We start from the raw sequence: 54,295 nt of genomic DNA on the forward strand, positions 1-54,295 counted from the left end.
AGCGAAGACGTTCTTGGCCATGGGTGAAAAATGCTCCTAGCTTCCATGCCGCCTACCGGGTTAGCTGACGGGTTCGGGCGTGGAAGTGCCCTACGGGGCGCTCGTGTCGAGCGCGCCGATTCACCCCGGATGAAGTGGGTCCCCGGTTCCGCAGATCGCGAATTCGGCGGCCGCGTCATAGTCGCGGACTCGAAGGTCCGTGCTGATGAGACGCGGTCTCGGCAATACGGAGAGCGTTACGCGGCATGAAATGCTGCCAGGCGTACGCCCTGAGTCCTCTAACGTAAGCGAACGGCATAGAAAGATGCAAACCCCGATGGGGAGCAGGCAACAGAATGCCCTACGAGATAGGCGATCGGGGCGAAATTCTTTACCTACTCCCACCCATCGCCGGGGTTTGTCAGAGCGCTTTCACTCGGGCGCGTCGAAGGAGGCCGCGCTCCGCTCGACCAGCATGGCGCGGCCCTTGATCTCGGCGGTGACCTCGGATCCCACGATGCCGTCGTGGCCGGGCAGCTGGCCCGCGCCGCCCTCCGGCCCGAGCGGGACAAGGATCATGGCCGGTTGCGGCTCGTACGGGACAGGCTCACCGTCCCCGGTGATGTGCGCACGGATGTGCCCTCATGCCGGTACTGGACGAGATCGCCCGATGGGCACAGGAGCACCTGCCTGAAGAGTGAGTCCCCTCTGATGCGATCTTGGCCCACGTGACCGGCCGTTTCGCCGTCGCTGCAGAGCGCCGTGCAGGACCAGGGCGCGCCCGGCCTCCGCTCACCGCACCGGGCGGGCGTCAGCGGTTCGTGTTCCGGGCGATGACCGGCGTGCTCGCCGGCGGGCCACCATGCCCGGGCCGCCGGCCCAGCGGGGCCAGGCCCGCGAGGTTGAGCAGGGCGCTGAGCGGGAGGAGATCCTTGCCGGCGACCACGACGCCGACGCCGAGCACGACGAGCGCCGGGCCCGTAGGCGCCGTCGAGTCCGTCGAGTCCGTCGAGTCCGTCGAGTCCGTCGAGTCCGTCGAGGATGCGGACCAGGCCGTAGACCAGGGCGAGGACGGGAGCGAGGACGAATGACGTCGCACGCAGCTCGCCCCGTTCACCTCGGCCGAGCGGGAGTGGCCGATCGCGCTCCTGCTGCCCGTGTTCGCGGCCACGCTGCCGATCCTGCTGCGGCGCCGGTTTCCGCTGACGGTGGTGTTCGCCGTCATGATCGCGATCCCCTTCTACGACCTCGTGGGGAACGGGCCGAACCAGCCGATCTGGTATGGATGGCTGATCGCCGTCTACACCGTCGCCTACGCCTCGCCGCCCTCCTATCGGATGGTCGTCATCGTGGTCACGGCGGTGGGCACGCTGGTGTCATCGGGTCGGTGGACACGTACGTGCGGGGGCTGGCGACCTGGGTGGCGGCCTACGCCCTGGGCCGGGTGGCGGCCTTGACCCGGCAGCAGTCGTTCGCGCTGCGGGAGCGGGCGATGCGGCCGCCGTACGCACCCGGCCGGAGCGTGCGGAGGCGGCTTTCGAGGCGATCGCCGCCAGCGGCAGAGACGCCATGGGACTGCGCAGGATGCTGGGGCTGCTCAAGGACTCGGAGGGGTCGAGCTGTCGCACGACGTCGAGGTCGCCGCGTACCGGATCATCCAGGAGTCGCTCACCAACGTCGTCAAGCACGCCGGCGCCGGCTCGGCGGAGGTCCATCTCGCGTGGGAGCGCGACGCGCTGCGGGTCACCGTCACCGATGACGGCCACGGCCCCGGGGCCCGCCGACGCGGGCGGCCAAGGGCTGATCGGCATCAGGGAGCGGGCGGCGGCGTGCGGCGGGGACGCCACGTTCGGGCTGCGCCTTCGGGCCGGGGTTTCCAGGTCTCGGTACGGCTCCCGCGCGGACGGGCGACGGCCTCGCGGCGATCAACGCGGTACGCGCGCACCGGCCCCAGGTGCTCCTCCTGGACGTCCGGATGCCGCATATGGACGGCATCGACGCCGCCCGGGTCGTGTGCGCGGAGACGGACACGCGCGTCCTGATGCTGACCACTTTCGACGAGGACGACTACATCTACGACGCGCTCCACGCCGGGGCGAGCGGCTTTCTGCTGAAGGACGTGCGCAGGGACGACCTGGTGCATGCCGTCCGGGTGGTGGCCGCCGGGGAGTCGCTGCTCGCACCGGCCGTGACCCGGCGGCTGATCGACGACATGGTGTCCAAGAGGCCCAGGAGACGACCCGTCGGGCTCGACCTCTTCACCACCCGGGAGCGGGAGACGCTGATGTTGCTCGGTCGCGGCCTGTCCAACGCGGAGATCGCCGCGGCGTTCGTCGTCAGCGAGCACACGGTGAAGACCCACGTCAGCAACGTGTTCGCCAAGCTCGCGGTCAGGGATCGGGTGCAGGCGGTCATAGCGGCGTACGAGTCGGGCCTGATCCAGCCGGGCGGCTGAGCCCCGGACACGCCTCGGCTCCCGGCTGGTACGAATCGACCGGCCGGGAGCCGAGGCGGCAGCGGAGAATCTCAGGAGATTCTCACGTAGAACGCGGTGTCGGCCGCGTATCCGTAGCCGCCGTGGCTGCGGACGGCGATGGTGTCGTGCCAGTCACCGCCGCACGCACGGGACCCGCGCTGCACGGACAGCGAGCGGGGGGACCAGTGTCGGCCCACGGCCCGGGCATAGAGCTCCTCCGCACCGTCCAGGTCGACGTTGGGCTCCACGACGACACAGTAGGTTCCCGGGTACGCTCGCCAGACATCGGCGATGTTCCTGCTCCTTATGATCGACCCGTCCGCCGCCACCATGGCCGAGGCCTGGGGGAAGCCGTGGGGGTGGCCGTGGCCGTCCGGGGTGTGCGCGAAGGCGGGGGCCGGCGCCAGGATGGCGGTCGCGGCGAGCGTGAGTGCGCAGACGCGCTTGATGCTTTTCATCTCGGTGTTCCTTTCTAGTCAGGCGATGACGAGGTCGAAGCCGCCGTCGGCGAGATGGCCGGTGCTGGGGTTGTAGACGTTGACGGTGACGGTGTTGTGCTGGCCGCAGGTCGCCCACGGGCTGCTGTAGACCGGCGACGGGTGACGGTGGCCCGGCCATCCGTGCTTGTGCCACCCGTTGCGATGGCCCGGGTTCCTGTAGACCGGCGACCCGTTCCGGTGGCCCGGCGACGGGTTCCGGTAGACCGGCGAATCGTTCCTGTAGTCGGCCGAATTGCTCCTCTGGTCTGCCGAAGTGTTCCGGTAGACCGGCGAATCGTTCCGGTAGATCGGCGACGGGCTCCCGTAGACGACGTGGGCGAGCCGCAGCGCCTGGCGGGAGGAGACCTGCAACTGCGCGTCGTTCACGTCCACCCGGTGGGAGACCTGGACGCAGTACCGCCCGAGGCCGGCCCGCCATGACCTGATGACGTTCCTGCCGCTGATGAGCGTGCCGCCGGCGTCGACGGTCGCCAGGGCTCGCGCGTACGGGGCCCTGTGGTCGGCCTGAGCGGCTGGGCCGACGGCCATGACGAGACTGGTAGCGGCCAGCGTGAGACCGGCCGCGAGCATGCCACGAAGCATGGAAGTTCCTCTCGATCACATAGGGATAAGAGCCACGACAGAAAGTAAGGTCGTGGAGGCCTCCGAGACGCGAGCCACCCCGCATCGGACGATCCAAAGATTCTTGGCCGATCGCTTCCGAACCAGTGGCCCGTATCGGGCGTCGCGACCGGCTCTTTCCCCTCCGCTTGGCCCGCCGTTCCGGGGCCTTGGCTGTTGGGGCGCGCTTTACCCCGGGCGACAGAGCGGGCACATTCGAGCACGGTTCCTCGGCATTCTCAACGGCCGGGACTCGCGGGATATACGCCAATAAATGTTGACCTGTGCACTTTCCTGATGGTTAATCAGGAAGAGTGTGCCGCTTTCAACGGGGGAAGCGGCGGTTCATGGCCATGGGGGAAACATGACCAAGCGTCTTGTCGGCGTGCTCTTAGCGGCTACCGTCGCGACCGGGGTCCTCGCGACGCCGGCGGCGGCCTCGGCGTCCGAGACGGGGACGACGGCTCGTCCGCATCTGCTCGACTACAAGATCTACTTCGGTAAATGCGAGGACACCTGCCGCATCAAGGTGCGGATCAAGAACGTCTCCCGCACAAGGCTCTATGACGTCAGCCTGAACGCCCGGCTCTGGGTCAACGGCACCAAGGTCGGAGCCTGCTACGACTACGTCGGCAGCATCCGTCCCAAGGCAGTCCGGTGGGCCGGGTGCACCGTACGGTCGGCGAAACTTGCCCGGCTGTGGACCCGCTACCTCGACGGCGGGATCGACTTCAACACCAAGACCAGGACCAACGTCCACTACGAGTACTACTCGTGACCAGCGAGCCAGGGGCCGATCTCCCCGGCCCCTGGCCGCCAGGAACGAAGACACATCCGACGTATCGCGGACCTCGCCACGTTTCATGCAAAGGTCGTTCCCGGCCTTAGGCGGTTGACAGTCCCGACATTCTGTGGGATCACCATCAAAAGATCCCACCTTTGAGTGGAGTGCTCGACCCCCGAGGAGCACCATGCGTCAGGACCTTGCCAAGCTGAGCCGCCGGACGCTCGTCGGCGGCGCGGCGGCGGCCATCGCCGCGCCCGCGCTCGCGCTCGCGAGCGGAGCCGTGGCGGCCGCCGGACCCGCCCGAGCGTCGGGCCGGCCCGCGGATGCGGCGTCGGCCGCCCTGCTGGACCAGTGGGCGCAGGCGCCCGGATCCCACCCGCTGATTCCCGACATCTCCCGCGCCGGTTACCGCCTCGGAGCCCGTCCGCCGCGGCCGGACGTGGTGACCAGGGTGACCGACCACGGCGCTCGCGCGGACGGGACGACGGATTGCGCCCCGGCCTTCAACGCGGCGCTGCGCGCGGCCGGGGAACGGGGCGGCGGTGTGGTGCTGGTGCCCCGCGGCACCTACCTGCTGTCATCGCCGGTTTTCGTGCATTGGTCCAACGTCGTCCTGCGCGGCGCCGGGCGTGCGGCCACCGTGCTGCACTTCACGCGGACGCTGGACGACGGCTACCGGCCGGCCCGGCAGTCCAATGGCAACAGCCGCTGGTCGTGGACCGGCGGGCAGGTGTGGTTCATGGCGGCCGAGCGGCGGGCCCGTTCGGAGGCCGAGGACTTCGCCGGCACCGAGGGCTGGCTGCTCGGCGACACCCCCCTCGCGGAGGTCGGCGCCGCCTCTCGCGGCCAGCGCACGCTCCTGGTCTCCGGCACCGGAGGGCTGCGTGCGGGCGACATGGTGATGCTCGAGTGCGCCAACCCGCCGGACGCGAGCCTGCTGACGCATCTGGCCGGGGAGGTGCCCGGCGCCCGATCGTACGACTGGCCGCGCAGAGCGCCGCAGCTCGTCACCGGCTCCGGCGGGCAATACATCCAGTACGCCTCCCTCCAGTGGCCCGTCCGCATCGAGGCGATCCTCGGCGACCGCCTCGTCCTCCTGGCCCAGCCGCTCAAGTACGACCTGCGCCCCGGCTGGCCGGCCCGGCTGCGCGCGCTCGGCCCGACCGTGCACGACAGCGGCGTCGAGCAGCTCACCATCCGCAACGAACCGGTCGCGATGACCGCGCACAACAAACACCCCGGCTCGAACGGGGTGTGCTTCCAGGCCGTGCACGACTGCTGGGCGAGCGATGTCCGCGTGGAGAACTGCGACCTCGGCTTCGGCTTCACCTACGCCAAGTCGACCACGCTCTCCCGAGTCGCCGTAGGCGGCCGGGCCGCCCACCACAGCTTCGCCTGCCGAATGCAGTCGCACGACAACCTCGTCGACGACTTCGAGATCGAGGCGTTCACCGTCCCGGTGCCGTCCGGCGCCGTCCATCACGGACTCAACGTGGAGGGCCTGTCGTCGGGCAACGTGTGGCGGCGGGGCCGGATGGCCGAGGGCACCTTCGACACCCACCGGGCGCTCCCGTTCGAGAACGCCCGGACCGACATCACCCTGGTGAACAACGGCCGCGTCGGCGGCTCGGCGGCGTCCGGGCCGCTGTTCGGGGCGCGGATCGCGCATTGGAACGTCCGGGTCACGAGCGGCAGCGCGTACGCCGTGACGATCGCCGACGTCGCGCCCCGCAGCGTGACGGTGGGTGTCCAGGGCACCAACGGCACCGCAAGCGAGCTGCCTCCGGACTTCGCCGGCGACCTGGAGAACCTCCTGGTCGAGCATGGCTCACGTCCCGGCGTCACCGACCTGTACGCCGCCCAGCGTGACCGCACGCCGGAAAACGACTAGACGGACGACAGCACGGTCCGGTCAGGTCCCGGACGGAAGAGTCCAGTTCCGCAGGAAGGTCCGGACCGTGTACGCGCGTGCCTCGTCGTCGGTGAGCTGCGGCCGGTCCGCCGTGACGGCCGCGCCGGGGCCGGTGTTGCGGTATTCGGCGAAACGGCCCTCGCCCTCCCAGGGGTCGTCCTTGACGTGCGCGCCCAGCCAGGAGTCGCGGACGACAACCTGAGCGCCGTCACCGGACCGTCCCAGGGAGACGGCCTTCGCCACGTCGCCTTCCAGCCGGCTGCCGGCGATGAGGACGGCGCCGCCCGCGGCCACGGTCCCGGCGCCCAGCGACGTGATCACGCAGCGGTCCAGGACGGCCGTGCCGGGGCCGCGGACGATGTCCACGTCGCCCTCCACGTAGCAGTCCCGCAGGTAGGCCCGGCCGTCCGCCTGGAAGGTGCCCTCGTTGCCGAGGAACCGGGTGCCCTTGAAGGTGATCCGGTCACCGGCGCTCTGCACGGCGGGCGCCGGGCCGGCGGCGAGGGACTCGTCGTAGGCGTTGCGCAGCGTGACGCCCTCGACCGTGATGTCGTTGCCGAGCACGCCGAAGGTGGCGCTGCCGGCCGGTCCCCACGTGCCGCCGTAGAACTTCTGCCCGTTCGCGGGCAGCTCGTAGGTGATGACCACGTCGTCGGGGTCGCCGGTGGCACCCTTGATCGTGAGGTCCCTGCGGCCCGCCCACACCCGGACCATCTCGCGGTAGACGCCCGGCTTGACCGTGATCACCGCGCCGCGCGGGGCCGCGCCGACGGCCGCCTGCACGCTGCCGAAGTCGCCGGTGCCGTCGAGCGCGACGGTGATCCGCTGCGGAGCGGGCCGCTCCCCGCCGAGCGGACCGGCGCCGCGGCCGACGATGGCGGGCACCCGATCGGCGGGGTCGAGCGTGTAGGCGTAGTAGGCGGATGGATCGAAGGCCGCGCCCACGTTGTCGGTGCGGCCCTCGCTGCCGTCGAACACGTTGCCGCGCTGGACCACCTGGGAGGCGGGGTCCTTGGCCACGATCGGGTCGGGCACCGACCGGTAGTAGCTGTTCTCGACGACCAGCTTGCCGCTGCCGCGGATCATGGTCCCGTAGATCGCGGTGTCCTGGACGTAGTTGTTGTACCAGTGCGCGGCCAGGGTGTTGTCGATGCTGGCGTTGCGCTGGTGGGTGCCGCGGATCCAGTTGTGGTGCATGGTCACCTTGGTCACCACGTTCGGGGTCCAGCCGACGCCGACGGCCTTGTTGTGGTCGCTGAACACGTTCCAGGAGACGGTGACGTAGTCGCTGTCCTTGCGGATGTCGAGCAGGCCGTCGCCGGTCCTGGTGAAGTGGTTGTGGTCGATCCACACGTGGTGGGCGCCGTCCATCTGGACGCCGTCGTAGTCCTTGCTCTTGCCGTCCCAGTCGCCGGCGACGTAGGAGTCGCGGATGGTCAGGTTGCGGATGATGACGTTGTGCACCTGGTTGAGGAAGAATCCGCCCTGGACGATCTCGGCGCCGGCGCCCTCGCCGACGATGCTCTTGTCGGAGGCGACCGCGATCTCCTTGCCGTAGGGCTCTATCCTGATCGGGCCCCTCACCTTGATCACGTACGGCTCCGCCGCCGTGGCGTACCGCTCCAGATCGGCCTGGTTGTCCACGGTCACGGTGGGGCCGGCGGCGCCACCTGTGGTGCCGTCCACGCCGAGGGCGCTCAGCCCGGCGAACCCGTCGGCGCGTCCGGACCACGGCGTGTCCGCCGTCGCCGGGGACGGGACGGCCGCCATCAGCGCCACCGCGAGCACGACGAGCAGGGTGGGGCGTTTCATCAGGTGCCTCCGGCTGAGGGGTGCGGTCGGAGGAAACGTTGCGGTAGCCCGAACGCAACGTCAACGGCATGAAACGCCTCCGAGCCCCGCTAGCAGGCAGAATTCCCGCAATTTCGAAATTTTCGCGGCTGAGCAGCGAAAAGGCCGACAGCGCCCGCCGGACGCCCACCACGGGCGTTCGCATGAAAGTTTCATCCGCGACCATGGTTTTTCGGCCCGATCGCGGTGGTTCAGTTGACAGATCTCTTACGTGTGCTTCTTCCTCAGTGGCTACGAGGAAGGAGCACATGAGATGTTCGTGCGCAAGCACGCGGCAGGCGTCGCCCTGCTGACGGTGATCGCCTGGGGACTGGCCCCACCTGCGGCTCAGGCGGATGTGCCCGTGCCAGGCGGGGTCTACCAGCTCAAGGTGACCAAGAGCGGCATGTGCCTGGACGTGGTGAGCGGCTCGCTGGACAACGGCGCGTTGTTGCAGCAGTGGGGGTGCTCGGGCGCCGCCTGGCAGCAGTTCACGGTCGTCTCCGCGGGGTCGGGGGTCTACACGATCCGCAATGTGAACAGCGGCCGGTGCGTCGATGTGCCGAACGGGTCGGCCACCTCCGGGCTGCGGCTGCAGCAGTGGGGGTGCGGTGACGGCACCAAGAGCAACCAGTTGTGGCGCTTCGTCGCCTCAGGCACCGGTACCTATCAGGTCGTCAGCGCCGCCACCGGGCTGTGCATGAGCGACCAGGGCGCCTCCACCACCTCAGGAGCCGCGATCATCCAGGAGACCTGCACGGCCAACACCAACAAACAATGGTTGTTCACCCCCGTGTCCAAGCCCACGGTCGCGGCCGACGGCTCCGGCACATATCGGACGATCCAGGCCGCGGTCGACGCCGTGCCGTCGGGGAACGCGAGCCGGGTCACGATCACCATCGCACCCGGGACGTACCGGGAGATCGTCCGGGTTCCGTCGACCAAGCCGTACGTCACGCTGCAGGGCCTCGGCTCTTCGGCGGCCCAGACTGTTATCGTTAACAACCACTATGCGGGCGAATACGGGACATCCGGCAGCGCGACCGCGTTCGTCGACGGCCACGACTTCGTCGCCACCAACCTGACGATCTCCAACGACTTCAACGAGGACCCGGCCGTCTCCGGGCATCAGGCGGTGGCGCTCAACCTGAACGCCGACCGCGCCCGCCTGTCCAACGTGCGCCTGCTCGGCGACCAGGACACGTTCCTGGTCAACAACTCCGCCCGGGCCTACGTCTCGAACTCGTACGTGGAGGGCACCGTCGACTTCATCTTCGGCGGCGGCACCATCGTCTTCGACTCCTGCGACATCCACGAAAAGCGCAGCACCGGCGCTCCGCTGACCGCGGCGAGCACGGACGCCGCGAAGACCTACGGCTTCCTGTTCTACAAGTCCAGGATCAGCGGGGCGGCCTCGGCCGGCACCACCAGCCTGGGCCGCCCGTGGCGCCCCGACGCCCAGGTGCTCTACCGGGAGTCCACGCTCGGATCCCTCATCAACACCGCTCAACCGTGGACCGACATGTCCGCCAACTCCTGGAGGAACGCCCGCTTCTTCGAATACCGGAACACCGGGGCGGGAGCCGGGACGAACGCCAACCGGCCCCAGCTCAGCGACACCCAGGCCGCGAACTACACCCCGCAGAAGTACCTCGCCGGGTCCGACGGCTGGAACCCCATCGGCTGACCATCTCCGGAGGAGATCATGAACATCCGCGCTCGCGCGGCATTCACCGTCCTGGCCGTCCTGACCTCGCTCGGGGTCGTGCCCGCACCCGCCCAGGCGGACACACCCGTGGCAGGCGGCGTCTATCAACTCAAGGTGACCAAGAGCGGCATGTGCCTGGACGTGGTGAGCGGCTCGCTGGACAACGGCGCGTTGTTGCAGCAGTGGGGGTGCTCGGGCGCCGCCTGGCAGCAGTTCACTCTCCGCTCGGCGGGATCGGGCGTCTACAACCTGGTCAACGTCCACAGCGGACGCTGCGTGGACGTCCCCAGCGGTTCCACCACCTCAGGGGTACGCCTGCAGCAGTGGGGATGCGGCGACGGCACCAAGCCCAACCAGCAGTGGCGCCTGACCCCGTCCGGCACCGGCACGTACCAGATCATCAGCGTCGCCAGCGGCCTGTGCCTGAGCGATCAGGGCGCCTCCACCGCCTCAGGAGCCGCGATCATCCAGGAGACCTGCACCGCCAACACCAACAAACAATGGTTGTTCAGCTCGGCCGGCGGACGCACCTGGTCCAACAACGCCGACGGCTTCGCCGCCACCAGCGGCAACGGCCTGACGACCACCACGGGCGGCGCGGGCGGCGCCACGGTCACCGTCACCACCTACGCCGACCTGGTCAGGTACGCCACCGCCAGCGCCCCCTACGTCATCAGGGTCGGTGGCCCGATCACCGTCACGCCGTACGGCACCGAGATCAGGGTCGCCTCGAACAAGACCATCGTCGGCGTCGGCACCAGCGGCCACATCGTCAACGGCGGCTTCTTCCTCGGCGCGGGCGTCAGCAACGTCATCATCAGGAACCTGGCCATCCGCGACACCCGGATGGCCGACGACGACCCCGGCGACGACACCTACGACTACGACGGCATCCAGATGGACACCGCCCACCACATCTGGATCGACCACAACCACATCACCCGCATGAACGACGGCCTGATCGACAGCCGCAGGGACAACAGCTACCTGACCGTGTCCTGGAACGTCCTGGCCGACAACAACAAGACCTTCGGCATCGGCTGGACGGAGAACGTGACGGCGCGGATGACGATCCACCACAACTGGTTCCGGGGCACCAACTCCCGCAACCCCAGCACCGACAACGTCGCCTACGCGCACCTCTACAACAACTACCTGCAGAACGTGACCGGCTACGGCAACTACGCGCGTGGCGCCACCAAGATGGTGATCGAGAACAGCTACTACGACACGGTCAAGGACCCGTACTACAAGGACGACGCCGCCCAGTTGCGTCAGTCCGGCAGCATCGTGGTCAACTCCTCCGGGCAGCAGGAGACCGGCGGCTCGGCCTTCACCCCGAGCTCGTTCTACTCCTACACCCTCGACCCCGCCGCCAACGTGCCGTCACTGCTCAGGACGTACGCGGGGCCGCAGGCCACCATCGGCGCCTGACCCTCATCGGCGGGGCAGGCGGGTGATCAGCCCGGTGACGACGAGCCCGGCGGCGCACATGCCGGACAGGGCCCACAGGCCGGCGTCGAAGGAGCCGGTCGCGTCCTTGAAGGCGCCCAGCCCGTAGGCGAAGGCCACTCCCCCGAGGTTGGCGCAGAAGTTGCTGAACCCGGTGACCAGGCCCGCGTTCGCCGTGCCGACATGCTGCAACGGCACGGCGAACAGCGGCCCGAAGTAGAGCTGGAGGAACACCGAGTTCACCGCGATCACCGCGATCAGCGCCGGCAGGGCGTCCACGAACGGAATGAGGAAGATCGTGACGGCCAGCATGGCCAGGGACACGCCGACCACGGCCAGCGGCCGTCCGAGCCGGTCGGACAGCCAGCCGCCGAGGAAGTTCGCCGGAGCCGTGACCGCCGCGCCGATGGCCACGACCGCACCGGCCACGCCGAGCGAGAAACCCTTGTCCTCCACGATGAGGCTCGGCAGCCAGAACCCGATCCCGGTGACCACCGCGAGCCGGACGAACTGGATGAAGCCGGCCAGCCACACGGCCCGGTGCGACAGGATCTCGCGGGCCTCCGCCCAGGTCGGTGGCTTCGCATCAACCTTGTGCGGGGCGGAGTCGCCGAGCCTGGCGAAGGCCAGCAGCACCAGCAGGCCGCTGGCGGCGAACAGGATCATCAGCCAGCGCCAGCCCAGCGGGCCGACCAGCACCGGGCCGAGCGCGTTGAGCAGGATGTTGGAGGAGAAGCCGCCGGCGACGTAGAGCCCCATGGCCGTCGCCCTGCGGTCCGCCGGGAACTGCCGGCTGATCAGCAGCAGCCCCGGCGCGAACACCAGCGCCCGGAAGACGCCCGAGACCGCCTGATTGACCACCAGCCAGGCGAAGGAGTCCAATGACGCGAACGTGATCGACAGCAGGTTGGTGCCGATCAGCCCCACCACGAACAGCCGCTTGGTGTCGAACCGGTCAGACAGGTATCCGGACGGGATCTGCATGAGCGCGTACGTGAACGTGCCCGCCGCGGCCAGCAGCCCCGCCTGTGACGGGCTGATCCCTACGTCCTGCCTGATGAGCGGGAGGAACAATGCGACGCCGCCGAAGCAGAGGGCCTGCATGCTCTGACACACGACGATCAACGTGCGATTGAGCACCGGGCCCCAGCTGCGTAACGGAGATTTCACGGCCTCCGTCGCCGCGCCCCCCATCAGAGGGCGCCGTCATCCATGCATGCGTATGTCATCGGCCTCACTCTAGGATCCGCCGGCAGGCCCGCCCACGCCCGGGGTCAGCTGTCCGGCACCTGGCCGAGGTCCATGTCGGTCCTGGTCACCCACGCGGGCTCGGCCACCAGGAGGCTGAGCTGAGCGTCGGCCAGGTCCACGTCGACGACGTACCGGAAGCCGGCGGACTCCGCGGCGGCGATCCGGGCCAGATCGCCTTCCGGGACGGCGTACACCACGCGGCGGCAGCGCGGGTCGGCCACGCTCACGGAGTCGACCAGCGCCCGGAGCAGCTCGGTCCCTGCCTCGTCCACCTGGAGTTCGATGTCGTGGGCGGCCACGGGGTAGGCCTCGCGGAGCCGCCCGGCGGCACAGCGCTCCAGCCGGACGCGAGCACCCTGGAAAGCCGGGGCGAGGTCGGGCAGGAGAGGCACCGTGATCATGTCAGCCGTCCTCCTCGACCATGCGTCGGATGGCGATCTTCTCCAGTTTGCCGGAGGCGTTGCGCGGCACGTTCCGCACGACCTTGAGCAGCCTGGGCAGCTTGTATCTGGCCAGGTGCGCGGAGGCGTACTCCCGGACGTCGTCCAGCGTGAGGGTCACGCCCTCGGCCGGGGACACCACTGCGACGACGGTCTCGCCCCACTGCTCGTCGGGCGCGCCGACGACGGCCACGTCCACGACCCCCGGCATCGTGGCCAGCACCCGCTCCACCTCGGCCGGGTAGACGTTCTCACCACCACTGATGATCATGTCCTTGAGCCGGTCGACGATGTACATGCAGCCGTCCTCGTCGAAGTAGCCGATGTCGCCGGAGTGGAACCAGCCCTCCTCGTCGAACGCGGCGGCGGTGGCCTCGGGGTTCTCCCAGTAGCCGGGAGTGACGTTGGGGCCGCGGACCACGAGCTCGCCCACCTCGCCCGGCTTCAGCGGCTGGTTGGTGTGCGCGTCGACGACGCGTACCTCGGTGTACGGCATGGGGATGCCGGCGGAGCCGGCCTTCGTCAGGGTGTGCTCGGCGGGCAGGTGGGTGGCGAACGGCGCGGTCTCGGTCAGCCCCCACGCCTGCTGCAGCAGCACGCCGTGCGCGGCGTACAGCTCGATGAGCGCGGGCGGCACCGGCGCGCCGGCGACCACGATGGAGCGCAGCGGGGTGAAGTCCATGTCGAAGACGCCCGGGACCCGGCTGAGCGCGGCGAACATCGCGGCCACGCCGAACATCGAGTTGATCCGGTACGTGGCCAGGTCGTCGAGGAACCCGACCGGGTCGAAGGCGCGGCGGACGAGCACAGTGCCGCCGCGTGCGAGGGCGCGCAGCGCGAAGCTGTTGAGCGCCCCGATGTGGAACAGCGGCGCGCCCGCGTACGTGACGTCGCCGCGCCGGGTGTCGAGCACGGAGTCCACGTTGACGGCGTTCCACCAGGCGTTGCCGTAGGTGAGGATGACTCCCTTGGGCAGCCCGGTGGTGCCGGAGGTGAAGATCAGGATCGCCGGCTCGTCGAAGGTCCTGCGGACCACCGCCGGCGTCGGCGCGGCCGCGGCCATCGGTCCTGACCAGGGCTCCCACCCGGGGACGCCGCAGGTGGCGGGCACCGCCGGGTCGTCGTCCACCAGGAGGAACCGGGTCAGCGCGGTGCCGCCACGGACATGGTCCACGTGTGGGCGGTGTCCCTCCTCGCAGACGATGGTCCGGGCGCCGCTCTTGTCGAGCACCCGCTCCAGCTCCGGTTCGGCGAGCCGGAAGTTGACCGGGACGAAGATGGCGCCGATCCGGAAGACGGCCAGCATGGTGAGGAGGAACGAGGCGCTGTTGAGTCCGAGGTAGGCGACGCGGTCTCCGGCCGCGACACCGCCGTCGGACAGGACGGTCGCCAGCCGCGCCGCCTTGTCGTCGAGCTGGGCGTAGGTGAGGTCGCCGCCCGGGTAACGGACGGCGACGACGTCCGCGCGGTAGCGGGCGTTCCGTGCGACCGCCGAGGCGGGGTTGACGTCGACTGCGCGAGGGATTGGGGGGTGGGTCACGATCGGCTCCTCAGAGGTGGTCGCCGCCGGCGGCGCGGGCAAAACCCCGGACGCCGATGCCGCCGTCGGCCGAGATCGCGTGTCCGGTGATGGGACCGCTCTGCTCCCGGGCCGCGAGCAGGACGTACGGGGCGGTGAAGTCGCGCGGGTCGGTGCTGGAGTCGTGCAGCGGGATGGGCGGGCTGTCCCCTCTCTTGGCGAACGACGCCGCAATCGAGCGGTCCCCGAGCGCCAGCGTCTCGGGACCGCGCAGGTCGGTGTTCATGCCGCCGCAGGCGACGCCGTTCACCCGGACCTTGGGGGCGAGCTCGTAGGCGAGCTCACGCATGAGGCCGAGGCAGGCGTGCTTGCTGGCGGTGTAGAGAGGACCGCCGCCGTTGACGTGGAACGACGCGTTGGACAGCGTCATGACGATGCTGCCGCGGGTCTTGACCAGCTCCGGCCAGGCGGCCTCGGCGGCCAGCAGGTAGCCCTTGACGTTGATGGAGAAGACCTCGTCGAAGGCGGCGTCGATCTCTTTGCCGGACAGGCGGGTGAGCTGGCGCTGGTAGTCCCACACGCCGGCGTTCGCGACGAGGGTGTCGAGCCTGCCGAAACGCTCGACCGTCTCGGCGACGGCGGCGTGCAGGGCCTCGGAGTCGCGGACGTCGGCGGTGACGGCGTGCATTCTCGCCGGGTCGGGCGCGGCGCCGATGACCTCGTCGAGCTGTGCCTGGTCGCGGCCGAGGATGGTCACGCACGCGCCCTCGGCGAGGAAACGCTCGGCGACGGCGCGGCCGATGCCGGAGCCGCCGCCGGTGATCAGGGTGGCGTACCCGTCGAGCCAGCCGCTCATGTCAGGAACCCGGTGACGAGGTCCTCGAACTCTTGCTGCCGCTCCAGCTGCACCCAGTGGCCGCACCGCCCGAACACGTGCAACTGCACGTCGCGGATCTGCTTGAGCATGAGCTGGGCGCCGTCGAGGGTGATCGTGCGGTCGTCGCGGCCCCACAGCAGCAGCGTCGGTGCCTTGATCTTGTGCAGGTCCTTCCACAGCGGGTCCATGCCGCCGCGTTTGGCGAAGGCGGCGTTGTAGCGGTGGTAGAAGGCGACGTGGCTCTCGTCGAGTGAGGCCTCGTAGCGGCTCTTGACGACGTCCTCGCCGAACTGGCGGTGGTCGAAGACCATGGCGCGGATGAACGCGGCCATCTTCTTCTCGCTCGGCCCGCCGCCGTTGTAGTAGCGGAACATCTCCTTCTGCCCCTCGGTGGGCGTGGGCCCGGACGGCAGCCACCCGCCGCCGGGTGCCATGAGCACCAGCCGGGTGACCCGGTCGGGGCGCTCCTGCGCCATCGCGATCGCGGCGGCGCCGCCCAAGCTGTTGCCCAGCAGGTGGAAGGTGCCGATGCCGAGGGCGTCGAGCGCCTGGAACAGCGCATCCACGGTGATCTCCGTGATGGACCGCTTGTCCAGGTCCTCCTCGGTGGGGCGGTAGCTGCCGCCGAAACCGGGCTGGTCGGGCAGCACGACGCGGAAGTGGCGGGCCAGCGCCGGGAGGTTCTGGTGATAGTTGCTGACGCCGGAGGCGCCCGGGCCGCCGCCGTGCAGCATCACCAGCACGGGGCCCTCGCCGGTCTCGGCGACGGCGATCTCGCCGAGCGTGGTGGTCACGCTGTGGTGCTTCACAGGGGCTCCCATCAGAAGAAGGTCGAGATGTTCTTCGCGAGAAGGATGTTCTGGTCGAGCAGGATGGCCCGGCGGGCGACTTGGAAGCCGGCTCCGACGCGGCGCAGCACGTCGGTGCGGCTGCCGGCGAAGACGCTCTCCTCGCGCTCCAAACGGTTGCGGTAGACCAGGAATGCCGAGCGTACGTGCAGGTCATCGGTGGTGAAACCGGGGTGCTCGGCGGGGTCGGCGTGCCGGACCATCACGTTCGTCACCAGGTGGCGGGTGCGCGAGGGCGGGTCCTCCGCCCAGGCCATGCCGGAGTCGAAGCGGCGGATGCGCCAGGCCAGGCTCTCCTTGCTCTCGTCGTAGTAGGCGGCCTCACCGCGCGCGGCCACCGACAGCGCCTGCTGGCGGCGCAGCCGGTTGGTGCGGGTGGGCATCCAGTAGTCGAGGTCGTCGGCGAGCAGGTCCAGCCAATCGGCGTAGCGGCCGGCGTCGAGGAGGTCGGCCTCCTCGTAGTAGAACTGCTCGACCTCGAAGTGGGTGTCGCGGTCGGCACGCAGCCCGGCCCGCGCGTCGGTGGCGGTGCTCACGGTGTCATTCGATCCCTTCTGGAGGGTGGTGGGGAACGGGGTGTGCCGCAGGGTGGCACGTCAGCCGCGCAGCAGCGTGCGCAGGCTCGTGGACGGGTCGGACAGCCGCACCGGGTCGGCCGGGACCCGGCGGTCGATCATGCGGCGGGCGGCCCGCACGGCGGTGGAGTCGTCGACCGCGGCGGCCGCGACGACCAGCCCGTCCCGCAGGCCGAAGACGGAGAAGCACGGGTCGTCGAACGAGCCGCGGACGATGACCTCGTCGGCCGTCTCCATGTGGCCGGCGACCTCGACGTGGCGGCCATGCCGGTCCGTCCAGAACCACGGCGCGGTGGGCGCGGGGACGCGGGCGCCGAGGATGGTGGCCGCCGCGCGGGCGCCGTCGTGCCGGGCCGCCTCCCAGTGCTCGACCCGCGGCCCTTGACGGGTCCGCGCGCCGTCGCCCACCGCGAGCACGGCCGGGTTCGAGGTGATCTGTCCGGCGTCCACGAGGACACCGCGATCGACGTCGAGTCCGGCAGACTCGGCGAGAGCGGTCCGCGGTGTCATGCCGACGCCGAGCACGACCGCGTCGAACACCCGCGACGGCTCCGCAGCCACCCCGGGCCCGGCCACGTCGAACGTCCGCGGCTCGACGCCGCCCGCGAAGCTCGCCTCGATGCCGTCCGTGGTCTCGGCGAAGGACGCGACGCCGGCCCGCACGGTGGTGATGCCGCGCCGCGCGTGCAGTCCGTGCAGCCAGGCGGCGAGGTCCTCGCCGAGAGCGGCGGCGAGCGGCGTGGCCACGGGGTCGGCCAGGACGACGTCGCAGCCGAGGCCGACAGCGGTGGAGGCGACTTCGGCGCCGATCAGGCCGGCGCCGACCACAAGGACGCGGGCGCCGGGCGTGAGCGCCGCCCGCAGCCGGTCGGCGTCCTCCGCCGTGCGCAGCACGTGCACGCGGTCGCTGCCCACGCCGGGGATCGGGGGGCGGGCCGCGCCGCCGCCGGTGGCCAGCACCACCCGGTCGGCGCGCAGCAGCAGGCCGCCCGCCAGTTCCACCGTGCCGTCGGCCGGGTGCAGGGCGGTGACCGTGCACTCGTTGATCAGCCGTACCCCCTGCTCCTCGTACCAGTGCGGGGACTGCAGGGCGATCTGCTTGAGCTCCCTCGATCCGGCCAGGTACTCCTTCGACAGCGGCGGGCGGTCATACGGGAACTCGCCCGCGTCGACCAGCGTGAGATCGCCGTCGAAGCCGCCCGCGCGCAGGGCCGCGACCGTGCTGACGCCGGCGACGCCGCCGCCGGCCACCACGATCCTCATGGCGCTTGGTTCGGGAAGAGGTAGACCTCGCCGTCGCGGACCTCGACCCGGTGCGGGCAGGTGCTCCGGGTGGCGGGCAGGCCCTGAACCTCGCCGTTCTTCAGGCAGAACTTGCTGGAGTGCAGCGGGCACTCGACGTAGCCGTCCTCGACCCAGCCGTCGGCCAGCGAGGCGTCCTCGTGCGTGCAGGTGTCGTCGAGCGCCCACACGCTGCCGTCGGTGTCGCGCAGCAGCGCGATGTCGTCGGCGGTGCCGGTGATCGCCTTGTCGATGGCGACGCCCTCGCCCTCGGGGATGTCGTCCAGCGCCGCGACCCGGATTCCTTGAGTCATTTGTCCTCCTCGTGCCAGGCCGGGGTGTTCATGAGCTCGCGCCAGCGCGCGTAGAAGGCCCGGCCGGCGGCGTCGCTGTAGAGCTCGCTGGTCGTGCCGGGGTGACGGCCGTCCTCGCGTTCGGAGCCGAGGCCCATCTGGTAGTTGAGCGGCACGTTGTTGGTGATGAACCCGTGCGAGACGGCCTGCACCTCGCTCCAGTTCTCGCCGTCGTCCTGCTCGAAGATGCCGCTCGGGCCGAACGTGCGCAGGTTGTACAGGCGTTGCGCCTCGCGGACCTCGTGCGGCATGGACTTGTCGACGATCGTCCACGCCCACACCTCCATCCGGTCCGGGCCCTTGGGGTGCCAGATCCGGATGGAGCCGTTGACCGGCAGGTAGGAGAAGTTGGGGAAGACGGTGGCGTGCCCGTTGGTCAGCGGGCCCTCGACGCGGGCGTCGCCGAGCCGCTCGCGCAGCGCTTGATAGTCGGTCCACTGGTGGACGGTTCTCGCGTCGAAGCGGTTCTTCGGGTGCACCGGGAAGCCGGCGCCGTGACCGTTCCGGCCGGCGTACTGGCGCCCGGTGCGGTGCACGATCTCGTCCTTGGGGCCCTTGCCGGTGGGCGAGAGCAGCATGAGCGCCGAGGCGTGGCTCATGTTGACGTGGTACCAGTCGGTGGCGAACTGCTCGGCCGCCAGCTTCCAGTTGCCCTCCAGCACCCACTTGTGCACGCCGCCCACGACCACCGTGCCCTCGTCGTCGTGGTCGAGCATCGCGTCCATGTACCAGGCCATGTCGCCGAGCGACTCGCGCAGCGGCACCGGGTCCGGGTTCCAGGTGCCGAAGATCAGGCCGCGGTAGTTCTCGACGTGGGGCACCTCGACCAGGCCCCACTCGCCCGTCTCGAACGACTCCGGGTAGCCCGCCTTGTTCGGCACGCTGACCAGCTTGCCTTCGAGGTCGTACGACCAGCCGTGGTAGGTGCAGGTGAAGTTGCGCGTGGCGCCGTAGTCGGCGCGGCAGACGCGGGCGCCGCGGTGGCGGCAGGAGTTGAGGTAGGCGCGGACGCGCCGGTTGCGGTCGAGGGTGACGATGACCGGGTCCTCGCCCATGTAGGTGGTGAAGAAGTCGCCGGGCTTGTGGAACTGGTCGGCGTGCGCGAGGAACAGCCAGCTCGGCGCGAACACGCGACGCAGCTCCTGCTGGTAGATCTGCTGGTCGGTGAAGATGGCACGATCCACCAGCCCGCCCTCGGCATCGACGAGCCCGGAGACGTCGATGGTCCGCGCCAGCTCGGCCGGGCGTCGCAGGGCACCGCGCGGGGGTTCGATGGTCATGGGGCCAGATAACAGCCACGGACCCGCCGCTTTCCAACCCTTGTTCCGTACGGCGGCACACGCGCTGTTCCCCGGCGATGACCGTCGGACAGCGTGGGGGCATGCTTGCCGCCACCGCCGTCTCCCAGAGCGCGACCGACCCGCTGGCCGGGCTCGTCCTGGGCGACGTACCCAGGCCCGAACCCCGGCCCGGCTGGTCGATCGTCCGGGTCGTCTCGTCCTCGCTCAACATGCATGACCTGTGGACGCTGCGCGGCGTCGGCCACCCGCCCGACCGGCTGCCGATCGTCCTCGGCTGCGACGCCGCCGGGTACGACGAGGACGGCAACGAGGTCATCGTGCACCCGGTCATCGCCGACCCGGACGCCGGCCGGGGCGACGAGACCCTCGATCCGAACCGGGCCCTGCTGTCCGAGCGGCACGACGGCGCCTTCGCCGAGTACCTGACGGTGCCCGCCCGCAACCTGATCCCCAAGCCGTCGTGGTTGTCGTTCGACGAGGCCGCGTGCCTGCCGGTCGCCTGGACGACCGCGTACCGGATGTTGTTCACCCAGGCGCGGATCACCGCCGGCGACCGGGTGCTGGTGCAGGGCGCGGGCGGCGGGGTCGCCTCGGCCGCGATCAAACTGGCCGTCGCCGCCGGCGCCGTGGTGTACGCGACCAGCCGCAGCGAGGACAAGCGGATCCAGGCTCTCGCCTGGGGAGCCCGCGCCGCGGTGCCGACCGGCGAGCGGCTGCCCGAGCACGTGGACGTCGTCATCGAGACGGTCGGCGAGGCGACCTGGTCGCACTCGCTGAAGTCGCTGCGTCCCGGCGGCACGATCGTCATCGCGGGCGCGACCAGCGGCACGAACCCGCCCGCCGACCTCGGCCGGATCTTCTACCTGCAGCAGCGCATCCTCGGCTCCACCGGCTGCACCCGCGGCGAGCTCGTCGCCCTGCTCAGGATGATGGACGCCACGGGCCTGCGCCCGGTGATCGACCGCACGCTGCCGCTCGACGAGATCCACAAGGGCTTCCAGCTCATGATCGACGGGCGGCTCACCGGCAAGCTCGTCATTAAGGAGATCGCCTCATGAAAGCCGCAGCCGTCGGCTTGTCCCACTCCCCGCTCATCGGCAAGAACGACCCGGCGCCCGAGGTCATCGCGGCGGTGGACGCCGCCGTGGACGAGGCCCGGGCCTTCGTCCGCGCGTTCGACCCCGAGCTGGTCGTGCTGTACGCCCCCGACCATTACAACGGCTTCTTCTACAAGGAGATGCCGCCCTTCTGCCTGGCCACCGAGGCCGGCGCGGTCGGCGACTTCGGCTCGGCCGCGGGAGCGCTGTCGGTGGACGCCGGCGCCGCCCGCGCCATCGCGAGCGGTGTGCTCGATCGCGGCGTCGACCTCACGATCTCGGCGCGGATGACCGTGGACCACGGGTTCGTGCAGCCGCTGGAGGTGCTGTTCGGCGGCATCGCGAACGTGCCTGTCGTGCCCGTCTTCGTCAACGGGGTGGCCACCCCGCTCGGCCCGGTCAGCCGCATCCGCGCCCTCGGCACCGCCATCGGCGAGGCCGCCGCCGAGCTGGACCGGCGGGTGCTGTTCCTCGGCTCCGGCGGGCTCTCCCACGATCCGCCCGTCCCGGTGCTCGACGGCGCCCCGCCGCGGGTGGCCGACGCGCTCATCGAGGGCCACCCGCCCACGCCCGAGCAGCGTGCACGCGGTGAGCAGCGCGTGATCCAGGCCGGCCGCGACTACGCCGCCGGCTCCACAGCGATGATCCCCATCAACCCGACCTGGGACAACCTGGTCCTGGACACGCTCGCGAGCGGCCGCCTTTCCGACGTGGACGGCTGGAGCGTGGAGTGGATGGGAGAGCAGGGCGGCGGATCGGCGCACGAGGTGCGGACGTGGATCGCCGCGTTCGCCTCGCTCGCCGCCACCGGCAAGTACCGGATGACCTCCCGCTTCTACCGCGCGATCCCCGAATGGATCGCCGGCTTCGCGGTCGCGACGGCGGAGGCCGCGCGATGAGCGCCATAGACGAGGCCGTGGACCGGCTGGCGGACGCGGCTCTCACCGGCAAGCCGTGCCGGCCGGTCCGCGACCTCATCACCGACGTCGCCGCCGCCTACGAGGTGCAACGCCGCCTCAACGCCCGCCGGGCCGGCGCTGTCACCGGCCGGAAGATCGGCCTCACCTCCCCGGCCGTGCAGCGGCAGCTCGGCGTGGATCAGCCCGACTTCGGCGTGCTGTTCGCCGACATGGAAGTGTCCGGCACCGCTGCCGTGGAACGCCTCCTGCAGCCGAAGGTCGAGGCCGAGATCGCCTTCGTCCTGGCCCGCGACCTCTCCGAGGACCTCGACCTGGCGGCCGTCCGGGCGGCGGTGGACTACGCGACGCCCGCGCTGGAGATCGTGGACAGCCGCATCGCGAACTGGGACATCACGATCACCGACACCGTCGCCGACAACGCCTCCAGCGGCCTGTACGTGCTGGGCTCGGAGCGGCTGCCGCTGAGCGCGTTCGAACCCGTCGAGGCGACGATGCGCATGGACGCGGGCGGCCGGATCGTTTCCGAAGGCAACGGGGCCGCCTGCCTCGGCGACCCGCTGAACGCGCTGCTGTGGCTGGCACGCACCGCCCGGGACTTCGGCGATCCGCTGCGCGCAGGCCAGGTGATCCTTTCCGGCGCTCTGGGACCGATGGTTCCCATCTCCCCCGGTGTCACCGTACGAGCCGAAATTTCCGGACTCGGGGCGGTGGCCGTGACCTTCGAGGACGCGTCATGAACAAGACCAAGGTGGCCGTGATCGGCTCCGGCAACATCGGCACCGACCTGATGATCAAAGTGCTCCGCCTCTCCGGCACCCTGGAGATGGGCGCCATGGTCGGCATCGACCCCGACTCCGACGGCCTCGCCCGCGCCCGCCGCCTGAAGGTCCCCACCACCCACGAGGGCGTGGACGGCCTGATCGCCATGGACGGCTTCGCCGGCATCGACATCGTCTTCGACGCGACCTCCGCCAAGGCCCACCTCGCCAACGCCGCCAAGCTGGAGCCCTACGGCAAGACGCTCATCGACCTCACCCCGGCCGCCATCGGCCCGTTCGTCGTCCCGCCGGTCAACCTCGACGCCCACCTCGGCGCACGCAACGTGAACATGGTGACGTGCGGCGGTCAGGCCACCATCCCGATCGTGCACGCCGTCTCCCGCATCACCCCCGTCGCCTACGCCGAGATCGTCGCCTCCATCGCCGCCAAGTCGGCCGGCCCCGGCACCCGCGCCAACATCGACGAGTTCACCGAGACCACGGCCGCCGCCATCGCATCGGTCGGCGGCGCCGCCCGCGGCAAAGCGATCATCGTCCTCAACCCCGCCGACCCGCCGCTCATCATGCGCGACACCGTCTTCTGCCTGATCGGCGACGCCGGCCACGACGCCATCCGAGCCTCCATCGAGGAGATGGTCGCCGAGGTCGCCAAGTACGTCCCCGGCTACCGGCTCAAACAGGACGTGCAGTTCACCCCCATCGACGAGCCGGTGACCACGCTCACCCCCGAGCCGGTGACCACCCGGGTGTCGGTGTTCCTGGAGGTGGAGGGCGCCGCCCACTACCTGCCCGCCTACGCCGGCAACCTCGACATCATGACCTCGGCCGCCCTGCGCGTCGCCGAACGCATCGCCATCGCAGGAGCGACCGCATGAGCCTCTACATCCAGGACGTGACCCTCCGGGACGGCATGCACGCCGTACGGCACCGCATCACCCCGCACGATGTGGGCCGCATCGTCGCCGCCCTGGACGCGGCCGGCGTGGACGCCATCGAGGTCGCCCACGGCGACGGCCTGGCCGGCGCCTCCGTCAACTACGGCCCCGGCAGCAACACCGACTGGGAATGGATCGAGGCGGCCGCCGAGGCGGCGAACCGGGCCACGCTCACCACCCTGCTGCTGCCCGGCATCGGCACCATCGCCGAGCTCAAGCACGCCTACTCCCTCGGCGTGCGCTCCATCCGCATCGCCACCCACTGCACCGAAGCCGACGTCGCCGCCCAGCACATCACCACCGCCCGCGAGATCGGCATGGACGTCGCCGGCTTCCTCATGCTCAGCCACATGGCAGCCCCCGCCGAACTCGCGCGCCAGGCCAAACTCATGGAGTCGTACGGCGCCCACTGCGTGTACGTCACCGACTCCGGCGGTCGCCTCACCATGGACGGCGTCCGGGAACGCATCCGCGCCTACCGCGACGTCCTCGACCCCGGCACGCAGCTCGGCATCCACGCCCACCAGAACCTCTCCCTCGCCGTGGCCAACTCCGTCGTCGCCGTCGAGGAAGGCGTCACCCGCGTGGACGCCTCTCTGGCCGGGCACGGCGCGGGCGCCGGCAACTGCCCCATCGAACCCTTCATCGCCGTCGCCAACCTCAACGAATGGACCCATGGCTGCGACCTGTTCGCCCTGCAGGACGCCGCCGACGACCTCGTCCGCCCGCTGCAGGACCGCCCCGTCCAGGTGGACCGCGAAACCCTCACCCTCGGCTACGCCGGCGCCTACTCCAGCTTCCTGCGCCACGCCGAGGCCGCCTCCCGCCAGTACGGCATCGACGTACGGACCATCCTGCTCGAAGTGGGCCGGCGCCGCCTGGTCGGCGGCCAGGAGGACATGATCGTCGACATCGCCCTCGACCTGCTCAAGACCTGAACCCGTGGCTTCCAAGTCGCTCACAAGTATGGGGGCCTATCTCTAGGAGTGTCCGATTCACGCGTCATTCCGGAGTCCCCTCATGCGTCTGCTCACCCTCCTCACCGCCGCCATCCTTCCGCTGGGCGTGGCCGTCCCCGCCGCGGCCACGCCCGCCATCTGGAAGTGGCGCCCCGTCCATTCCGCCGACGGCATGGCCAGCGCCTGGGGCAAGGTGGCCATCAGCCAGTTCGGCCATGTCGTGTACGGCAACCTGGAGGACACCCGCGGCAAGGGTTGCGCCTGGGCCGTACTGCGCGCCCAGGACGCCCGCAACGGCCGGTGGAAGGTCTACGGCTTCTACAACTGCACGCCCGGCACCGGGACCTTCCGCAAGAACTACGGCAGCGTCCTGCAGATCAAGGTCCAGGTCTGCCGCGGCACCTCCAAGCGCCCCACCGGCGAGTGCTCCAAGCAGAAGACCATCATGACCCAGGGCGGTTAGGCCCCCGCCCGCGCTCGTGCACGGCGACGTTCCACCCTTTGGCCAGCAGCCAGATCATGAGCACGGGCTCGCCGACGAACGTGACCATGGCCACTTCGAGCGAATAGCCCGGCACGAGGAGCACGCCAAGGCTGTCCACGAGATAGCCGAGCCCCGCGATCACGAGGAGGACACCCACCCACCTGGGCACATAGCGCGACTTGTACGCCAGGTATCCCAGGAGTGCCAGGTGAAGCGCGAAGAGGCTGAGGCCGGCCTTCCAGATGTCATCGAATGCGTTGATCTTCGACAGCACCTCGGCGGGTAAGACGCCGGTGGCGCCGAGGAGGGACGGCACCGCGGCGAGCTGGGCGATCGCAACGATGAACACGCCCCCATACACCGCCCTGCACCAGGCCGCGAGTGTGGCGACGCTTTCGTTCACCGGCTTGAAGTAGACCAGCAGCGGCCAGGCCACGACCACGTCGAGAAGGGCGGCCAGGAGGAAGCCGGTCACGCCGTAGCGGAACAGGCCCTCCGCCTCGCGCAGGTCCCGCACGGTCCGCTCCGCGTCGCCTTCGGTGACGAGGTTCTCCAGGACGCCGAAGTTGGCCAGGCCTGCCACGACGGCGATCGCGAGCAGCGCGATTCCCGCGATCAGGCCGGCCCGGCGTATCGGCTGATGGGTTGTTTCCGACGCGGTCATGCTCTCTCCCCCTTCGATGATGTAAAGCATCTTTGACATCCCTAACGTAACGAATCTTTGACGTCATGTCCAAAATCTTTTACATCATCGGGGACGCGATCCCCCTCGGTCGCCCTTTTGCCGACACCGGACCGTCACCGTCCGTGTGAACGCGGCGTCAGGGGGTTATCTCTTCACGAAGAAGACCGCTTGCCGAAACCGTCCGATGGGGCACGTCGTCACGCCGCCCTGACCCGAGGAGCCTTATGCCGATCCTCGCCCGGCTCACCACCGCCGCCCTGCTGATCACGCTCACTGCCTGCGCCAACCAACCCGCCGCACCGCCGGCGCCGCCCTCCGCGGCAACGGCGGCCCCTGCGGCGACACCGACGGCAGCGACACCGACGGCGCCCCCCACGCCGACGGTATCCACCCCCACCCCGGCTGCCAGCCCGCAAGCGGCGGCCGACGGGAACGATCTGGCTGCCTGTAGGGACGCCGACTGCGAGGTCGACATCCGGGCAGGCGACCGCCTCACCATCGACGAGCGGTTCGGCCTGCAGCGGCTCACGATCAGCTCCCTCAACGCGGACGAAGCCGTTCTCGCGCTCCTGGGTTCCACCGGCGGGCTGCGGGCCGAGGGAATGAGCGTGAGCGTCAGCGGCACCTGCGTCAACGGCCGCTGCCGCGACGAGGGCAAGCTCACCCTGACTCCGACCTCGCCCGGCCGCATCAACAGCATCCGGCTGGAACTGCCCTACCTCACCGACGACCACGCCATTCTGCGGCTTGCACGGAAATAACGACGCGGCATTTCAGGCGCATGTAAGTGGATCTCAAGTGGTCGGCAGCAGAATGAGCAAAAGCCAGAAGATCGGCCACGGAGAGCTACCATTGCCCACAAGCGGGTACGGTCCAGAACACTCCCACAGTATTGGGCGATCTTGCCGCAACAACTCAACGCAGTCACGGGCGACACAAGAGGGGGCAGTGTGTCGTTGCGCTTCGGCATTCTCGGTCCACCCGTCATCTGGCAGCATGACCAAGAGATCCGCCTGACCACCCGCCGTTCGCGTGCCGTTCTCGCGCACCTGATCCTGAGCCCGTCCTTCTCCGCGTCCGTCGACCGGCTCATCGACGTCATCTACGGCGACGCGCCCGGCAAGAGCGCACGCAACCAGGTCCATCGCGGTGTGGGCGAGCTACGCCGGCATGGCGTCACCATCGAGGTGCACGACAACGTCTACACGCTCGACGCCGACGAGGAGGCGATCGACGCGTTCGTCTTCACGCGGCTGTGCGACCGGGGGCGGGCCGCCGCGCGGGCGGGCGACCACGCCGAGGGAGCCAGGACGCTTCGGGCGGCGCTGGCTCTGTGGCGGGCGCCCGCGCTGGCCGGGCTCGACAGCACGGCGTCGCTGACGGCCGCGTCCGCCTGGAACGAGCGGCGGCTGAGCGCGATGGAAGAGCGCATCGACGCCGACCTCGCGCTCGGCAGGCACCGCGAGCTGATCGCCGAGCTGCGTGACCTGACCGACGCGCACCCCATGCGCGAGCGCTTCTACGCCCAGCTCATGCTCGCGCTGTATCGGGCGCAACGGGGCAGCGAAGCGCTGGCTGTGTTCGCCGGCCTGGAGCGGCTGCTGCGCGACGAACTGGGCACCGACCCCGACCCCGAGCTGCGCAAACTACAGCTACGCGTGCTGCGCCAGGATCCCGGGCTCGGCCGGCAGCGGCTTTCCGGGGTCAACGGGCCACGCCACGACGAGCCCGCCGCGCGGCCGCCCACCGTGCCTCGTCAGCTCCCACCGCGCCCGGGTGCGCTGGTCGGCCGCGACGGCGAGCTGGCGGAGGCCGTGTCCGCCCTGCGCGGCGGCGTGGGGCTGCTGGTGATGGCCGGACCCGGCGGGATCGGCAAGACGGCGCTCGCGCTGGAGGCCGCGCACCGGGTGGCCGGAGACTTCCCCGACGGGCAGCTCTACGCCGACGGCTCGGGCGACCCCGGCGAGACGCTGAAGGGGTTCCTGTCCGCGCTCGGTGTGCGCGAGATCCCCGACGGCGTCACCGCCCGGTCGGTGGCGCTGCGCAGCGCGCTTGCCGTCCGCCGGGTGCTGATCGTGCTGGACGGCGCGGCGGACCCGGGGATGGTCCTGCCGTTCCGGCCGGGCAGCGCGGGCAGCGCGGTCGTGGTGACCAGCCGCTCGGCACTGGCCCTGCTGCGGGACGCGCATCGGGTGACCGTGCCCGCGCTCACCGGCGCGGACGCGAGGAGACTGCTGGCCGCGACGGTCGGCGAGGAGCGGCTGGCGGCCGAGCGGGAGGCGGCCGACCGGATCGTCGAGCTGTGCGCGGGCCTGCCCGTGGCGCTGACCATCGCCGCCGCCAAGCTCGCCGCGCGCCCCCACTGGCCGCTCAAGCACCTGGCCGACCGGCTCGCCGACCCCTCGGCCATCCTGGACACGCTGCGGCACGACGGTCAGTCCGTACGGCCCACGCTGCGGCACGGCTACGCCGCCCTCTCGCCCAGGTTGCGTGCGCTGGCGCGGGCCATCGGCTGCTACGGCGTGCCGGAGATCTCCTCCTCCGTGGCCGCCGCGCTCGCCGGCCTACCCGTGGACACGGCGGAAAATCTGCTGGCGGAGCTGGCGGAGGCGCACTTCCTGGTCCCCGAGGGCCCGGCGGAAGGCGGTGGCTTCCGCTACCGCTGCCCCGAACTGCTGCTCGCCTTCACCGCCGAGCGGGCCGCCGCGGAGGACGCCGAGCCTGTGCGCCGCGCCGCGGTCGAGCGGGCGCTCGGCACCTGGCTGACCCTCGCCGACGCCGCCCACGCTCGGCTTCGCGGCAGAGACCACGCCATTCCCCGTGGCACGGCTCCGCGTCACCCCGCGGGCGGCGCCGAGCCCGGTCCCACCTGGCTGGCCGACCATCTCGACGAGCTCATGACCGGCGTACGGCGAGCCGCGGCCACCGGCCTGGCCGAGACCTGCTGGGAGCTGGCGATCGCCCCGCTGGCGCTGCTCGAGACCGGCCCGCACTTCGCCCGGTGGCTGGAGTCCCACCAGCTCGCCCTCGATTGCGTACGGCAGGCCGGCAACATCAGGGGCGAGGGGGCGTTGCTGTACTCGCTCGGCCAGCGAGCGCTGCTGGTCGGTGACTACGTCAGCGCGGGCGACCACGCCGACCGCGCGCTGGAGCTCTTCGGGAAACTGGACGACCGCCACGGCAAGGGGCTCGCTCTGCGGTTGCGAGGCGACCTCCACCAGCTCCACGAGGACCTCGCCATGGCCCGCGACGCCTACGAGGAGGCGGCGAGCCTGCTGCGGGAGAGCGGCGACCCGGTGGCGGAGGCCGACGCGCTCGGCGGGCTGGCCATGGTGTTCCACAGGACCGGTGAGCAGGAGGAGGCGCAGGTCTGCCTCGGCCGTGCGCTCGAGCTGTGCAGTGAGGGCGGCAGCCTGCGAAGCGAGGCGCAGATTCGGCGTGGCCTGGCCAAGCATGCGGTCAGGACGGGCACGCTGGAGAAGGCGAACCTGGAGTTCGAGCACGCCCTGGACATCGCCAGGCACCTCGACGACCGGGTGATGCAGTCACAGATCCTCCTCGACCTCGGCACCACCCGGATCCTGCTCGGCGATCCCGAGGCCGCCCAGCAGACCCTGGCCTGCGCGGAGGAAATGGCGCTGAGCTCGGGGCTCGGGCGGGTGGTGGCCCGCACCAGGACGGCCAGGGCCTTCCTGGCGGCCACGCCCGCTAGTCCCCCTCCGTCTTCGTGACGACCGCACTGCCGGCGATCTCCTGCAGCGCGCGCAGGTGCCGTTCGAAGGCGGCCCTGCCACCGGGGGTGAGTGACAGGTAGCTGCGGGGGCGCTTGCCCACGAACGTCTTGCGTACCTTGACGTAGCCGGCCGCCTCCAGCGTGGAGATCTGTTTCGACAGCGCGGAGTCGCTGATCTCGATGGCGTCGCGCAGGGACCTGAAGTCGGCCTGGTCCACTGCCGCGAGCGCGGCCACGATCGAGAACCGGACCGGCGCGTGAATGGTCTCGTCGAGTTCCTTGCGCGGGTGCTTCACGGCCTGCCTCTTGCCGCCTTGAGATCGAGATATCCGACCGCGAAGAAGGGCACGGCGGTGAGCAGCGCGCCGGGCAACCACCACGCCAGGGATCCGGGGAAGACCGCGGCGCCGACGACCACGACCACCGAGTAGATGCCCGCCCCCGCCGCGCCGCAGAGCTGGTAGAGGGCGGCGTAGTGGCGGGGCACCACGGGCCGCGAGCCGGTGTAGATGCCGAGCGCGATCAGCGGCAGCAGTCCCACCCCCATGATCGCGTAGCTGGCCGGAGGCGGCACGAGCACGCCGAAGACCAGCAGGATCGCCACCGCGGCCAGCCCGAGCACGAAGGACACGGCGGCGTGCAGCCGAGCTTTGGCGCGGAGCCGGGAGCCCGCGGCTCCGGCATCGGACAACGCGTGCGCCGCCTGTTCTCTATCCATGGTCCTTTACTCCTCTCCCTGATCCCATTTGAACGTCTTGACCGCCAGCCACGCCACCACCCCGGTGGTGCAGGCCACGACCAGCACCGAGAGCCAGACCGGGTGGAAGGGCCGGCCGCCCGGCAGCTGGGTGGCCATCAGGTCGGCGTAGAAGGAGCTGGGCAGCAGGCTCAGCGCGGTGCCGACGGCCTTCGGGAAGAGCCAGAGCGGCAGTGTCAGCCCGCTCATGAACAGCGCCGCGAGCTGGACGAGCGTGGCTACGTTGGTGGCGGCGTCGGGCGAGGACATGCGCCCGCCGATGAGGTAGCCGATGCCCCCGAACATGGCAAGCCCGAGCAGCGTGATGCCGAGCAGCGCGGGCACCGCCGAGAGGTCCAGCAATCCGAGTGCGAGGGCCAGCGCCAGCACCAGAACGGTCTGGACCACGACGATCGCCAGGCGGGCGGGCACGTGGGTGAGGACGAGCCTGGCCCGGGTTATCGGCGTGGTGCCGAGCAGCCGCAGCGTGCCCTTGGCGCGCATGGCCGCCAGCGGGCCCGCCGTCATGGTGAGCGCCGCGCCGGTGACGGAGAGGTAGAGCGCCATCGGGACGACGATCTGCTCGAAGTCGGGGGCGCCCTCGCCGCTGGGCATGAGCTTGGCGATGGCGAGGAAGATCCCTGCCATGCCGAAGGGGAAGACCAGGACGAAATAGAAGTATCTGCGGTCTCTGAGGAGTTCGCGGGTGTGCAAGCCCAAGAGCTCGCGGGTCGCTGAGGCCATGGTGTCATCCCTCTCCATGGATGTCGGCGAAGCTCGCGCCGGTGACGCGGCGGAAGACCGCCTCCAGCCCGGCGTCCCTGGTCTGGATCTGCCGCGCGCCCAGCCTCGTGGTGAGCACGGTGAACAGCGAGTCGGGGTCGGAGGTGCGCAGGCTCACCCTGGTGTGGCCGTTCTGCTCGTGCGCGGACAACTCCGAGACGTCGGGGCGCGACTCGAGCTCGCCCAGCGCGGTGCCGGACGCCACGGTGAACCGCAGCTCCTGATCGGGCGCGTGCTGCCGGATCAGCTCGTCGGGGGCGCCGAGGGCGACGACCTTGCCGCTGTGCAGGATGGCGACCCGGCCGCAGAGCGTCTCCGCCTCCTCCATGGAGTGAGTGGACAGCAGCACAGTGCCGCCGGAGTCCCGATGGCCGCGGACCGCCTCCCACAGGTCCTGGCGCGCGTTGGGGTCCATGCCGGTCGAGGGCTCGTCGAGCACCAACAGCCGGGGGCGGGAGATCAGCGCCGTGCCCACGAGCAGCCGCTGCTGCTGGCCTCCGGACAGTTTGGAGACTCTGACGTCACGCGAGTCGCCGAGGCCCAGCCTGCCGATGACGTCGTCGGGGTCGGCCGGGTCGGGGTAGAAGGAGGCCCACACGCGCAGCAGCTCGGCGACGGTCTGCTGCTCGAAGAGCGCGGCGTGCTGCGGCTGGACCGCGACGAGCCTGCGGATCTCGTCGCGCTGCGCGATCGGGTCGTAGCCGTAGACCAGGACCCGGCCCGAGGTGGGCCTGCGTAGCCCGACGAGTGTTTCGATGCTGGTGGTCTTGCCCGCGCCGTTGGGGCCGAGCAAGCCGAAGATCTCACCGCTCTCGATGCTCAGCGTGATCCCGTCCATCGCGGCGAGCCGGTCGTAGCGCTTCACCACGTTGTCGAAGACGACTGCCAGGTCGTTCATGGGCATGGCGAGGAACCTCTCTCGTGGCGCCTGGCTCATCGCTTTCCACGATAGAAGTTACTTTCCAATTTGGCAAGTACTTTCCATCACTGACAAGCGATGAGCCCCAGCAGGCACTCCTCGGCGGGCACGAAGCCGAGCCGGTTGAGGTCCATGTGCATGTACTGGAGCAGGAGCTCGGCCCGCGAGACGGGCACGCTCGCCGCCGCGGCGCCGTCGAGCACCGCGCGTACCGCCTCGACCTGCGCGGCCACGTCCGAAGGGCAGGCCGGGAGCGCCGAGGCGGTCTTGACGAGCAGGGCGCGGAGCCGGTCCTGGCCGGGGACCGCCAAGCGCAGCTGCCAGCCCCAATGCGCGCGGTGCGCGGCCCAGAAGCCCTTGCGCTCCGGCTCCGGCAGCGTGTTCCCCAGCTCGCGCATGTAGGCCACGGCCAGCGCCGCCCGCTCGGCCGTGCGATCCAGATCCGTGAGCCGCGCGTCGGCGTACCAGGCGCAGGACGTGGTGAACAACTCCTCGGCCAGCGCCACTCCGGCCGCGCCGCCGTACTTGCCGAGCTCGGGTGCGTACAGGCAGGCGGCGGCCGCGCGCCGGGCGGGAAGCGGGCCGGGGAAGTCGCCGGGGACCAGCCGCTCGACCGGCTCCGGCCGCAGGGCCGCGAGGAGGTCCTCCAGTTCGGGGAGGCGTTCGTGCATCCGGTCCACGCCGTCGGCCGGGCAGCTGAGTCGCAGGCGCAGGTGGTGGCCTGTCATGTCCCAATAGCGGACGAAGAACCAGCGCGCCGCGCCCTCGCGGGCCGCCTGCTCGCGCAGCCAAGGCACGAGGAGGCGGACTGCCGGGTCCATGAGCTCGGCGCCGCCGGGATAGGCACGGACGTACCACCAGTCCATACCGGTCAGCTCCCCCTGTCGCTCAGTGCCGGACAGCTCCCCGAGTCGCTCCATGCCGGTCAGCTCCCCTGTCGCGGCCAGTGCACGAGCACGGCGTGCTCTGTCGCCCTGCGCCGTCCCGCGGCATCGCGTTGCGGGTGCAGGTGGCGCTCGGGCAGTGCCTCCACGATGCGTACATGGCCGGTCTCCGGCCGCAGCCACTGCGCCAGCGTGTCGAGCGAGAGCGGCGACGACAGCGACACCCACAACGGCTTGCGTTCACCGCCCATCCGCATCGTGGTGGCGCCGAGCTGGTGGACGAACACCTCCTCCGGCATGCCGTGGACCCGGCGGAACCGGTGGGCCAGGGACGCCCGCGCGGCCTCGTCCTGCCCCGGCTCCGGCAGCGGGAGCGCCCTCACGGGCGCGATCCAGGAGGCGCGGCGGGTGACGACCCGGCCGTGTGTCTCGCGGGGCAGCGCCACCACGTCCTCACCGCAGTGGGACAGCAGGTCGAACCTGGTCAGCGTGTAGTCGGAGTACGGCGCGGCGTTGACCCATGGATCGGCCAGGACCGCGAGCAGGCGGACGTAGGACTGGAGCAGGTGCTGCGGGATCAGCCCCAGGTAGGCCAGGCCGATCGGCGCGCCCCCCGGCTCCAGCAGCGACAGTGTGTCACTGTCCCGGTCGTGCGCGAGCACCGTCGCCTCCAGCCGCAGCCCGCTGGGTGCGTCCGGCTCGCCGGGCACGAGCAGGGGCGGCAGCAGGCCGGCGCACTCGGCCTGGACGGTGTTGCACTCGGTCCACACGACCAGCTCACGGTGGCTCGCCCCGGGCCAGCAGGCGGCGACGTGACCGGCCAGCCGGGTACGCAGGTCCTCGCCCAGCAGCTCGCGGAAACGGGTGAACAGGCCACCGCTGCCGTAGCTGAAGTTGTTGACGACCATGCGATGGCGTCCGTCGGCCACGTCGGCCCAGTCGTCGGCCTCGAACTGGACCAGCAGTGCCGCGCCCGGTGGAGCGCTGGTGGGCCCGACCGGCAACCAGGCCCGCTCCCCCGGCGCGGCCCGGCTCCTCAGGTCCATGCCCACGGCCTGCTCGAGCGGCGTGTGGGAGTCGCCGTCCGTCGCGATGCGCATGAGGAACCCCAGCGGGTCGCGGCAGTGGCCGCCGCGGCCGTACTCGGCCACGAACCGATTCAGCAGCAGGTCGTAGACGTGCGAGCGGAAAACCCACGGTCTCATCCTGGCGCTGAGCGCCGCCAGGTCCTCGCGTACCGGGGTGAAAGCGCAGGGATCCGGAAGATCCGCATCGGTCTCCCGGTCCTCGTAGATCAGCCCACCGGGCCGCTCCGACCAGGCCCTGGCCAGCTCACCGACGGCCTGGGCGGCATTCAGCCTGCCCTTCACGCCTTCCCGGCAGGCCCTGGAGCCGAGGTCGCGGGCGGAGCTCAGCGCGCCCGCGCTGATCCGTGCGGCCGGCGCGCCCGGGGCCTCTGCCGCCTGCCCGCCGGGTGCCGGCGCGGCCAGTGCCATCAGCGCGCCGAACGGCTCCTCGCCGCGCCGCCACGGTGGCAGGGGGTGCAGCAGGCCGCTGTCCAGCAGCCGGACGAATCTCGTGAAGGGCCGAACCCCGCCGATCGAGGCGAGGATCTCGTCGAGGGCACGGTCCTGCGCGCCCAGCGGGTCCAGCCAGCGGCGGGCGTGATCGGCCTCGACCACCCGGTCCTGCCGCCAGATGATGCCCTCGGCCGTCGACACCTCGCTGTGCAGGAGCAGCCCGGCGGGGGCGGCCGGTCCACCCTCCACGATCGGCGCGGCCCGGTAACGCAGCAGCCCCGCGGTCCGCTCGTCGTGTGCGAGCAGCCACAGCGCCCGGTGGGCGAGCGTCGCGGTCGTACGGCTGTGCGCCCGCCCCAGCCCGGCGGTCCCGGCCAGGCCCACCGTGGTCAGGCCGGACAGCGGGCTGGTCTTGACCGCGGCGCGGGAGACGTAGGAGTAGAGGGTCTGCCTGTCGCGTGCCGAGTCGCGGCGGCCGTATCTGAGCCAGTCGGGGGCCGTGAGGGCCAGGGAGCGGGCGAAGGAGGGATCGTCCAGGCTGCCGCGCAGTCGTTCCAAGGCCGCGGCGCGGTCGGCGGCGAGCTGGCTGCCGAGCTTGGCCAGCAGGCCCGCGCGGCCGCCGGTCAGCCGGATCCAGGCGTCGAGCAGCGTCCCGTCCTCCGGGGCCAGACGCGCGTGCGCGCGGGCGGCGGTGCCGTCGTCCCACGGCAGCGCCTCGAGCTTGTTGACCGCCCGTTTGCCGGCGAGGACCCGGCGCCGCAACGGCACGTCGTCATCGAGCCGCGGCACCAGGTCGAACAGGACGTCGATCAGCCGGGGGGCGAGCCGTTCCAGCTCATCGCCCACCCGGGCGAGTTCGTCGAGCAGGTCGCGGGTCGGCGGCCCCACGATGTCCAGCGCGTCCGCGGGCAGCCCCGCGACCCTGGCGAGCACAGGACCCGACAGCCGGCCGGGCACGCCGCTCACCGGCCCGCCGCGGCCACGACGGCCTGGACCAGCATGGGCAGCGTGGAGATCATGGACAGCGCGAGCACCCCGACGTAAGCGGCACAGACGAGTCCGTAGGCCAGGTAGGCCAGCCGGGCCTTGAGTGCCAGGTTCGCCAGGTAGTTCGGCAGCGGCTTGGGCACGATCAGGGCGCCGAGCAGGGTGAAGGCGCGGCCCCGCGGGTCCACCAGGCCGGTGGCGGTCTCGATGGCGGCGTAGCCGTCGCTGGGGAGCAGTGGGTTGAGGTTGATCACCATGCCGATGAGCTGGAAGACCAGCAGGAAGGCGGCCGTGTGCTGGACGAAGCCGTCGGCGGTGAGCGCGACGACCGCGCTCACGCCGGTCAGCCAGCCGTCGCTCATCAGCCCGGCCAGCGCGAGCACGATCCGCCCGCCGCGGCCGCGCAGCCGGTAGGCGTCGGTGCGGTCGACGTAGGCGAGCGGCAGGAAGTAGAACAGCAGCGCCACCCCGAGCCCGCGGACGGGCACTTTGAGCACCTGCGCCACCAGCGCGTGCGCGCTCTCGTGCACGAGGACCGCGACGAGCTGCAGCAGCGCGGCCACGACGAACGCGGCTCCGCCGATCCGCTCGAACGAGGGCGGCGAGGTGAACACCGTGAAGGCGCCGAGCGAGAAGCCCGCGAGCGCGCCGAGCCCCGCCACCGCCACCAGCGCCCTGGCGTTCCAGCGGCGCAGCACTCTGGCGAGCGGTTCGAGCAGGGCGGGTAGCGAGCGGGTGAGGACGATCCGCGGCATGAACATGGACGTGCGGATCCGCTTGCCGCTCGCGTCCTTGTCCTGCCGCTCCGCGCCGACCAGCAGGCCGCTCTCCTCCAGCCTGGTCAGGAAGTCCTCCACCTCGTCGCGCCGGCCGCCGCCGTCGCTCAGCAGGGCGATCAGCTCTTCGCGCGATCTGGTGCCGTCCAGCTGGGTGAGGACCAGCTGAGCGGCCCGGGTGACGCGGTGGTATGCGCCGGTGACGGGGTCGTACACCAGCGGGCGGTCGTCCATCCCGGTGAGGAGCTCGAGGTCCTCGCGGAGTTTCGGTGCGCTGATCATTTCCTGCCCCTGGGTCGTTCGGTCAAGAGGCTGAGGCCGGCGCCGACCTCAGCCTGGTTTCCTGATCTGTCACCGCGTCAGGGCCCGTAGCACATCGCGGTCATGACGGATCCCGCGGTGCTCGGGCAGCTCGCCGTGCCCAGCGTGGATGTGGTGCTCAGGGTGGCCAGCGCCACGCCCTCGCGGAACTGTTCGAGCTCGAGCCCGTCGTCAGGGAGCTGAACGGCGCTCAGGTCGAGGTCCTCGTGGTACGTCATCGGTGTCCTCCCCTCACCATGAATAGGTGGAGGCCGTGGTGAAGCTCGACGCCGAGCTCGCCGGGCAGGACGCGGACGAGGCCGTGCCCGCGCAGGCGAAGCAGCCCAGGGCGTTGCCCTCGGGCAGTTCCTCGATGGCGAGCGCATCATCGAACGCGTACAGTTCGACCTGGTGTTCGTTCATGGTCATCCTCCTCATCAGCCGAAGGTGGAGGCGGTGCTGACGCTCGCGGCCGAGCTTCCCGGGCAGGAAGCGGTCGACGCCGATGACGCGCAGAACCAGCTGCCGAGCGCGTTGCCCTCGGGCAACTCCTCGATGGCGAAGCCGTCGTCGAACGCGTAGAGCTCGATCGGCTCGGAACTCATGGGAATCACTTCCAATCTGTTGATCATGTGTAGCTCGAGAACGAGCCGAAGGACGAGGCAGACGAGGCCGGGCAGGACGCGCTGGACACGGTCGAAGCGGTGGAGGCGGAGTTGATGCAGGGGCCCGCGGCGGCGGCGCCGTCCGTCAGGGACTCCAGTTCCAGCGATTCCGTTATCGCGTATAGCTCGAGCTGGTCGTTGTCCATCTTCTTTCACTCCCTTCTCTGGTCGCGGAGTTCTCGCCCGACTGCCAGGGCGAAGACGTGGTGACGGCTGGTGCCGTCGGCGCGCAGCGGCCGACGGACCGCGGCGGGGATGAAGCCGGCGAACACCGTGCCGGCCAGGCCGAGGGCGATCGCCTCGAGCCACATCGTGTAGGCGGCGGCGCCGGCGCGCCCGAGCACGAGGCGGTAGCCGTGGGCGCCGTGCGCCCGGTCGGCCTCGGTCAGGTCCACGGCGATCGAGACGATGGCCGGGGCGTGGCAGAACTCCGTCTGCAGCGTCAGGTTCTCCAGCTCGTCCGGAGGCGGCAGCGGCGCGACCGGTGAGAAGACACGCCGCCCGGCGTCGAAGCGGAACATGGCCGGCTCGACACCCGCTACGTCGAAGGCGACCACGTCGGTCTGCAGCGGTTGCTCGCCGGGCCAGGCGCCGGCGTCGTCCCTGATCCCGCTGACGATCACGTCCGCAAGCAGCTCGGCGGGGATCGGTTCCGGGGCGAAGAAGCGCTGGGAGCGCCGCCGTACCAGGGTGTCGAGCAGGTCGGCGCGGCTGCCCGCGTGTCCCCCGGCCCGTACGCCCGGCCCGATCCGCGCCGGTCCCACCGGAGCCGGGGCGACGGCCCCCATGCCGTCCGGCGGGACGCGGAATGCCTGGATGAGCTCGGTGGCGAGCGCGTGCGCGTTGGTCATCGGCTCTCCCCCAGATCCGCCACGGCGGTGATCGGCTGCACGTCCGGGTCGATCCCGAGCAGCGCCGCGACGGCGGTGTCGTCCCACCGCCCGCGCAGGCGGAAGCCGACGCCCAGGGCCCGCGCGGTGAGCCGGCCGGCGGCCTGCGCGCAGCCGCTGTCCAGCAGCACGATGCGGAGCGCGAAGGCCGCGTACTTGCGCGCGACCTTGCTGAAGTCACCGGTCAGCACCAGGCTTGCGGGGCTGTCACCGGCCGGAACCTGGTCGGACGGCACCTGGTCGGCGGGCATGTTGTCAGCAGGCAGGGTTGTGGCCGACAGCCAGGCGAGGCGATGCTCGGGCGCGACGTAGCCGTACAGGCCGGGCTCGATTCCCGGGACGTCGCGGACTGCGACATAGGCGACGACCGATCCGATATTGCCCCCGCTGGCCGTCCACCGGAACAGCCGCTCCTTGCTGTCGGCCTTGACGCCGGCCGTCACGGCCAGCAGGAGCGAGAGCCGCTCGGCGTCCAGCTTGGCCGACGCGGGCCGGGCCAGCAGCTCGAAGTCGGGCGGCGGCAGGTCGACGGGCCGGGCCGAGGGCCAGGTGCGCGCGATGCGCTGCAGCGCCATGTTGGAGGGCTTGTAGTGCATCTGGTGGGCTTTGAGGTCCGCGTGCTCCTTCGGCGGGAACGCGATCGCGGCCTCGTAGCGGGCGGCCAGCGGAGCGCGGGCGAGCGGCGTGCCGTGCTCCCGCGGCTGGGCCGAGCAGTCCGGGCATCCTGGCCTGGTCGCGGCCGACAGGTCACGCTGGGCCAGCGTCTCCAGGTCCACCGAGCGCCAGCGCATCGGCAGCGGCCCGGTGACGGCGCGCGAGACGTACGCGAACAGGTCCCTGGCCAGCAGGCCGGCCGCCAGCTCGGCGTCGCCGTTCGCGGCCTGCCTGCCGTCCGGTTCCTCTTCGGCCACGCGGCAGGTCATGCAGGCGGTCACGCGCGGGTCGACCAGCGGGCCGAGCACCGCTGTACGGCCGTGCACGCGCAGCCGCAGCAACGGCAGCCCCCGCTCCCAGCAGTCCCGCGCGGGCCCTTCGCCGCCGTCGTCCACCCACACCGCGAGGGTGGTCGCGGCGTCCGGCACAGCACCCGCGGCCAGGCTGACGCGTAGCGCGGGCATGAGCTCCTCGGCCAGCGCGGCGGCGGCCCGTCCGGTGCCGAAGACCTCGACGCGAGCCGCGGCGAGCCTGGCCGCCGCCTCCTCCCAGGCGGGGTTCGCGCCCGTGCAGTCGCCCAGCCGGGACAGGAAGTCCGCGAGGTCGGGGCTGACCTGCGGCGCCGGCCCCTCGGGCGGCGCTTCCTCGATGACCCCGCACGTCCACAGCAGCGACAGCGTCTGGAAGACCGATTCCTCCGGTATCCCCAGCTCACCGGCCAGCTCGGCGTGGCCGCGGACGCCGTCGAGCAGCGCGAGCAGGCCCGGCAGCAGCTCGGTGGCGGACCTGCCGCGCAGCAGCTGCCGCTTCGGCCCTCCGGTCACCACCACCTGATCGGCCTCATAGTCGATGGCCAGCCCGCGGCGCATCCTCGGCCTGAGCGGGACGCGGATCTGCGGGTCGAACCGGGCCGCCGCGCCCATGGCCGCTGCGGTGATCATGGACTCGCCGGTCATGCCCGCACCCTTTCGAACATGCGGCGCAGCTCCGCCGCCGCGTCCCTGTCGGCCTTGCGGCAGCGCGGGCAACGGTCCACCGCGACGACGCCGGCGCTCGCGGTCACCCCGTCGACCTGGCCGAACGTGCGTACCGTCGCGCCGATGGAGCCGGGCGCGGGGCCGCCGCGCGCCTCGTCGATCGCCTGGCGGGCGAACCCGGCGGCGATGCCTACGTGGTGCTCCGGGTAGCCGGTGACGGGGCGCTCCCCGGGGCCCGGCGGCCGCCCGTGCTGGGCGCGGCGCTTGACGTAGCAGGAGTGGCAGGCGGTGCGGCCCGGCACGACGACCGGCCCGCAGCGCACCTCGGTCGCGGTCATCGTGACCGGGAACCAGGGCACCCGCCAGGCGTGGGCCGCCCGGTCCACCGCCTCGGCCAGGCGCGGCCGTTCGTGCGCGGTGGCCAGCACGATGAGATCGGCGTACGGCCACAGGCTGGGATGCGTGCCTTCGTCGGCGGCCTGCACGGCTGTCCGGACGCCGGCGGGGCAGGTACGGCGGAGCCGCCCGGCCACGGCGTGGCCGAACGATCCCGCGGCGAGGATCAGCAAGGAGTAGCTCACAGGCACCTCACGCGAACGGCTGGGGCAGCGGGTTGACGTCGGCCTCGCCGAGCACCGGATGTCCCATCGCCGCCGGAGCGGCGTAGAGCCGGGGATGAGCGAGGTAGCGTGCCCGATGGGCGAAGGACAGCGGCATCAGCTCGGGCACCAGGACACGTACGACGCTCGCGCCGACCTGCCTGGCCTCGTCCGTGGTGAGGTCCACGGCGACGACCTCGCATCCGGCCCGGTGCAAGCGGTCGAGCAGCCACGCCAGCGGCTGCTCCCCCGGGCCCGGGCGGGGCAGGTCGGACAGCGTCCGCACCGGCCGCGGGCCTTCCAGCAGGAAGTCGAAACGGTGCCGCCGATCGAGGGGGCCGGACTCCAGCGCGCCGGCGACCACGCCGAGGACCTCGCCCGGCTGGGTCGCGCGCCTTCTCGGGCTCATCGCCCGCAGCGCGATGCGCAGCGACGCGGCCTCGCGGAACAGCTTGGCGACGGCCCGGCCCGGGTCCACGTCGCAGGTGGCGATCACGACCTGGGCGAGGTCCCGGTCGTGGTCGGCGAGTTGCACCCCGTAGACGACCGGCACACCGAGGTCGGTGGTGGCGTCGAACAGCAGCGTGCGGATGTTCTCCGAAGCGCCGCGGTCGACGTAGGCCCGGTGCTCGGGCGCGAGTTCGTCAGGGTCGAGCTCCAGCCGGGGCAGCCGCAGCCGCTGCAGCCAGGTCAGGCTGATGGAGTCGCGCTCGACGACCTCCAGCAGGCCGTTGGTGACGGCCGACAGCGGGTCGGCGTGCGCGGCGCAGCCGGTCGAGACGTTGTGCGTGTACCGCTCGGCCGCGGACTCCGGCGGGAACTTCAGGTAAACCTGGACGGCGGGCACGTAGACCGGGCGGCCTCGGGTGAAGGACCACCCGAGGACCCACCGGAGTGGGACGCGGGGGTCGCTGGGCACGAGGCCGCAGCGCGGATCGGCGAGTTCGGCCGCCGAGCAGGCCGGCCACCGCGCCGGCGGGATGGCGTCCTCACCCAGTTCTTCCGCCGTCGCCCAGACGAGCCTGTCGGGGTTCCACGCGCAGGAGGAATACCGCTCCAGGGACTCCGCGATCGCCAGGTGGGCGGCGGTCTCCCGGTCGAGGGCTCCCCCCGCCCCATCGAAGTTGCCCGACGATGGGTCGTGCTCCCATCCGGCCTGCACGCTGAGCGCGGCGCCCGGGTTGCCGAGCGCGCCTGTGTAGATCGGGAAATCGGGCTCGCCTTCAGCGCCGGGTAACCAGGTCAACCGCGACACCAGGCCGTAGGGCGAGACGAGCTTGCTCATCTCGCGTAGCGACGCCGGGACGACGTCGGCCTTCATGATTGAACCTCCCCGTAGTGTGCGAGGGGCCGTTCCCCCGAGGGGCGCCCGCGCTTGTCCCAAGTCTCACCTTTGTGCACTTCCTCCTCGCTTCCTCGCGTTTCCGCAGGTGAAGCCGGGACATGAAGAGCCGCCCCGGCCCGGCGGACCAGAGCGGCTCGTACGCGGATGTCAGGCCAGGTCTCTGCGGGAGTGCACCACACAGGCGGCGGCCACCACGACCGCCACCATCGCCGCGAAGACGGCGAGCCCCGGGAGCGGCCCGAGCACGCCGATGATGGAGGCGTTGGCGCCCACGGTCTTGAACGGCAGGTATGCCGACACCGAGCTGGGCAGCACGAACAGCAGGACCTGCTCGAAGCCGAGCGCCCAGATCAGCAGGGTCGCCACCGCCGCGGCCGTGCTCTTGAACAGCAGCCCCACCGCCACACCGAGCACGGTGGCCAGCGGGATCGCGAGCAGAATCGCGAGCAGGACCACGAAGCCGCCGCCGGACACCGGCGCGAAGGGCCCCGCAGCGCCGATGAGACCGCCGAGGTAGCCCACGACCAGCCCGGCCAGTGCCACGACCAGACCGGCCGCCGCGGCGGCGGTGAACTTGGCCGCGAGCAGCCGCCCCCGCCACGGCACCATCACGGAGGCCACGCGCAGGGTCCCGTTGCGCAGATCGGCGGTGGCGATCAGGACGCCGATGACCATCGTCACGTACAGCAGCACGTCCGACGGGATCGCGATGGCGTTGACCGAACCACCCGCAGTGGAGCCCATGTCGCCGCGGGCGATCAGCGGGATGTTCCCCTGGGCGTCGATGGAGCCGGCGATGACCAGCGCGCCCGCGCCGGTGAGCAGCATGGCCACGACCGCCGCGACGAGATAGGCGGGAATGGTACGAATCTTGATCACTTCTGCGGACACGATGTCGGCGAAGCTCATGAGCTATCCCACCTCCCCTTGGATCTCGCTCCGTTCGACCGTGGCCTTGGCGAACGCGGTCTGCAGGCTGCGCTCCTCGGCGAGGCCGAAGACCGCGACGCCCGCGTCCCTGGCCAGCTCGCCGAGCTGCTCCGCGGCCAGGCCGGTGACCTGCAGCCGCTGGCCGTCGGTGTCGAGCACCTGACCGCCCGCCTGTATCACGGCCGCGCCGAGTGCCTGCGGCTTGTCGGTCATCACCCGGATCGTCTGGGCCTGGAAGCGCTCGATGAACGCGGCGGCCGAGCCACTACCGATGATCTTGCTCTGCGCGATCACGACGAGGTCGTCGACCAGGTCTTCCAGCTCGGCCAGCAGGTGGCTGGAGACGAAGACCGTCCTGCCCTGGTCTCTGAACGTACGCAGCAACTCCTTCATCCAGGTGATGCCCTCGGGGTCGAGGCCGTTCATAGGCTCGTCGAGCATGACGATCTCGGGGTTGCCGATGAGGGCTATGGCCAGCGCCAAGCGCTGCCGCATGCCGAGGGAGAACCGCCCGGCACGCTGGCCGGCCACCTTCGTCAGGCCGACGCGGTCCAGGAGCGCCTCGGCCTGGCCGGCGGGAACCCCGGCCAGTTTGGCCGCCCACCTGACGCTGTCGATGGCGCGACGGGCCGGGTGCGCGCACTCGGTGTCCAGCGCCGCGCCGATCTTGCGGGCAGGGACCGGCCATTCGCCGATCGGCTTGCCGTCGATGAGCGCGGCTCCGGAAGTGGGGTGATCGAGCCCCAGAAACAGCCGCATAGTGGTGGATTTACCCGCGCCGTTCGGCCCGAGGAATCCGGTTATCGCCCCCGATCTAATGGCGAAGCTCGCGTTGCTTACCGCGAGGACAGGGCCATATCGCTTCGTTAAGTTCTTTGCCTGCAGCATCGGCTTCATGCTCAGCGCAACCACCACTTCCGAGTCGCACACCCCGTGAGAGATATGTCCGTTTTGTGTCGTAGATAGTGATTTGTGAGGACATGTGAAGTTGGCGGCCCAAGAGAGAACTTTCCCCCGATCTCTCGCTTGAGAAAACATGCAAACACCAGTGAATTCGCCTGTCAATCGCCGATCCGACGGCCATTGGGGCTCCAGCTCGGCCGCAAAGATCCTCTTGCAGAGGCCATGAGCTGCATGAACACCGATCGATCGGTCCGATTGCGGGCAACCCTGGAAGCTGGGGGGTTCCATCTGGTAGGGGAGGCGACCTATGATGCGGTCGTGGCCCGAGTCCTTTATGTCACCCTTATGGGCTTACTCCGGCACTAGTCTGTCTACATATTCGGCGAAATATTGGTCTTTAGTTCGCCATTGTGGCTTGCTACGCTGATAAGCATTCTGGGGGGAACTCAGGCCGCCAGCCGCTGCACGACTGAGAGCGCGAACGGGGAAGCATGCACGGCGAACCTGATGACGTGATGCGTGAATCCGCTGCCCATGAAAATGGCTTCGATCCCAGCGCGACGACGCAGTGGGTGAAGCGCAAAGCGTCGTCCGGGGCGCTCGATCCCGACCGTGAACGGGCACTCCGCTTCCCTCCACCCAACCGCCCGCCCGACGACCTCTCGGCCGCTCCCACCTCCCCGCAGTCCGACCAGCGGCCCCGCCCGCCGTCGGGAAACGGCACACCCTTCCCGCCCCAGCCACACGCCTTTACGCCTGCCGCATCGGAGCCAGAGGCGTCCGCCTGGCCGCCAGTCGCATCGGACCCGGAGGCGCACGCCTGGACACCCACCCCATCGGAACCAGAGCCGCACGCCTGGACACCCGCGGAGCCGAGCCCGCGGACACCGGCCGGCCCGGCGCAGGACGCGCCCGTCTGGGGCGGCCCGCCGGAGCCCGACGAGACCACCTCGGAGAGCCTGCGGCCCGACCGGCTGCTGCGCAACCGCAGGCGCCCGCCGACCGGCGGCTGGCGGCGGCTGGTGTACACGATCAGCGGCGGCCTCATCCACCCACGGCCCTCCAAGCAGGAACGCCATCGCCAGGAGCTGATCGAGCGCATCAGGCGGCCGGTGGCCAAGGGCCACTACAGGGTGGCGGTGATGAGCCTGAAGGGCGGAGTCGGCAAGACGACCACGACCATCGCGCTCGGCTCCACGCTGGCCGCCCAGCGCGGCGACCGGGTCATCGCCGTGGACGCCAACCCCGACAGGGGCACTCTGTCGGACAAGCTCAGGCTGGAGTCCCCTTCGACGGTCAGGCACCTGCTCAACGACCGGGCGGGCATCAAGCGCTACGCCGACGTCCGCTCGTACACGTCGCAGGCGCCGTCGCGCCTGGAGGTGCTGGCCTCCGACCGGGACCCGGCGATCTCGGAGGCGTTCGACGCGGAGGACTACGCGGCCGTCGCCGAGCTGCTCGACCAGTTCTACTCCATAGCGATCACCGACTGCGGCACCGGCATGCTGCATTCGGCGATGAGCGCGATCCTCACCATGGCCGACCAGATCGTGCTGGTCAGCCCCGTCACGGTGGACGGCGCGCGGTCGGCCTCCGCGACGCTCGACTGGCTGCAGGCCCACGGTCACCGGCCGCTGGCCGCCGAGGCCGTGGTGGTGCTGTCGGCGGTCAAGAAGACGCGCAAGAGCTCGGTGGACGTCGAGGAGCTGAAGCAGCACTTCGCCAAGCGCTGCCGGGCGGTGGTCGGCGTGCCGTTCGACCCGCACCTGGAGGAGGGCTACGAGGTGGACCTGGATCTGCTGCGGCCGGCCACCAGGGACACCTACTTGGAGCTGGCCTCCGTCATCGCGGACGGGTTCTCCAAGCGGGATCGGACATGAGCGCTCTGCTGCGGGTCGAAGCGCTGGAGGCGACGCGCGCCGGCGTCAAGGCACTGGACGGGGTGTCGTTCACGGTACGGCCCGGAGAGGTGGTCTGCGTGGTCGGCCCCGCGGGCAGTGGGAAGACGACGCTCGTGGAATGCCTGGCAGGCGAGCGTGAGCCGGATGCCGGCCAGATCGAGTACACCGGCCGCCGTGACGGCCTGGCCGCGGTCCTGCAGGACGACTGCCCGCCGGGCAGGGCGAAGGTGGGCAAGGTGATCGCGCTGTTCGCCGGCCTGTACGGCACGCGCGGGCTGTCTTCCCACCTTATCGAGCTGCTCGCCTTGGGCCCGCTGCTGACCAGGCGGTTCGCCTCGCTTACAGACAGCGAGCGGCGGCGCGCCCAGCTCGCACTGGCCCTGGCGGGCAACCCCGAGCTGGTGGTGCTGGACGAGCCGACCGCCGGCCTGCGCGACGGCGGCGGCCGGCGGGTGGAGCGCGTGATCGACGAGATGCGGACCGGGTACGGCTCGGCCTGCCTCACCATGGACGACCTGGCCCAGGCCGAACGGCTGGCCGACCGGGTCGTGCTGCTGCGCCGCGGCACCGTGCTGGCGCAGGCGGAGCCTCAGCGGCTGGTGCGGCTGCTCGGCGCCGACTGGGCGCTGCGCGTGCCGCCGCACGTGCCGGTGGGCGAGCCGCCCGACGTGCGCGTGCTCCGCTGCGCCGCCTCGACCTACCTGTACGGCGGGCGCGAGGCGCTCGAGCGGGCGGGCAGGGACCTCCCTGGCGCGTCGGGGCCGATCAGGCGGACCTCCCTGCGCGATGCCTATCTGGTGCTGTCCGCCGAGCCGGTGTCCGCGGGCCCGCCTGCGCTCACCGGCCGCCTGGTGGGTCCGCGCGAGCTGGGGGTGAGCTCATGAGGCGGTCGTTGTGGGCGCTGGTGCGCGGCGAGGCGGCGGTGCTGGCCAGGACGCCGTGGGCGTTGCTCACGGCGGTGGCCTTGCCGTTCGCCGTATGGCTGCTGGTGATGCTGTTCATCGGCTCGTCGTTCCCCGGGATGGAGTTCGGCGCCATGCCGGGGGTGCGGGTGGTGGACCGCATGGTGGCCGAGCTGGCGGTGACCGTGGCGGTCTTCGCGGGGATCGTGGTGGTCACGCTGCACGTGGCGCGGGCGCGGGCCTGTGGGATGGCACGATGGCTGCGCCGTACGCCGATGCGCGACGGCTCGTACTTCGCGGCGCAGGTGATCGTGGCGGGCGGCCTGGTGGTGGTGTCGGTCGCGGTGTTCGCGGCGGTGATGTCGGCGATCTACGGGGCTCCGGCGGGATGGCGCCCGCTGTCGTTCGCGGGGACGCTGGTCGTGGTGTGCTACTGCGCCTTCAGCGTCGGGCTGCTGCTGGGCGGGCTGCGGATGCCGCAGTCGGCCGCCCGGGTGGCGGCACCGATGATCTTCGTGGTGCTGTTCGTCACCAGCGGCATGGGGGTGCCGCGCGAGGGGTGGCGGCAGGTCGCGCCGTGGCTGTACGAGATCACCACGGTGAACCCGCTGGCGCAACTGGCCGACTTCGTCTTCGACGCCGCCTACCTGGGGAAACCGTCGGCCACGTGGCCGGCGGTCGCGGCGCTGACCGTCGCGGCGCTGGTGGTGAACGCGGGCACCCGGCGGGCCTTCGACTGGAGCGGGCGGCTGGAACCGAGCACGTGACGACTGGGGGTACGAGGGACATGCGCAAGCTGCTGTGCGTCGTGGCGGGGGCCGCGACGCTGACACTCGGCTGTGCCGAGCGCGACGCCAGGCATCCGATCGCGATCGCGATCGCGGGCAAGTCGCCGGGGGCCGCGGCCACACCGGCGGCGGCGTCCAGCGCGGTGGCCAAGCCGAAGCAGGGTGCCACGCTCAGCCCGGCCGACGCGCAGGCCCAGTTCACCCAGTGCGTACGAAAGAACGGGATCGACATGCCGGACTTCGACTCTGCTGAGGCGAGGACCTGGCGGTACACCGGTGACCAGGCCACCCTGCAGAAGGCGATCAAGGCGTGCGAGGAGTACGCCAAGCAGATCCCCAACCCCTACGACGACCCGAAGGTACGCGACCAGCTCGTCAAGTTCGCCCGGTGCATGCGCGACCAGGGCATCGACATGCCGGACCCGCCGCAGCAGAACTGGAGCCTCGACCCCAACGCTCCGGCTTTCCAGAAGGCCATGGCCGCGTGCCGGCAGCACATGCCGAGCTTCGGCGGCTCCCAGTGAACGGGCCGGTCAAGGGCGTGTTCGTGGCCGTGGCGACGGTCGCCGCCGGCGCGGCGGTGACGGCGGGCGGGGTGTTCGCCGCGGCGGCGCTCTTCGACGACGGCCCGCGCGCCACGGCGGCCGCCCCGCCCAGCCGGCCACCCGTCACGGCCACAGGGGAGATCGTCAAGGGCGACCTCGTGGACAAGGAGACCGTGGACGGCAAGCTCACCTACGGCACGGGCCGGACCATCAAGGCGGGCACGGCGGGCACGGTGACGAGCCTCCCCACGGAGGGCAAGGTGGTCGAGCGCGGCGAGCCGCTCTACCGCGTCGACCGCAAGCCGCTGATTCTCCTGTACGGCGACCTGCCCGCGTACCGGACGCTGGCCGAAGGGGTCAAGAAGGGCCCTGACGTCAGGCAGCTCGAGCGGAACCTGAAGGAGCTCGGCTTCGCCAAAGGCGTCACGGTGGACACCCGCTTCACCGAGGCGACGGCGCGTGCCGTACGGAGATGGCAGAAGCACAATGGGCTGGAGCGAACCGGCAGAACGGGCGCGCAGGAGATCGTCTTCCTGCGGGGACCCGCCCGGATCGGTGAGACGGACGTGGAGGTCGGCGACCGGGTGGCACCGCAGCGGCCGGTCCTGCGCGTGACCTCGACGGACCGGCTCGTCCGCGTCGAGCTCGACGCCGACGACCAGGATCTGGCCAAGGTCGGTGAGAAGGTCGCGGTCAAGCTGGCCGAGGGCAAGAGCGTCAAGGGATCGGTCTCGAAGGTGGCCAAAGTGGCCAAGCTCGTCAAACAATCGGGGAACGACGAGGGCCGGGCCGTGATCGAGGTGGAGATCGAGGTCCCGGCCAAGAACGCGGGCGTGCTGGACGAGGCCCCCGTGACGGTCGAGCTCCGGCGGCTGCGCGCGGAGAACGTCCTGAGCGTGCCGGTCGAGGCGCTGCTCGCGCTGCCCAGCGGCTACGGCGTGGAGGTGGTGGGCCAGGGCGGGAGCCTCACGCGGGTGCCGGTGACGACTGGGGTGTTCGGCGACGGCCGCGTGGAGGTACGCGGCGCCGGGCTCGCCGCGGGTATGAAGGTCGCGGTGCCGGGCCGATGAGGGTCCTGGAGATCCGCCGGGTGAGCAAGAGTTACGGCAACGTGCGCGCGCTGCGCGAGGTGGATCTGACCGTCCACGCGGGCGAGATGGTGGCCATCGTCGGCCCGTCGGGATCGGGCAAGTCGACGCTGCTGCAGATCGCGGGCACGCTGGACCGGCCCACCTCGGGCACGGTGCGGGTGGCCGGACACGACGTCAACGCGCTGTCGGACAACGAGCTGTCGGCGCTGCGCGCCCGCTACATCGGTTTCGTCTTCCAGCAGTTCCACCTGGCCCCGGAACTCTCGGCGCTGGACAACGTCGCCGACGGGCTGCTCTACTCCGGCCTGCCGCGGCGGCGCAGGCGTGAGCGGGCGAGAACCGCGCTGCAGCGCGTGAGGCTGGCCGACCGGCTCGAGCACCGGCCGCATCAGCTGTCCGGCGGGCAGATGCAGCGGGTGGCCGTGGCCAGGGCCGTCGCGGGTCAGCCACCGCTGCTGCTGGCCGACGAGCCGACCGGCAACCTGGACACCGAGGCGAGCGCCGAGGTGCTGTCGGTCTTCCGCGCGCTGAACGCGGCCGGCGTCACCATCGTGCTGATCACACACGACGTGGACGTGGCGGCGGCCTGCCCGCGCCGGGTCTGGGTCCGCGACGGCCGGATCACCCCGTCATGACCAGGCTCCAGCCGGTCCGGCTGCGCCCCGCCGACATGGCCAGGCTGGGGGTGTCCGGGCTGCGCGCCAGGCCGTTGCGCGCCCTGCTCGCGGCGCTGGGCATCGCGGTAGGCATCGCCACCATGGTGACGGTCGTCGGGATCTCGGCCTCCAGCCAGGAGCGGCTGCTGCGCCAGCTCGACGCGCTCGGCACGAACCTGCTGCGGGTCGAGCGCGGGGACAACCTCTTCGACGACGAGCCGGTCGATCTGCCGACAACGGCCGCCTCCGCCGTACGCAGGATCGACGGGGTGCGGAAGTCGAGCCAGACCGGCGAGACCGAGGCGACCGTGCGCCGCAACGACCTCATTCCCACGTCGGTCTCGCTCGGCATCACCGTGCGTGCCACCAGCCTCGATCTGCTCGACACGCTGGACGGCCGGGTACGCGCGGGCGCCTGGCTCAATCCGGCCACCGAACGGCACCCGGTCGTGGTGCTGGGCGCGGTCGCGGCGGAACGGCTCGGCCTCACCGCGCCCGACGCCCGGGTCTGGATCGGCAACCGGTGGTTCAGCGTCGCCGGGATCCTGGACAGGATGCCGCTGGCCGAGGAGATCGAACGCTCGGCGCTGGTGGGCTTCCCCGCGGCCAAGGAGTATCTGGACTTCGACGGCCATCCCACCACCGTCTACGAGCGCTCGGCCGACGAGTCGGTGGAAAGCGTGCGGGAGGCGCTGGCCCGCACGGTCAACCCGGAGCGGCCGGACGCGGTCAAGGTGAGCAGGCCGTCGGACGCGCTCAAGGCGAAGGCGGCGGCGGCCGGGGCGTTCACCGGTCTCATGCTCGGGCTGGGCGCGGTGGCGCTGTTCGTGGGCGCGGTCGGGGTGGCCAACACCATGGTGGTGGCGGTGCTGGAGCGGCGCAAGGAGATCGGCCTGCGCAGGTCGCTCGGCGCGACCAGGGGTCAAGTGCGGGCGCAGTTCCTGGTCGAGGCGCTGATCCTGGCGGTGTTGGGCGGGGCGGCCGGAGTGCTCGCCGGAACACTGGCCACGCTGGTCTACGCCGCGGCCAACGCACTGCCCGCGGTGGTGCCGATGTGGGCGCTGGGCGGGGCGGCGGGCACGACGGTGGCGACCGGCGCGCTGGCGGGGCTCTATCCGGCGATCAGAGCCTCCCGCGTACCCCCCACGGTCGCGCTCTCGACCCAATGACTCAGTCCGGCCGGCCTGGGGCCTCGTCCAGCGGAGTCTCCCGCGGGTCGGTGTCGTCGGCCTGCTCCCACTCGTCGAGGTTGGCCAGGAGTTGCTGGAAGTGGTCGCGCAGGGCGCCGCGGTAGTGCCGGGCGGCAGCGCGCAGCTGGGTCGCCTCCTGCTCCCACGCCTCGCCTCCCTCGCCGCTCGCGACCGCCTTGGCCAGCAGCTCCGTCCTGCGCCTGCGCGCGTCCTCGATCAGCTCGCGGCTGTACTGCCGCGCTTCCTGCATGTACTGGTCGGCCGCCTGCTGGGCCTGGGACAGGATGCTCGCGGCGTAGACGTGCGCCTCGTGCACCCGGCTCACCACGGCCTGCGCGGGCGCGTCGGAGACCCCGGCCGGCTCGGCCTGCGCGGGCGCATGACCGTTGTCGCTCCTGACCAGTTCGGGAGTGGGCTTCCTGCCGCGGATCGGCTCGGGAGCGGACCCGGTGCCGCTGATCTGCGTAGGAGCCTGGGTGCCCGTCGGCGTAGGAGCCTGGGTGCCCGCGATGAACTCGCGCAGCCGTCCGACCTCGGCGGCCAGCGCGTTCTTCTCCTGCAGCAGGAGCGTCAGCTCTTCCTCGATCCGGTCGAGGAAGCCGTTGACCTGCTGTTCGTCCAGCCCGCGCTTGCCGAACGGCGCCCTGCGGAAGGTGACCGACCGCAGCCGGGCGGGAGTGAGCCAATCGGCAGAGCGTGTGTCCTCCGCCGCCGGGCCGGCCGGACGGGGCTCGTCCCACTGCGGCTCTTCCCACGACCCGCCGGTCTCGGGAGGTCCGCCCGGCTCCTGCCACCAGCCGCCGGGTTGCCTGCCCGGTGTCTCCCGCGGCTCGCCGTTGGGCTCTCCTGCCTCGCCGGGGTCCTGCCACGGCAGGAGGTCGTCGTCATCCCCGCCCTGGCCGGAGAACTGGGCATGAAACTGCTCCACTGAGGGCTGATTCGTCATGATCTAAAACCTCTGTAGCGGGTCCGCCGCGCTCGCGAAGTGCTCGAGATGGATTCGGTTATCGGTGAAGCCGTTCCCGCGCAGGATGCCCACCACGTCGTCGACCATGGCGGGCGGTCCGCACACGTACGCCTCGTACCCTTCCCACCGTCCGTAGCGGCCGACAACCTCGCCGACCGTGCCCGACGGCGCCATGTCGGCGTCGCACACGTCGGACAGCGCGGGGGTGACGGTGAGCCAGGAGTGCCTGGCCGCCCAGGACCGCAGCACGGCCAGGTCGTAGAGCCCCTCCGGCTCGCGCGCGCCGTAGAAGAGGCTCACCCACGGCGGCACGGGCAGTCGCGTCACGTGCTCCAGAATGGCTTTTATCGGCGCGAGGCCGGTGCCACCCGCGATGAGCAGCAGATTGCGGCCGGTGACCGGATTCAGGGTGAGCGTGCCGACGGGTGCGCCGACCTTTATCGTGTCGCCTTCCTGAATCTCGGTGACGAGCGCCCGGCTGACCGCGCCACCGGCTTTCACGTGAAGGTCGATGGTGTTGTCCTGGCGCGGCAGATTCGCCATCGAGTAATAGCGCCAGGTATTCGGCCAGCGGGCCATTTCGACCGGCGCGGACTGACCGGGAACGTAGGGATAGGGCCGGTCGAGCATGAGACGCAGCACCGCGATGTCGACGGCGCGCCGTTCGTGGCTGACGACCTCCGCGGTCCAGAAGGGCGGGCGGGTCGCCGCGTCCTGCCCGGCGCCCTCGATCATGCCCTGGGTGATCTCGCCGAGGAACGCCTGCCATTCCCTTTCCAGCTCCGCGTCCCACATGGGTCCCGAGAAGCGCCGCATGGCGGCCACGAAGCTGACGCTCCAGTGCGCGTAGTGCTCGGGCTCTGCGCCGTACTTCCGGTGGCTGCGGCCGAGCCGGTGCAGATAGGGGGTGATCTCGGGGAGGTCTCCGGCGTGCTCCACGGCATGGCCGAGCGCGGTCATGAGCCTCGCCCGCTGGTTCGACATCGTGAGCGGGAACAGTTGCCGAAGCTCGGGAGCACGAAGAAACAGATCGGAGAATAAATACAGCGGTACTGCGTCCCCGTATTTCGCCACCAGCTCGAAGTTGTCTTTGATTCGCCGAAAGCCCAAAACGAGCCCCCCGGTCGAGCGAACAACAGCGCTATTGGATTACCCTAACCAGGCCCGTCTGAAATGTCCACAGTCAGGGCTCCAGGTCGCCCAGAAATAGCGATGCCGGCCGTGCCGCGGCGAGCGGGGCTCGCCGCGGACACGACCGGCACAGGGGGTCCTACAGGGAGCCGTTCTCCCACGGGCCGGTGATGGCGAAGGTGATGCCGGGCGACTGGATGTTGGCGAACAACCACCCGCCGTCCTGGCTGTCGAACACCGACCCGCACCACTCCGAACCGGTGTAGGTGCCGGGCGCCACGGACTTGCCCGGCACGCCACCGGCCGGGATGACGACCGCGTTCTCCGCGAAGGGGAAGATCTCCCCCTCCGTGGTGAGCCCGTGCAGGTACTCCACGCCGGACCCGTCCTCGCACAACACGATGCCGCCGCGCGGGCTGACGCAGATGTTGTCGGGGTTGTTCAGCACGGCCGCGTTCGGCGAGGCGAACAGCACCCGCATGGTGTTGCCGGCGAGGTCGTACTCGAACACCTGGCCCTGCCCGGCGGGGCCGCCGCTGGTGCTGACGATGTAGATCTTGCCGTCGTGGTACCAGGCGCCCTCGAGCCGACGGAACGAGGCGCCGCCCTTGGCGATGCCCTGCTGCACGACGCTGGTCTCGTTCGCGCCGGGGTCGGGGTTGTCGATGACGACCCAGCCGATCTCGGGGTAGCTGACGCCGGTCCCGTCCTGGTAGGTGGTGTACGCCGAGGCGCCGATCGTCATCATCTCCAGCACGCCGCCCTGCGCCAGGTCGCCCTTGACCTTCGGCCGGAAGCGGTAGAAGCCGCTGGGGGTGGCGTCCTCGGTCTCGTACACCCAGCCGGTCTCCGGGTCCACGGCCACCGCCTCGTGCGAGAAGCGGCCCATCTCCTTGTACGGCTTGGCGTCGCTGACCTTGTCATGCGGCACCTCGAAGATGTAGCCGTGCCGGTAGTCGCCGTTGATCTCCGTGGTCTCCTCGCACGACAGCCAGCTGCCCCACGGGGTCGGCCCGCCGGCGCAGTTGCGGATGGTGCCGCCCAGGCTGGCCCAGCTCTCGACGAACTCGCCCTTGCGCGTGTCGAAGATCAGCGACGTGGTCCCGCCGCGGGCGGCCGGGTTGTACGCCGGCTCGACGAAGGCGCCGGCGTAGCCGCTCAGCTCGTGGTTGCGTACGAGAACCGTCCAGTGGCCCTTGCCCGCGCCGCCGGCGCCACCCGCCGCTGTCCTGTCCTTGAGCGCGTCGCTGGGCTTGAACGCGGCCATGCCGTCGTGCGCGCCGGGCGTGGGACGGCCGTCGGTCATCCGGTCGCCGGTCCAGCCGTAGGTCACGTACTCGAACCCGCGGGGCAGCTTGAGCAGCTCGAGGCCGGTGGTGTGGTCCTTGACCAGGGACAGCGGCCCATAGTCGGGGCTGAAGGCCCGCTTCACCATGGTGGAGGCGTCCGCGGTGCGCGCGGACAGCGCCGCCAGCGGCCCGCCCGCCATCACACCGAGCAGTCCGGTCCGCAGGAATCCCCGCCGGTCGAAGTCGGTCATCGTCGTGCTCCTTGCTCATTACGTCGGTGCCGCTGGTGTGGACACCTCGCGAGTCACCCTCCTGCCTCCCGATGTCGGCACGGCGAAACGGGAATGTCCCGCGCCTTAACGCGACCTGGGAAGCTCGGACGGGCCCGGCGCGTGGTAAGAACGCATGGGGAGGAGTCGACGATGAGGTCCAAGGCTCGCGAGGAACGTCTGCGCCGATACTGGGACAAACATGCCCCCTCCTACGACCGGCAGATGGCGTTCTTCGACCGCAGGTTCTTCGGCGACACCCGCTCGTGGATCTGCGGGCAGGCCAGGGGCGACACGCTCGAGGTCGCCATCGGCACGGGCCTGAACCTCCCGTTCTATCCCGAAGGCGTCCGGCTGACCGGCATCGAGTGGAGCCCGGCCATGCTGGACATCGCCCGGCGCCGGGCGGCCGGCCTC

General features: G+C 70.9%; 57 protein-coding genes, 2 pseudogenes and 1 riboswitch (1 of these 60 cut by a window edge). Of the genes and pseudogenes, 24 read left to right on the forward strand and 35 right to left on the reverse strand.

From position 1 onward, the window contains the following. Positions 1–34 precede the first annotated feature (34 nt). Positions 35–179: riboswitch (cyclic di-AMP (ydaO/yuaA leader) on the reverse strand. Positions 180–411: 232 nt separating this feature from the next. Both ACTWQA_RS06530 and ACTWQA_RS06535 read right to left on the reverse strand, forming a co-directional pair. After that, the gene (locus ACTWQA_RS06530; RefSeq protein WP_443158361.1) at positions 412–558 is read right to left on the reverse strand and encodes a hypothetical protein; all 147 of its coding nucleotides are present in this window, start codon (positions 556–558) and stop codon (positions 412–414) included. A 232-nt stretch (positions 559–790) separates the two neighbouring features. Further along, positions 791–1,150, reverse strand: coding sequence for a hypothetical protein (locus ACTWQA_RS06535; RefSeq protein ID WP_443158362.1), 360 nt, complete (start codon positions 1,148–1,150; stop codon positions 791–793). Here ACTWQA_RS06535 and ACTWQA_RS06540 point away from each other — a divergent pair. The 4 genes and pseudogenes from ACTWQA_RS06540 to ACTWQA_RS06555 all read left to right on the forward strand — a co-directional run bounded on the left by ACTWQA_RS06540 (position 1,137) and on the right by ACTWQA_RS06555 (position 2,434). After that, positions 1,137–1,436, forward strand: a complete 300-nt coding sequence (locus ACTWQA_RS06540) for a DUF7134 domain-containing protein (protein WP_443158363.1) — start codon at positions 1,137–1,139, stop codon at positions 1,434–1,436. The two genes, ACTWQA_RS06535 and ACTWQA_RS06540, sit on opposite strands and share 14 nt — an antisense overlap. Positions 1,437–1,634: 198 nt before the next feature. Next, positions 1,635–1,796, forward strand: a pseudogene (locus tag ACTWQA_RS06545) (ATP-binding protein); the annotation flags it as partial. A gap of 98 nt (positions 1,797–1,894) precedes the next feature. After that, a pseudogene (locus ACTWQA_RS06550) lies at positions 1,895–2,119 on the forward strand (response regulator); the annotation flags it as partial. Positions 2,120–2,191: 72 nt separating this feature from the next. Next, positions 2,192–2,434 carry a response regulator transcription factor gene (locus ACTWQA_RS06555; RefSeq protein ID WP_443158704.1) on the forward strand — a complete coding sequence of 81 codons (243 nt, stop codon included), beginning with the start codon at positions 2,192–2,194 and terminating at the stop codon, positions 2,432–2,434. A 71-nt stretch (positions 2,435–2,505) separates the two neighbouring features. Here the strand turns inward: ACTWQA_RS06555 and ACTWQA_RS06560 are convergent, their stop codons facing one another. Together ACTWQA_RS06560 and ACTWQA_RS06565 are read right to left on the reverse strand one after the other, a co-directional pair. After that, a complete protein-coding gene (locus ACTWQA_RS06560) occupies positions 2,506–2,913 on the reverse strand; it encodes a hypothetical protein (RefSeq protein WP_443158364.1) in 408 nt (135 codons plus the stop codon). Positions 2,914–2,931: 18 nt separating this feature from the next. Beyond that, positions 2,932–3,537: a hypothetical protein gene (locus ACTWQA_RS06565; protein WP_443158365.1), complete on the reverse strand. Its 606-nt coding sequence runs from the start codon at positions 3,535–3,537 to the stop codon at positions 2,932–2,934. Between the two features lie 382 nt (positions 3,538–3,919). On the opposite strand from ACTWQA_RS06565, the gene ACTWQA_RS06570 reads away from it, so the two are divergent. Continuing rightward, positions 3,920–4,333, forward strand: a complete 414-nt coding sequence (locus ACTWQA_RS06570; protein WP_443158366.1) for a hypothetical protein — start codon at positions 3,920–3,922, stop codon at positions 4,331–4,333. 193 nt (positions 4,334–4,526) lie between these two features. Beyond that, entirely contained in the window at positions 4,527–6,233 is a 1,707-nt protein-coding gene (locus ACTWQA_RS06575) for a glycosyl hydrolase family 28-related protein (protein ID WP_443158367.1), read from the forward strand. Between the two features lie 21 nt (positions 6,234–6,254). Here ACTWQA_RS06575 and ACTWQA_RS06580 read toward each other — a convergent pair whose 3' ends face one another. Beyond that, positions 6,255–8,066 (reverse strand): pectinesterase family protein, encoded by a 1,812-nt coding sequence (locus ACTWQA_RS06580; RefSeq protein WP_443158368.1) that lies wholly within the window; start codon positions 8,064–8,066, stop codon positions 6,255–6,257. A 292-nt stretch (positions 8,067–8,358) separates the two neighbouring features. Between ACTWQA_RS06580 and ACTWQA_RS06585 the strand changes: the two genes are divergently transcribed. Both ACTWQA_RS06585 and ACTWQA_RS06590 read left to right on the forward strand, forming a co-directional pair. Next, positions 8,359–9,771 carry a pectinesterase family protein gene (locus ACTWQA_RS06585; protein WP_443158369.1) on the forward strand — a complete coding sequence of 471 codons (1,413 nt, stop codon included), beginning with the start codon at positions 8,359–8,361 and terminating at the stop codon, positions 9,769–9,771. Between the two features lie 18 nt (positions 9,772–9,789). Next, complete coding sequence (locus ACTWQA_RS06590; RefSeq protein ID WP_443158370.1) at positions 9,790–11,226, forward strand: RICIN domain-containing protein; 1,437 nt, start codon at positions 9,790–9,792, stop codon at positions 11,224–11,226. Between the two features lie 3 nt (positions 11,227–11,229). On the opposite strand, the gene ACTWQA_RS06595 is transcribed toward ACTWQA_RS06590, so the two are convergent. The 9 genes from ACTWQA_RS06595 to ACTWQA_RS06635 all read right to left on the reverse strand — a co-directional run bounded on the left by ACTWQA_RS06595 (position 11,230) and on the right by ACTWQA_RS06635 (position 19,668). Next, complete coding sequence (locus tag ACTWQA_RS06595; protein WP_443158371.1) at positions 11,230–12,414, reverse strand: MFS transporter; 1,185 nt, start codon at positions 12,412–12,414, stop codon at positions 11,230–11,232. 104 nt (positions 12,415–12,518) lie between these two features. After that, a complete protein-coding gene (locus ACTWQA_RS06600; protein WP_443158372.1) occupies positions 12,519–12,896 on the reverse strand; it encodes a hypothetical protein in 378 nt (125 codons plus the stop codon). A gap of 1 nt (position 12,897) precedes the next feature. Further along, on the reverse strand, positions 12,898–14,475 hold the full coding sequence (locus ACTWQA_RS06605; RefSeq protein WP_443158373.1) for an AMP-binding protein: 1,578 nt from the start codon (positions 14,473–14,475) through the stop codon (positions 12,898–12,900). A 10-nt stretch (positions 14,476–14,485) separates the two neighbouring features. Next, on the reverse strand, positions 14,486–15,310 hold the full coding sequence (locus ACTWQA_RS06610; RefSeq protein WP_443158374.1) for an SDR family NAD(P)-dependent oxidoreductase: 825 nt from the start codon (positions 15,308–15,310) through the stop codon (positions 14,486–14,488). After that, positions 15,307–16,140, reverse strand: a complete 834-nt coding sequence (locus ACTWQA_RS06615) for an alpha/beta fold hydrolase (RefSeq protein ID WP_443158375.1) — start codon at positions 16,138–16,140, stop codon at positions 15,307–15,309. Before ACTWQA_RS06615 ends, ACTWQA_RS06610 begins: the two co-directional genes overlap by 4 nt. 11 nt (positions 16,141–16,151) lie before the next feature. After that, positions 16,152–16,715 carry a 3-phenylpropionate/cinnamic acid dioxygenase subunit beta gene (locus ACTWQA_RS06620; protein WP_443158376.1) on the reverse strand — a complete coding sequence of 188 codons (564 nt, stop codon included), beginning with the start codon at positions 16,713–16,715 and terminating at the stop codon, positions 16,152–16,154. Positions 16,716–16,775: 60 nt separating this feature from the next. Continuing rightward, positions 16,776–18,017, reverse strand: coding sequence for an NAD(P)/FAD-dependent oxidoreductase (locus ACTWQA_RS06625; RefSeq protein ID WP_443158377.1), 1,242 nt, complete (start codon positions 18,015–18,017; stop codon positions 16,776–16,778). Further along, entirely contained in the window at positions 18,014–18,349 is a 336-nt protein-coding gene (locus ACTWQA_RS06630) for a non-heme iron oxygenase ferredoxin subunit (RefSeq protein ID WP_327583798.1), read from the reverse strand. Before ACTWQA_RS06630 ends, ACTWQA_RS06625 begins: the two co-directional genes overlap by 4 nt. After that, complete coding sequence (locus ACTWQA_RS06635; protein ID WP_443158378.1) at positions 18,346–19,668, reverse strand: aromatic ring-hydroxylating dioxygenase subunit alpha; 1,323 nt, start codon at positions 19,666–19,668, stop codon at positions 18,346–18,348. The genes ACTWQA_RS06630 and ACTWQA_RS06635 overlap by 4 nt, the downstream gene beginning before the upstream one ends. A 101-nt stretch (positions 19,669–19,769) precedes the next feature. Between ACTWQA_RS06635 and ACTWQA_RS06640 the strand changes: the two genes are divergently transcribed. The 6 genes from ACTWQA_RS06640 to ACTWQA_RS06665 all read left to right on the forward strand — a co-directional run bounded on the left by ACTWQA_RS06640 (position 19,770) and on the right by ACTWQA_RS06665 (position 24,842). Further along, entirely contained in the window at positions 19,770–20,747 is a 978-nt protein-coding gene (locus ACTWQA_RS06640; protein ID WP_443158379.1) for a zinc-binding dehydrogenase, read from the forward strand. Continuing rightward, positions 20,744–21,685 (forward strand): 3-carboxyethylcatechol 2,3-dioxygenase, encoded by a 942-nt coding sequence (locus ACTWQA_RS06645; protein WP_443158380.1) that lies wholly within the window; start codon positions 20,744–20,746, stop codon positions 21,683–21,685. Before ACTWQA_RS06640 ends, ACTWQA_RS06645 begins: the two co-directional genes overlap by 4 nt. Next, positions 21,682–22,443 (forward strand): 2-keto-4-pentenoate hydratase, encoded by a 762-nt coding sequence (locus ACTWQA_RS06650; protein WP_443158381.1) that lies wholly within the window; start codon positions 21,682–21,684, stop codon positions 22,441–22,443. The genes ACTWQA_RS06645 and ACTWQA_RS06650 overlap by 4 nt, the downstream gene beginning before the upstream one ends. After that, positions 22,440–23,360, forward strand: a complete 921-nt coding sequence (locus tag ACTWQA_RS06655) for an acetaldehyde dehydrogenase (acetylating) (protein WP_443158382.1) — start codon at positions 22,440–22,442, stop codon at positions 23,358–23,360. Before ACTWQA_RS06650 ends, ACTWQA_RS06655 begins: the two co-directional genes overlap by 4 nt. After that, positions 23,357–24,358: a 4-hydroxy-2-oxovalerate aldolase gene (gene dmpG, locus ACTWQA_RS06660; protein WP_443158383.1), complete on the forward strand. Its 1,002-nt coding sequence runs from the start codon at positions 23,357–23,359 to the stop codon at positions 24,356–24,358. The genes ACTWQA_RS06655 and dmpG overlap by 4 nt, the downstream gene beginning before the upstream one ends. A gap of 82 nt (positions 24,359–24,440) precedes the next feature. Further along, positions 24,441–24,842 (forward strand): hypothetical protein, encoded by a 402-nt coding sequence (locus ACTWQA_RS06665; protein ID WP_443158384.1) that lies wholly within the window; start codon positions 24,441–24,443, stop codon positions 24,840–24,842. Here the strand turns inward: ACTWQA_RS06665 and ACTWQA_RS06670 are convergent. After that, positions 24,823–25,527, reverse strand: a complete 705-nt coding sequence (locus ACTWQA_RS06670; protein WP_443158385.1) for a DUF4386 domain-containing protein — start codon at positions 25,525–25,527, stop codon at positions 24,823–24,825. The genes ACTWQA_RS06665 and ACTWQA_RS06670 overlap by 20 nt on opposite strands. A 245-nt stretch (positions 25,528–25,772) precedes the next feature. Here ACTWQA_RS06670 and ACTWQA_RS06675 point away from each other — a divergent pair, with 245 nt between their 5' ends. Both ACTWQA_RS06675 and ACTWQA_RS06680 read left to right on the forward strand, forming a co-directional pair. After that, the gene (locus ACTWQA_RS06675) at positions 25,773–26,309 is read left to right on the forward strand and encodes a hypothetical protein (RefSeq protein ID WP_443158386.1); all 537 of its coding nucleotides are present in this window, start codon (positions 25,773–25,775) and stop codon (positions 26,307–26,309) included. Positions 26,310–26,498: 189 nt separating this feature from the next. Continuing rightward, on the forward strand, positions 26,499–29,279 hold the full coding sequence (locus ACTWQA_RS06680; protein WP_443158387.1) for a BTAD domain-containing putative transcriptional regulator: 2,781 nt from the start codon (positions 26,499–26,501) through the stop codon (positions 29,277–29,279). Here the strand turns inward: ACTWQA_RS06680 and ACTWQA_RS06685 are convergent. The 17 genes from ACTWQA_RS06685 to ACTWQA_RS06765 form a co-directional block, all read right to left on the reverse strand. Beyond that, entirely contained in the window at positions 29,257–29,577 is a 321-nt protein-coding gene (locus ACTWQA_RS06685; protein WP_305916039.1) for a winged helix-turn-helix domain-containing protein, read from the reverse strand. The two genes, ACTWQA_RS06680 and ACTWQA_RS06685, sit on opposite strands and share 23 nt — an antisense overlap. Beyond that, positions 29,574–29,999: a hypothetical protein gene (locus ACTWQA_RS06690; protein WP_443158388.1), complete on the reverse strand. Its 426-nt coding sequence runs from the start codon at positions 29,997–29,999 to the stop codon at positions 29,574–29,576. Before ACTWQA_RS06690 ends, ACTWQA_RS06685 begins: the two co-directional genes overlap by 4 nt. Before the next feature lie 6 nt (positions 30,000–30,005). After that, a complete protein-coding gene (locus ACTWQA_RS06695) occupies positions 30,006–30,761 on the reverse strand; it encodes an ABC transporter permease (protein WP_443158389.1) in 756 nt (251 codons plus the stop codon). A 4-nt stretch (positions 30,762–30,765) separates the two neighbouring features. After that, complete coding sequence (locus ACTWQA_RS06700; RefSeq protein ID WP_443158390.1) at positions 30,766–31,737, reverse strand: ABC transporter ATP-binding protein; 972 nt, start codon at positions 31,735–31,737, stop codon at positions 30,766–30,768. A gap of 47 nt (positions 31,738–31,784) precedes the next feature. Further along, entirely contained in the window at positions 31,785–32,639 is an 855-nt protein-coding gene (locus ACTWQA_RS06705; protein WP_443158391.1) for a lantibiotic dehydratase C-terminal domain-containing protein, read from the reverse strand. Positions 32,640–32,644: 5 nt separating this feature from the next. Beyond that, on the reverse strand, positions 32,645–35,089 hold the full coding sequence (locus ACTWQA_RS06710; RefSeq protein ID WP_443158392.1) for a hypothetical protein: 2,445 nt from the start codon (positions 35,087–35,089) through the stop codon (positions 32,645–32,647). Continuing rightward, positions 35,086–36,168, reverse strand: a complete 1,083-nt coding sequence (locus ACTWQA_RS06715) for a hypothetical protein (RefSeq protein WP_443158393.1) — start codon at positions 36,166–36,168, stop codon at positions 35,086–35,088. Before ACTWQA_RS06715 ends, ACTWQA_RS06710 begins: the two co-directional genes overlap by 4 nt. Before the next feature lie 77 nt (positions 36,169–36,245). Then, positions 36,246–36,425, reverse strand: a complete 180-nt coding sequence (locus tag ACTWQA_RS06720) for a thiocillin family RiPP (protein ID WP_305916032.1) — start codon at positions 36,423–36,425, stop codon at positions 36,246–36,248. A 13-nt stretch (positions 36,426–36,438) separates the two neighbouring features. After that, positions 36,439–36,609, reverse strand: a complete 171-nt coding sequence (locus tag ACTWQA_RS06725) for a thiocillin family RiPP (protein WP_305916031.1) — start codon at positions 36,607–36,609, stop codon at positions 36,439–36,441. 14 nt (positions 36,610–36,623) lie between these two features. After that, a complete protein-coding gene (locus tag ACTWQA_RS06730) occupies positions 36,624–36,791 on the reverse strand; it encodes a thiocillin family RiPP (protein ID WP_305916030.1) in 168 nt (55 codons plus the stop codon). Positions 36,792–36,814: 23 nt separating this feature from the next. Continuing rightward, positions 36,815–36,997: a thiocillin family RiPP gene (locus ACTWQA_RS06735; protein ID WP_305916029.1), complete on the reverse strand. Its 183-nt coding sequence runs from the start codon at positions 36,995–36,997 to the stop codon at positions 36,815–36,817. Between the two features lie 6 nt (positions 36,998–37,003). Further along, positions 37,004–37,702 carry a nitroreductase family protein gene (locus ACTWQA_RS06740; RefSeq protein ID WP_443158394.1) on the reverse strand — a complete coding sequence of 233 codons (699 nt, stop codon included), beginning with the start codon at positions 37,700–37,702 and terminating at the stop codon, positions 37,004–37,006. Further along, positions 37,699–39,351, reverse strand: a complete 1,653-nt coding sequence (locus ACTWQA_RS06745; protein WP_443158395.1) for a SagB family peptide dehydrogenase — start codon at positions 39,349–39,351, stop codon at positions 37,699–37,701. The genes ACTWQA_RS06740 and ACTWQA_RS06745 overlap by 4 nt, the downstream gene beginning before the upstream one ends. Continuing rightward, positions 39,348–39,953, reverse strand: coding sequence for a hypothetical protein (locus tag ACTWQA_RS06750; RefSeq protein WP_443158396.1), 606 nt, complete (start codon positions 39,951–39,953; stop codon positions 39,348–39,350). Before ACTWQA_RS06750 ends, ACTWQA_RS06745 begins: the two co-directional genes overlap by 4 nt. Positions 39,954–39,960: 7 nt before the next feature. Further along, positions 39,961–41,292 carry a YcaO-like family protein gene (locus ACTWQA_RS06755; RefSeq protein ID WP_443158397.1) on the reverse strand — a complete coding sequence of 444 codons (1,332 nt, stop codon included), beginning with the start codon at positions 41,290–41,292 and terminating at the stop codon, positions 39,961–39,963. 171 nt (positions 41,293–41,463) lie between these two features. Next, positions 41,464–42,225, reverse strand: a complete 762-nt coding sequence (locus tag ACTWQA_RS06760; RefSeq protein ID WP_327583822.1) for a hypothetical protein — start codon at positions 42,223–42,225, stop codon at positions 41,464–41,466. A 3-nt stretch (positions 42,226–42,228) separates the two neighbouring features. After that, entirely contained in the window at positions 42,229–43,437 is a 1,209-nt protein-coding gene (locus ACTWQA_RS06765; RefSeq protein ID WP_443158398.1) for an ABC transporter ATP-binding protein, read from the reverse strand. A 284-nt stretch (positions 43,438–43,721) separates the two neighbouring features. Between ACTWQA_RS06765 and ACTWQA_RS06770 the strand changes: the two genes are divergently transcribed. The 7 genes from ACTWQA_RS06770 to ACTWQA_RS06800 are packed head-to-tail and all read left to right on the forward strand — an operon-like array spanning position 43,722 to position 50,201. Beyond that, positions 43,722–45,029 (forward strand): AAA family ATPase, encoded by a 1,308-nt coding sequence (locus ACTWQA_RS06770; RefSeq protein WP_443158399.1) that lies wholly within the window; start codon positions 43,722–43,724, stop codon positions 45,027–45,029. Then, a complete protein-coding gene (locus tag ACTWQA_RS06775; RefSeq protein ID WP_443158400.1) occupies positions 45,026–45,934 on the forward strand; it encodes an ATP-binding cassette domain-containing protein in 909 nt (302 codons plus the stop codon). Before ACTWQA_RS06770 ends, ACTWQA_RS06775 begins: the two co-directional genes overlap by 4 nt. Beyond that, entirely contained in the window at positions 45,931–46,719 is a 789-nt protein-coding gene (locus tag ACTWQA_RS06780) for an ABC transporter permease (protein WP_443158401.1), read from the forward strand. Before ACTWQA_RS06775 ends, ACTWQA_RS06780 begins: the two co-directional genes overlap by 4 nt. 20 nt (positions 46,720–46,739) lie before the next feature. Beyond that, positions 46,740–47,264: a hypothetical protein gene (locus ACTWQA_RS06785; protein WP_305916019.1), complete on the forward strand. Its 525-nt coding sequence runs from the start codon at positions 46,740–46,742 to the stop codon at positions 47,262–47,264. Continuing rightward, the gene (locus ACTWQA_RS06790; RefSeq protein WP_443158402.1) at positions 47,225–48,355 is read left to right on the forward strand and encodes an efflux RND transporter periplasmic adaptor subunit; all 1,131 of its coding nucleotides are present in this window, start codon (positions 47,225–47,227) and stop codon (positions 48,353–48,355) included. The genes ACTWQA_RS06785 and ACTWQA_RS06790 overlap by 40 nt, the downstream gene beginning before the upstream one ends. Continuing rightward, positions 48,352–49,011 carry an ABC transporter ATP-binding protein gene (locus ACTWQA_RS06795; protein WP_443158403.1) on the forward strand — a complete coding sequence of 220 codons (660 nt, stop codon included), beginning with the start codon at positions 48,352–48,354 and terminating at the stop codon, positions 49,009–49,011. Before ACTWQA_RS06790 ends, ACTWQA_RS06795 begins: the two co-directional genes overlap by 4 nt. After that, the gene (locus tag ACTWQA_RS06800) at positions 49,008–50,201 is read left to right on the forward strand and encodes an ABC transporter permease (protein WP_443158404.1); all 1,194 of its coding nucleotides are present in this window, start codon (positions 49,008–49,010) and stop codon (positions 50,199–50,201) included. Before ACTWQA_RS06795 ends, ACTWQA_RS06800 begins: the two co-directional genes overlap by 4 nt. A 1-nt stretch (position 50,202) precedes the next feature. On the opposite strand, the gene ACTWQA_RS06805 is transcribed toward ACTWQA_RS06800, so the two are convergent. The 3 genes from ACTWQA_RS06805 to ACTWQA_RS06815 form a co-directional block, all read right to left on the reverse strand. Further along, positions 50,203–51,168, reverse strand: coding sequence for a DivIVA domain-containing protein (locus ACTWQA_RS06805; protein ID WP_443158405.1), 966 nt, complete (start codon positions 51,166–51,168; stop codon positions 50,203–50,205). A 3-nt stretch (positions 51,169–51,171) separates the two neighbouring features. After that, complete coding sequence (locus ACTWQA_RS06810; protein ID WP_443158705.1) at positions 51,172–52,263, reverse strand: globin domain-containing protein; 1,092 nt, start codon at positions 52,261–52,263, stop codon at positions 51,172–51,174. Between the two features lie 196 nt (positions 52,264–52,459). Next, on the reverse strand, positions 52,460–53,860 hold the full coding sequence (locus tag ACTWQA_RS06815; RefSeq protein WP_443158406.1) for a PhoX family protein: 1,401 nt from the start codon (positions 53,858–53,860) through the stop codon (positions 52,460–52,462). 171 nt (positions 53,861–54,031) lie between these two features. Here ACTWQA_RS06815 and ACTWQA_RS06820 point away from each other — a divergent pair, with 171 nt between their 5' ends. Then, positions 54,032–54,295, forward strand: partial view of a class I SAM-dependent methyltransferase gene (locus ACTWQA_RS06820; RefSeq protein ID WP_443158407.1) — the 5' end (the start) only. The gene runs 363 nt beyond the window's last position; the window shows 264 of its 627 coding nt (coding positions 1–264); the start codon lies at positions 54,032–54,034; its stop codon lies off the right edge, out of view.

Origin of the sequence: Nonomuraea sp. 10N515B (genome assembly GCF_052245915.1) — a bacterium.
GTDB lineage: Bacteria > Actinomycetota > Actinomycetes > Streptosporangiales > Streptosporangiaceae > Nonomuraea.

Excerpts from the sequence above, each read along its gene's own strand:
- ACTWQA_RS06530 (WP_443158361.1), bottom strand. The coding sequence starts at position 558 with ATGATCCTTGTCCCGCTCGGGCCGGAGGGCGGCGCGGGCCAGCTGCCC.
- ACTWQA_RS06555 (WP_443158704.1), top strand. The coding sequence starts at position 2,192 with ATGGTGTCCAAGAGGCCCAGGAGACGACCCGTCGGGCTCGACCTCTTC.
- ACTWQA_RS06560 (WP_443158364.1), bottom strand. The coding sequence starts at position 2,913 with ATGAAAAGCATCAAGCGCGTCTGCGCACTCACGCTCGCCGCGACCGCC.
- ACTWQA_RS06565 (WP_443158365.1), bottom strand. The coding sequence starts at position 3,537 with ATGCTTCGTGGCATGCTCGCGGCCGGTCTCACGCTGGCCGCTACCAGT.
- ACTWQA_RS06570 (WP_443158366.1), top strand. The coding sequence starts at position 3,920 with ATGACCAAGCGTCTTGTCGGCGTGCTCTTAGCGGCTACCGTCGCGACC.
- ACTWQA_RS06575 (WP_443158367.1), top strand. The coding sequence starts at position 4,527 with ATGCGTCAGGACCTTGCCAAGCTGAGCCGCCGGACGCTCGTCGGCGGC.
- ACTWQA_RS06580 (WP_443158368.1), bottom strand. The coding sequence starts at position 8,066 with ATGAAACGCCCCACCCTGCTCGTCGTGCTCGCGGTGGCGCTGATGGCG.
- ACTWQA_RS06585 (WP_443158369.1), top strand. The coding sequence starts at position 8,359 with ATGTTCGTGCGCAAGCACGCGGCAGGCGTCGCCCTGCTGACGGTGATC.
- ACTWQA_RS06590 (WP_443158370.1), top strand. The coding sequence starts at position 9,790 with ATGAACATCCGCGCTCGCGCGGCATTCACCGTCCTGGCCGTCCTGACC.
- ACTWQA_RS06600 (WP_443158372.1), bottom strand. The coding sequence starts at position 12,896 with ATGATCACGGTGCCTCTCCTGCCCGACCTCGCCCCGGCTTTCCAGGGT.
- ACTWQA_RS06610 (WP_443158374.1), bottom strand. The coding sequence starts at position 15,310 with ATGAGCGGCTGGCTCGACGGGTACGCCACCCTGATCACCGGCGGCGGC.
- ACTWQA_RS06625 (WP_443158377.1), bottom strand. The coding sequence starts at position 18,017 with ATGAGGATCGTGGTGGCCGGCGGCGGCGTCGCCGGCGTCAGCACGGTC.
- ACTWQA_RS06630 (WP_327583798.1), bottom strand. The coding sequence starts at position 18,349 with ATGACTCAAGGAATCCGGGTCGCGGCGCTGGACGACATCCCCGAGGGC.
- ACTWQA_RS06635 (WP_443158378.1), bottom strand. The coding sequence starts at position 19,668 with ATGACCATCGAACCCCCGCGCGGTGCCCTGCGACGCCCGGCCGAGCTG.
- ACTWQA_RS06640 (WP_443158379.1), top strand. The coding sequence starts at position 19,770 with ATGCTTGCCGCCACCGCCGTCTCCCAGAGCGCGACCGACCCGCTGGCC.
- ACTWQA_RS06645 (WP_443158380.1), top strand. The coding sequence starts at position 20,744 with ATGAAAGCCGCAGCCGTCGGCTTGTCCCACTCCCCGCTCATCGGCAAG.
- ACTWQA_RS06650 (WP_443158381.1), top strand. The coding sequence starts at position 21,682 with ATGAGCGCCATAGACGAGGCCGTGGACCGGCTGGCGGACGCGGCTCTC.
- ACTWQA_RS06655 (WP_443158382.1), top strand. The coding sequence starts at position 22,440 with ATGAACAAGACCAAGGTGGCCGTGATCGGCTCCGGCAACATCGGCACC.
- dmpG (WP_443158383.1), top strand. The coding sequence starts at position 23,357 with ATGAGCCTCTACATCCAGGACGTGACCCTCCGGGACGGCATGCACGCC.
- ACTWQA_RS06665 (WP_443158384.1), top strand. The coding sequence starts at position 24,441 with ATGCGTCTGCTCACCCTCCTCACCGCCGCCATCCTTCCGCTGGGCGTG.
- ACTWQA_RS06670 (WP_443158385.1), bottom strand. The coding sequence starts at position 25,527 with ATGACCGCGTCGGAAACAACCCATCAGCCGATACGCCGGGCCGGCCTG.
- ACTWQA_RS06675 (WP_443158386.1), top strand. The coding sequence starts at position 25,773 with ATGCCGATCCTCGCCCGGCTCACCACCGCCGCCCTGCTGATCACGCTC.
- ACTWQA_RS06690 (WP_443158388.1), bottom strand. The coding sequence starts at position 29,999 with ATGGATAGAGAACAGGCGGCGCACGCGTTGTCCGATGCCGGAGCCGCG.
- ACTWQA_RS06695 (WP_443158389.1), bottom strand. The coding sequence starts at position 30,761 with ATGGCCTCAGCGACCCGCGAGCTCTTGGGCTTGCACACCCGCGAACTC.
- ACTWQA_RS06700 (WP_443158390.1), bottom strand. The coding sequence starts at position 31,737 with ATGAGCCAGGCGCCACGAGAGAGGTTCCTCGCCATGCCCATGAACGAC.
- ACTWQA_RS06705 (WP_443158391.1), bottom strand. The coding sequence starts at position 32,639 with ATGGAGCGACTCGGGGAGCTGTCCGGCACTGAGCGACAGGGGGAGCTG.
- ACTWQA_RS06715 (WP_443158393.1), bottom strand. The coding sequence starts at position 36,168 with ATGATCAGCGCACCGAAACTCCGCGAGGACCTCGAGCTCCTCACCGGG.
- ACTWQA_RS06720 (WP_305916032.1), bottom strand. The coding sequence starts at position 36,425 with ATGACGTACCACGAGGACCTCGACCTGAGCGCCGTTCAGCTCCCTGAC.
- ACTWQA_RS06725 (WP_305916031.1), bottom strand. The coding sequence starts at position 36,609 with ATGAACGAACACCAGGTCGAACTGTACGCGTTCGATGATGCGCTCGCC.
- ACTWQA_RS06730 (WP_305916030.1), bottom strand. The coding sequence starts at position 36,791 with ATGAGTTCCGAGCCGATCGAGCTCTACGCGTTCGACGACGGCTTCGCC.
- ACTWQA_RS06735 (WP_305916029.1), bottom strand. The coding sequence starts at position 36,997 with ATGGACAACGACCAGCTCGAGCTATACGCGATAACGGAATCGCTGGAA.
- ACTWQA_RS06740 (WP_443158394.1), bottom strand. The coding sequence starts at position 37,702 with ATGACCAACGCGCACGCGCTCGCCACCGAGCTCATCCAGGCATTCCGC.
- ACTWQA_RS06745 (WP_443158395.1), bottom strand. The coding sequence starts at position 39,351 with ATGACCGGCGAGTCCATGATCACCGCAGCGGCCATGGGCGCGGCGGCC.
- ACTWQA_RS06755 (WP_443158397.1), bottom strand. The coding sequence starts at position 41,292 with ATGAAGGCCGACGTCGTCCCGGCGTCGCTACGCGAGATGAGCAAGCTC.
- ACTWQA_RS06760 (WP_327583822.1), bottom strand. The coding sequence starts at position 42,225 with ATGAGCTTCGCCGACATCGTGTCCGCAGAAGTGATCAAGATTCGTACC.
- ACTWQA_RS06765 (WP_443158398.1), bottom strand. The coding sequence starts at position 43,437 with ATGGAACCCCCCAGCTTCCAGGGTTGCCCGCAATCGGACCGATCGATC.
- ACTWQA_RS06775 (WP_443158400.1), top strand. The coding sequence starts at position 45,026 with ATGAGCGCTCTGCTGCGGGTCGAAGCGCTGGAGGCGACGCGCGCCGGC.
- ACTWQA_RS06780 (WP_443158401.1), top strand. The coding sequence starts at position 45,931 with ATGAGGCGGTCGTTGTGGGCGCTGGTGCGCGGCGAGGCGGCGGTGCTG.
- ACTWQA_RS06785 (WP_305916019.1), top strand. The coding sequence starts at position 46,740 with ATGCGCAAGCTGCTGTGCGTCGTGGCGGGGGCCGCGACGCTGACACTC.
- ACTWQA_RS06795 (WP_443158403.1), top strand. The coding sequence starts at position 48,352 with ATGAGGGTCCTGGAGATCCGCCGGGTGAGCAAGAGTTACGGCAACGTG.
- ACTWQA_RS06800 (WP_443158404.1), top strand. The coding sequence starts at position 49,008 with ATGACCAGGCTCCAGCCGGTCCGGCTGCGCCCCGCCGACATGGCCAGG.
- ACTWQA_RS06805 (WP_443158405.1), bottom strand. The coding sequence starts at position 51,168 with ATGACGAATCAGCCCTCAGTGGAGCAGTTTCATGCCCAGTTCTCCGGC.
- ACTWQA_RS06815 (WP_443158406.1), bottom strand. The coding sequence starts at position 53,860 with ATGACCGACTTCGACCGGCGGGGATTCCTGCGGACCGGACTGCTCGGT.